Below are 57,671 nucleotides of genomic sequence, written 5' to 3' on the forward strand. Positions count from 1 at the left end.
AACACAAAAAGAAGAACAACACGCCGCGGCGTGTTGTTCTGAAACCAAGAATCGCTATATTTGCATATCTGAAGAATCTGAAGGCACCTCCCCAGACACACTTTTTGAAACACTACCAGGAGTTTAGGTATTTTATGATAAAAATGCTATCAAATTTTAAGTAAGAATCTAATCTATTTTCTTCATTAGATTTCAAATTGGGAACAATTCCAATATTCAAACTGATAATTTACCACATAATTGCTATTTTTGCACTATAGAAAATGTTCTTTGGATTTATGCAAAATCGAGCGATTTAGAGAATATTACTCGTCTCCAAATCGTCACCTGTCGGGAGGTTGATTCTTGTAAATATCTTATATTCAGTGGGTATTTATAAAGTAAATGCCTTGCAACGTGAGTCGAAAGATTCTTGCGGATGCCGCAGATGTCGGCCAGCTCCTTCAAGTAGGAGTTCATCTTCTGGTTGCTGCATACGGGGAGCAGCACTCCGTGCGTCTGGCAGTAGGGGTGATCCTTGTAACGGTCGATAATCTTTTGTGCCTCGTCCAGCAGCGGAATGTTGCACATGTTCTTGGTCTTCTGTCTCGGCCTGCGAATCCAGATTTTACCGTGGATGTCCGCCACCAGATGCTCGGGTTTGAGTTGTTGTACGTCCATAAAGGCCAGTCCCGTCAGACAGCAAAAACAGAAGATGTCGCGAACTTGCGCCAGTCGGGTAATGGTGATCTCCTTGTTAAGTATGGTTTTCAACTCCTGTTTTTCGAGAAACTCGCGTTCGACCGGTTCGAAATGGAAATGGATTTGGGCAAAGGGGTCCTTCTTCATCCATCCCTTTGCTAACGCAATACGAATAATCTTCTTGAAGTTCAGCAGGTACTTGGTGGTCGTGTTGTGGCAGCACCGCCGAACAACTCTGAGGTAGAAATCATAATCCTCGACGAACTGGTGCGTAATCTCATCCAGATAACAGTCTTCCTTTTTGTAGGTCGTGCGCAGGAATGCCTCGGTCAGCCGCAGCGAGGTTTCGTAGCGTATTACTGTTCCCGGAGCGAGGCTGATTCCCGACAGCGCCCTGCACTTTTCGTTGTGGGCGCGGAAGACCTCCATCAGCGTATGACGGTCCGACTGCTCCTTGCCCAGATAGCGGTTCAGAATGATTTGGGCGGATACTTCTTTCTTGTCGAGTTCGAGGTCCCTTTGAATCCGCAGAATGTTGGCGGAAATGGCGTCCAGGTATAGGTTCAAATCCTTTCCGCCGCGGCATTTTTCGTTGGCTTTTCCTTTTTCCGAGTTCCAGGCGTGCGGTTCGATAAACCGCTTGATAGAAGCGTCCGCGCGTTCTCCATTGATTGTCAGACGCATAAATACGGGAGCCTCACCTCTTTTGTTGAGTTTGTCCCGACGAATGTAAAACAACAGTCCGAATGTTGTCCTTTCCATAAGTACACCGAATTAAGGGTTACAAAATTAGTTTCCCAAGTGTCTCATGTCAAGAGGAAAACCTCTGCAAACAGGTGCAAACCAATTCGTTACGAGCAATTCGGTGTACTTTTTCGGCCCGAAAAAAAGTACACCGAATAGGCCACAGGTAATCCGCTTTTCGATGCCTTTTTCTGCATTTCGGCCAAAATAAAAATCCCTGTAAATTCGTGATTTACAGGGATTTGCAATCTTTTGCGTTGTTTCTTGGTGGAGAATACGAGATTCGAACTCGTGACCTCTTGCATGCCATGCAAGCGCTCTAGCCAGCTGAGCTAATCCCCCGGTTTGTGGGTGCAAATATAGAAGGAAAAATCGATTCTTCCAAATTCGGACGCTAAAAAAAGAGACCTCCGAAGCAAAAAGCCTCGGAGCTCTCTTTTCATGCGCCGGAATGCATTCCCCGACAAGGTGCCTTCTGGACCGTTCGTCCCGCAAAAGGGTTACTCCACCTCCCAGGTGGCACCCGAACGCAGCAGGTCGTCCACGCACTGAATCTTGCTCGACGCCTTGACCTCCTCGACCTGACGCTCCACGGCCCGGTCGTAGACGGCATCGTCCTCCACGGCGCGGATCACGCCCAGCGCCACCGGATAGTCCGGATACTTCATCGCGGCCAACATCGTGTGCAGCGTCGTGTCGCGCTCGTGGGCATCGTGCGTCAGCACGTCGTCCAGCGTGTAGCCGTCCTGTCCGACGGTTACGACTTTGAGCTTCATGTTCTCGAAGACCAGACCCTTCTCGCGGTTGGCCCCGAAGAGCATCTTCTCGCCGTGACGCAGCACGACCGTGTGCTCGGCGCGCGTAGCCTTGTCTCCGGCGTAGGCGGCGTGGGTCTTGTCGTTGAATATCACGCAGTTCTGCAATGCCTCGACCACCGACATGCCCTTGTGCTTGGCGGCTTCGACGAGACACTCCTTCGTCAACTGCACCTCCATGTCGACCGTGCGGGCGAAGAACGTGCCTTTGGCGCCGATGACCAGCTCGCCCGGGTTGAACGGCTTCTCGACCGTTCCGTAGGGCGACGTCTTGGTGATCTTGCCCAGCTTCGACGTGGGGGAGTACTGTCCTTTGGTGAGTCCGTAGATCTCGTTGTTGAAGAGGATGACGTTGAGGTCGACGTTGCGGCGGATGGCGTGGATGAAGTGGTTTCCGCCGATGGCCAGCGAGTCGCCGTCGCCGGTCGTCACCCACACCGAGAGCCGGGGGTTGGCGGTCTTGACGCCCGTGGCGACGGCCGTGGCACGACCGTGCACGGAGTGGAAGCCGAAGGTCTTCATGTAGTAGATGAAGCGCGACGAGCAGCCGATACCCGACACGAAGGTGAAGAGATTGTGGGGGGTGTCGAGAGCGTCGGCGATTTCGGGCAGGGCGCGCTGCACGGCATTGAGGATGGCGTGGTCGCCGCAACCGGGGCACCAGCGTACCTCCTGATCGCTTTTGAAATCCGCGGGGGTGTATTTGTAGTCAGCCATGGCGTTATTTCAGTAAGGATTCGAATTTTTCTTTCAGCTCGACCACCGTGAAGGGCTGGCCTTCGCACTTGTTGTACTGCTCGTATTGGAACTCCTGGAAGTTCTGGCGGAGGTAGTTTGCGAACTGTCCTTCGTTGAGTTCGCAGACGACGATGCGGCGGAAGCGGGCGAAGATCTCGCGTACGCCGTGCGGCAGGGGGTTGATGTAGTTGAAGTGGCAGAGCGAGACCTTGTGACCTTCGCGGCGCATCTCGTCGACGGCATTTTGGAGGTGTCCGCGGGTGCCGCCCCATCCGACGACGAGCAGATCGCCTTCGGGATCGCCCCAGACCGTCTGTGCCGGAATGTCGTCGACGGCGCGTGCAACCTTCTCGGCACGCGTGCGGACCATCTTCTGGTGGTTTGCCGGGTCGTGGGAGATACTGCCCTTGACGGCATCCTTTTCGAGGCCGCCGACGCGGTGTTCCAAGCCCACTTTTCCGGGGAATGCCCATCCGCGTGCGAGCTTCTCGTTGCGCACGTAGGGCATGAATCCGCCTTCGGGGGCCTTGTCGACGATCGGCGGGCAGATCGTCGGGTAGTCCTTCATCGCGGGAATGCGCCAGGGCTCCGAGCCGTTGGCGATGAACCCGTCGGAGAGCAGCACCACGGGGGTCATGTGCTCCATGGCGAGGCGTCCGGCCTCGAATGCGAAGTGGAAGCAGTCGCTGGGCGACGATGCGGCGAGGACGATCACCGGACACTCTCCGTTTCGTCCGTAGAGGGCCTGTGCGAGGTCGCTCTGCTCGGTTTTGGTGGGCAGACCCGTCGAGGGACCTCCGCGCTGTACGTCGACGACGACTAACGGCAGCTCGGTCATCACGGCCAGCCCGAGGGCTTCGCTTTTGAGCGAGAGACCCGGTCCGGAGGTGGTCGTCACGGCGAAGTTTCCGGCGAATGCGGCGCCGATGGCGGTGCAGATTCCGGCGATTTCGTCTTCGGCCTGCACGGTCTTCACGCCGAGGTCCTTGCGTTTGGCCAACTCTTCGAGGATGACCGTCGCGGGGGTGATGGGGTACGAACCGCAGAAGAGGGGCAGCCCGGCCTTTTCGGCGGCGGCGCAGAGCCCCCATGCCGTGGCGACGTTTCCGCTGATCGAGCGGTAGGTTCCCTTCTCACGCGGCGCCGGAGCCACGGTGTAGTTGTTGGCGAACTGGTGGGTATTGGCGGCGTAGTTGTACCCGGCCTTGATGGCGAGCTTGTTGGCTTCGGCCACGGCGGGGTTCTTCCTGGCGAATTTCGTATCGAGGTAGCGGACGGCATACTCCTCCGGGCGGTCGAAGAGCCAGAAGCAGATGCCCAGTGCGAACATGTTCTTGCACTTCGTGACGGCCTTGTTGTCGAGTCCGGTCTCTTTGAGGGCCTCGCGGGTCATGGAGGTGATGTCGGGGACGACGACGTTGTACTCGTCGAGTTTGAGCTCGGCCAGCGGGTCGAGGGTGGCGAATCCGGCCTTTTTGAGGTGCTCCTCGGTGATCGAGTCGCCGTCGATGATGACCGTAGCGCCGGGTTTGAGCCATTTGCGGTTGGCTTTCAGCGCCGCGGGGTTCATGGCCACGAGCACGTCGCAATAGTCTCCGGGGTTGAGTTCGCGGTGGTCGCCGAAGTGGACCTGGAAACCGGAAACACCGGCGACGGTGCCCTGCGGGGCGCGGATTTCGGCGGGGTAGTCGGGGAATGTGGAGATTCCGTTCCCGAGCAGAGCCGAGGTGTCGGAGAAGAGCGTACCGGTGAGTTGCATGCCGTCGCCCGAATCGCCGGAGAAACGGATGACCACATCCTGCAACGCCCTCGCTTTGGTCTGTTCCATGATTGGGGTATGTTTAGGTGAGACTGATAGACAACGTTTCGACAAATATATAAAATAAATTGGCACGACGGTCGGGGAAAGTGCGTTTTTTAATAATTTCCATTCGTTTTTCGGCGGCTTCGGGATAATAATTTGATTATGAATCGTGAATTTTCGAGGCTTTCAGGTGTTTTATTGTTATCGAAACCGGTGTTTTTGGCTTTGGATCGGAATGTGGACGAATTATTAAATTTTTTCGAGAATCCGGCTCTGCGTGATGCGGAACATGGCTTTCCCGTCGGTTGTGCCAGCCCGCCGCACTTTCCTCGCACCCGACAACGGAAAAGGCTGTCTCCCCAAAAGGAGACAGCCTTTTTCGATTTCGGGCTGCGGCCTCTTACGGCCCCCCCCCGATTACTGCGGCTGCTTGCCGATGTAGGCCAGAATACCGCCGTCGACGTAGAGGATGTGGCCGTTGACGAAGTCCGAAGCCTCCGAAGCGAGGAACACGGCCGGACCCATCAGGTCTTCGGGCGTACCCCAGCGGGCTGCGGGCGTCTTGGCTACGATGAACGAATCGAACGGATGGCGCGAACCGTCGGGTTGACGCTCGCGCAGCGGTGCGGTCTGCGGCGTGGCGATGTAGCCCGGGCCGATGCCGTTGCACTGGATGTTGTACTCGCCGTACTCCGAGGCGATGTTGCGGGTCAGCATTTTCAGACCGCCCTTCGCTGCGGCGTAGGCCGATACGGTCTCACGACCCAGCTCGGACATCATCGAGCAGATGTTGATGATCTTGCCGCGGCCCTTCTTGATCATCGAGGGGATGACGGCCTTCGAGACGATGAACGGACCGTTGAGGTCGATGTCGATCACCTGACGGAAGTCCTTGGCGCTCATCTCGACCATCGGGATGCGCTTGATGATGCCGGCATTGTTCACGAGGATGTCGATCACGCCGACCTCCTTTTCGATCTGTGCGACCATGGCGTTGACCTGCTCCTCGTTGGTGACGTCACAGACATATCCTTTGGCGTCGATGCCCTCCTCCTTGTAGGCGGCGAGACCTTTGTCGACGAGTTCCTGTTTGATGTCGTTGAAGACGATCTTGGCGCCCTGGCGTGCGAATGCGGTGGCCAGTGCGAATCCGATTCCGTAGGAGGCACCCGTTACGAGGGCTACCTTGCCTTCCAGTGAAAAGTTTACCATGTTTTGAATAGGTATTAGTGGTTGTGTTATTTCAGATCGGTAATTTTCGAAAAATCCTGGTCGCCGTAGTCGAGGTTCTCACCGCCCATACCCCAGATGAAGGTGTAGTTGTGGGTGGCAGCGGCGCTGTGGATCGACCACTCGGGCGAGAGGACGGCCTGATCGCCCTTCATCCAGATGTGACGGGTCTCGTCGACCTGACCCATGAGGTGGCAGACGGCGTGCTCTTCGGGGACTTCGAAATAGAAGTAGGCCTCCATGCGGCGCGAGTGCACGTGTGCGGGCATGGTGTTCCAGACGCTGCCCGTGAGCAGTTCGGTCATACCCATCTGCAACTGGCAGGTCGGCAGTACCTGATTGACGATCATCTTGTTGATGTTGCGGTCGTTGGATCCTTCGAGCGAACCCATGTGGGCGACTACGGCGTCGGCTTTGGTGACCTTCTTGTCGGGGTAGGAGCAGTGGGCCGTCGTGGAGTTGAAGTAGAATTTCGCGGGGTTCTTGGGATCCTTGCTGGCGAAGGTGACCTCACGGTCTCCGGCACCGAGATAGAGCGCCTCCTTGTAGTCGAGGTCGAAAGCCTTGTCGCCGGAGGTGACGACGCCGGGTCCTCCGACGTTGAAGATACCCAGCTCGCGGCGGGTCAGGAAGTAGGGGGCTTTCAGCGGGTCGATGGCTTCGAGGCGGAGGGTTTCGTTGACGGGCATGGCACCGCCGACGATCATGCGGTCGTACATCGAGTAGACCATGTTGACCTCGTCGGCCGCGAAGACCTTCTCGACGAGGAAGTCGCGGCGCAGGCGCGCCGTGTCGTAATGCTTGGCATCCTCGGGATGCGCAGCGTAGCGGATTTCGTAATTGGTTTTCATGAAAAGTATTGAATTTTAATATATTGTGTCATTTGCCGATCGAATTGAGCCGCCCTTTTGAAATTGGCTGACCAATTCTCACTCCTGCAAAGATAATAAAAATTCGGGAATAGATGGTACGGATGCGGGAAAATATTTGCAGGGCGGGCGGAACTCACCGGATGGAGTTCATGCGGATGCTGGCCTTGACGAGTGCGATGGCGCGGATGCGTGCGATTTCGACCTCCTTGTCGGCGTGGTGGGGGTTCTGGCTGACGAGCTTCACGAATCCGGGGCGGTCGGATTTCTGGATGTATTTCACGGTGATGTACTCTTCGCCGTCGATGTCGATCGAGAGCAGGTACATGTCGCCCCAGAAGATGTCGTCGATGTTTTGGAGCTGCTTGTAGAGGACGATGTCGCCGCTTTTGAGCAGCGGGTACATCGAGTCGCCGACGATGTAGATGGCGCCGTCGCACTTCGGGAGGTTGGGGATGTGGATGAAGTTGACGGGCTTCATGCGGGCCTGATCGGTGAACAGGGGCACGAGTCCGGCCGTACCCTCGATGGAGTAGAGCGGCACGCTTTGCAGGGGCAGGGAGTTGTCGGTTCGGTGCATGTAAGCGGTCAGGTCGGGTTCGGCGTTGAACATGTTGCCGACGCCGGATTCGAGCCACTCGGGATTGACGTTCAATTCCTGAACCAGGATGTTGCGGTTGCGGGCCGAGAGCCCGGCCTTCCCGGTCTCAATCATCGAGAGGGCGGCCTTACCGATGCCAAGATGTTGAGCCAGTTGCTCTTGGGTCATGCCCAGCTGCTTGCGTATCAGTTTTACCCGTTCGTTCATGGCTTTCGATCAAAAAAATTTATATAAAATATTTGAACTTTCTTGTACAAAATACAAATTTTGAACTTATCTTTGTGCAGCAAAGTTAAACAATTTGTTTTTCTTTTGCAAAAGAAATCAGCAAAAAACATTCGTTATCAATGATGTATTCGGTATCAACGGAGCTTTACCAGGAGGTGGCGGCGCGTCTTGCGGAGGCCATCGGCTCGGGGAGTTACTATTCGGGGACGCTTGCGTTCGAGTATGGCGATGTGGAGTGCCGCCTGACGGCCTCGGTGATCGTCTACCGCGAGCGGGTGCGCTATCCCGAAGGGGATCGGGACGAGGTTGCGGATCTGGTTCCGGTCTGGTGGGAGTTCCACACCGCGGACGAGGCGGGGGAGTTCCTGAACGACTTTTCGTTTTCCGAGCTGCGGTCGTTGCTCTGACCGCTTTCGGGTTGCGGCCCCGTCTCGGCCGCCCCACGGCTTCGGATCCTCCTTTCCGGGCGCGGCGCCGCCCTCCGGAGCCCCTCATTCAGTTCCCACAGGCCGGGAGCCCGCCCGTCGCGGCGCCGCCAGCACCGGGTTTCCGGCCCGAATGACAAACCACACATGGTCAAAACAGACAAAACGGTCTCTGCGGGGGTATCTCCCGCAGAGATTTTCGTACCCGACATCGGCGAACTGGCCTTTCCGTCCACGCCGCCGCCCCCGCCCCCGTTTTCGGAGTTTGCCCTCGGGGTCTATCCGTTTCTCGAACTGCAACCCTTCCACCGGGTCTACTACCGCGTGTTGGAGGCCTTTGCCGCGGGGCGCATCCGGCGTCTGATCGTGACGATGCCGCCGCAGCACGGCAAGAGCGTCGGAGCGACGACCCTGCTGCCGGCCTACCTGCTGGGGCTGGATCCCGACCTGCGGGTGGCGATCGCCTCCTATTCGGGGTCGCTGGCCTCGAAGTTCAACCGCCGGGTGCAGCGCATCCTCGACTCGCGCGAATACGGCGCCTTCTTTCCGGAGACCTGCATCAAGCAGGGGACCAAGCCGCCGGGTTACATCCGCACGTCGGAAGAGGTCGAGATCATCGGCCGCCGGGGCGGTCTGCTGTCGGTCGGTCGCGAGGGTTCGCTGACGGGCAACCGCGTGGACTGCTTCATTCTGGACGACTTATATAAAGATGCGCTTGAAGCCAATTCGCCGCTCATCCGGGCGAACTGCTGGGAGTGGTACACCTCGGTGGTGCGGACGCGGATGCACAACGCCTCGCGCGAGCTGATCGTCTTCACGCGGTGGCACGAGGAGGACCTGATCGGGACCCTGCTGCGCCGCGAGCCGGTCGAGGAACTTCGTGCGTGGGCGCAGTTGGATGCTCCGCTGGCGGAGGGGTGGCTGCACCTGAACTTCGAGGCGTTGAAGAGTTCGCCGCCCACGGAGCTCGATCCGCGTCAGCCGGGCGAGGCGCTGTGGGAGGCGCAGCAGGGTGCGACGCTGCTGGCGGCCAAGCGGCGGCTGGACCCCGTGCAGTTCGAGGCGATGTACCAGGGGCGCCCGACCGTCCGCGAGGGGCTGCTCTACGGGTTGAACTTTGCGGAGTACGACGAGCTTCCGCGCGAGATCGTCCGCCGGGCCAACTACACCGATACAGCCGACACGGGCGACGACTACCTCTGCTCGATCTCCTATGCGGTGGATGCCGACGGGCTGGTCTACATCGTTGATGCGGTCTACTCGCGGGCGCCGATGGAGGAGACCGAACCGCTGGTGGGGGATCTGCTCGTGCGGTCGGGGGTGCGTCAGGCCTTCATCGAGAGCAACAACGGCGGCCGGGGCTTTGCCCGGGCGGTGCAGGCGCTGGCGCGGGACGTGCGGGTGGAGTGGTTCCACCAGAGCGGCAACAAGGAGGCGCGGATCCTCTCGAATGCCGCCACGGCGCTGCATCTGGTGCGGTGGCCGCGGGGCTGGAACCTGCGCTGGCCGGACCTCTACGCGCACCTGACGACCTACCGGCGGCGGTTCCGGGCAAACCGCTGGCACGATGCGGCGGACGTGGTGACGGGGATCGTCGAGCGGGAGTTCTCCGACCGGAGCCGCAAACGGCTGCGGGGCGTGCGCTTCGCATGAGGGGTGGAGTGCGGCACGGGCATGCGCATTCCGCCGGCCGTCACCCGGATGCGGCCGTCACCCGGATGGGTCCGTTTTCCGGGCGCCTTCCCGCTTTTTCCCGTTCCGACCCGTATCTCTTTTTTCAGCTCTTTCCGCCCGTCGCTGCTCCCACCCTGCATGAAAAACGCCCGATCCTCGGCCGAGGATCGGGCGTTTCCCGTGTGCGGGGCTCCGGACGTTTACACCTCCGGGATCGTGTAGGTCAGCACGAGCTTGGCGGGCTGTGCATTTTCGTGATTCTCGATCATCAGCCGGCAGCGGGTGTTCACTGCGATCTTCGTCGGGTAGAAGACGAGGAGCGAATTGTCCGACTCGATGTCGATCGAGGGAATCAGACTCACGCCCTGATCGGTCGTAACGTCGAACGTAGGCAGGCTGTTGCGGGCCCCCGTGGAGTTGATGTATTCGATTTTCGAGAGGGTTTTGCCGTCCACGGCCGGGAACTCGATGTAGGCACCCTCCTTGCTGAAATAGAGCGCCTTGTTGGGCTCCTCGAGGTTTGCACCTTCATAGGAGGACTGGTCGTTCCAGAAGAATTTGCCGTTGTTGGTGTTTCCGCCTTCGGCGTAGATGGCATACATCCGGCCGTCGATCGTGTACTCGTGGCGGCCATAGAGGGCGTCGGCCGATTTCGAGGGCAGGGCGGGGTCGGTGATGTCGGGTCCCAGTGCGAAGTCGAGGGTGATGACCACGGTTTCCGGCAGCGGTTCGGGCGTGTTGCCCTCCTGGCTGACGGTGACGGTGACAGGCGTTGCGACCTCTTCGGCCGTGACGGTGATCTGCCCGAGCTGACGGGCTTCGGAGTCGTCGTTGGCGGCCGCGGCCTTCACGAGGATCGTGGCGTTTCCGGAGCCTTCGCTCGGCGAGAAGGTGAAGCCTTCGCCGGTCGAGGTGGCGGTCCAGGCCGCGTCGGTGGTGACGGTGACGGAGGCGGAAGCCCCGGTGGCGGCACCCAGCGTGAGCTTCTCGGGGGTGACGGTCAGCGTCGTCGACGGATTGCCGCCGTTGCCGCCGTTGCCGCCTTCCGGGTTGCCGTCGTTGTTGTCGTCGCTGCTGCATGCAGGGGCGAGCATCAGGAGGAGTGCGGCCAGCAGAGCCGTCAGGGCCCTCCCTGCCAATCGGAAGGATTTCATATTCATAATAGTTTGAAAGTTAGGTGTTTCATAGGTCTTCGAGACGTGCCACGGGCGAGACGTCGAGCGACGAGAACTCGCCCTGCTGGTAGCGGTAGTATCCGGCCATGGCGATCATGGCGGCGTTGTCGGTCGTGAACTTGAACTCCGGGAGGAAGGTTCTCCATCCGCGGCGGCGCCCCGCCTCGACGATGCCGTTGCGCAGTCCGGAGTTGGCCGAGACGCCGCCGGCGATGGCGATGTCGCGGATGCCGGTCTCCTTCGAGGCGCGGGTCAGCTTGTCGAGCAGGATCTCGACGATCGTCGCCTGCAACGAGGCGCAGAGGTCGGCCTTGTGGTGTTCGATGAAATCGGGGTCCTGGGCCACGGCGTCGCGCAGCGTGTAGAGGAACGAGGTTTTCAGTCCCGAGAACGAGTAGTCGTACCCGTCGACGCGGGGGCGTGCGAAGTGGAATGCCCTGGGGTCGCCCTCCTTGGCCAGCCGGTCGATTACGGGGCCGCCCGGGTAGGGGAGTCCCATAACCTTGGCGCACTTGTCGAAGGCTTCGCCGGCGGCGTCGTCGATCGTCGTGCCGATGATCTGCATTTCGAGCGGGGAGTCCACGCGCACGATCTGGGTGTGCCCGCCGCTGACGAGCAGGCACAGGAACGGAAAGTCGGGATGGGGCAGCGTACGGTCCGGGAGGTCGATGAAGTGGGAGAGAATGTGCCCCTGGAGGTGGTTGACCTCGACCATCGGGATGTTGCGGGCGATGGAGAGCCCCTTGGTGAACGACACGCCCACCAGAAGCGACCCGACGAGCCCGGGTCCGCGCGTGAAGGCGATGGCGTCGATGTCGGAGGCCGTCAGGCCGGCGTCGTGCAGCGCCGTGTCCACGACGGGGATGATGTTCTGCTGGTGGGCGCGGGAGGCCAGTTCGGGGATCACGCCGCCGTACTTGATGTGCACGGCCTGCGAGGCGATGACGTTCGACAGCAGGACGTGGTTGCGCAGCACGGCCGCCGAGGTGTCGTCGCACGAGGATTCGATGCCGAGAATTGTAATATCCATCGGGTTTTTCGCTGTTATTTTAACTATTTTCGCTAACTTTGCAGGTTATAACGCACGTTGTAACGGTGCTCCGATGCGCAAAGGTATAAAAATATTGGGAATGGTGTTCTCGGCGACGGTGTTGTTGCTGATAATTCTTCCCTTGGCCGGGTCGCTGCTGCTCGACATTCCCGCCGTGCAGAACTTCGTGGTGCACAAGGCTGCGGAGATCGTGTCGCGGCGTCTGGAAACCACCGTTTCGATCGACCGGGTGGACATCGGGCTCTTCTCGAAGATCCGCGTGCAGGGCTTCTATGTCGAGGATTACCAGCGCGATACGCTGCTCTACGTGGGTCATCTGGACGCCTACGTCACCCGCTTCGGCATCCTGGGCGGCGGGCTGACGTTCAGCCGCGGGGCGATCTCCGACGCCCGGCTCTACCTGCGGCAGACGCCCTCCGGGGAGATGAACATCAAACAGTTGGTGGACCGCATCTCGAATCCCGACCGCGAACGGAAGGGAAACTTCCGGCTGTCGCTGAAAAACGCCTCGATCGAGAACATGGACCTTTGTCTGGAACGCCTCGACCGCCGCGATCCGGAGTTCGGCATCGACTTCTCGCACATGCACCTCTACGGCCTGACGGCCTTCGTCGAGGACTTCACCATCGACGGCCAGGCCATCTACACCTCGATCGAACGCCTTTCGGCCCGTGAGCGGAGCGGTTTCGAACTCGACCGCCTCTCGGGCCGTTTCTACATGACGCAGGGCTGCCTCGGGTTCCAGAACACGGAGATCGTCACGCGCCACTCCACGCTCCGCATCCCCTACATCGCGCTGGTCGGCAACTCGTGGGCCGAATACCGGGATTTCCTCGGCGAGGTGCAGATCGCCGCGTCGTTGCGCGGTTCGCGGCTCGCGACCGACGACATCGCGTGGTTCGCCCCCCGTCTGCGGGATTGGCACGTGGTGTTCAGCGACATGGATCTCGAAGTCGAGGGCCGGGTCTCCGACTTCACGGGCCGGATCCGCAGCTTGCAGATCGGCGACGGTACGTCGATCGAGGCGACGGTCTCGCTGCGGGGGCTTCCCGATATCCGGAAGACGCATTTCGAACTGGACATCCCGCACCTTCGTACCTCGGCCGAGGCGGCCGACGGTCTGGTCCGCAGCATTACGGGGCGCGCACTGCCGCCGCAGCGTGTTGCAATGCTGAATAATGCCGGGCGGATGGATCTCGAAGCCCGCTTTACGGGCACGCTCTCGTCGTTCGACATGCGGTTGGGCGCGGCGACCGGGGTGGGCGACGTGTCGTGCCGCCTGGCCGTGGCTCCGCTGCGCGACGGTACGCAAAGCATCCGCGGCGGGGTCGATACCCGCGGCTTCCGGCTGGGCGAACTGCTCGACCGGCGGGATCTGCTGGGTGAGGCCTCGCTCTCGGTCCGGATCGACGGCATGATCGGCCGGGGCATCGCCGATGCCAACATCGTGGGAAGCATTACCGACCTGGGATTCAACGGCTACGTCTACGATTCGCTGCGGCTCGACGGCCGCCTGCGCAACCGGGAGTTCGACGGACAGATCACCGCCCGGGACCCCAACCTCGGGTTCGACTTCTTCGGCATGGTGGATCTCAACGATTCGATCCCGCGTTACGACTTTACGCTGAATCTGGACCACGCCGATCTGGCCCGTCTGCATGTCAACCGGCGGGATTCGGTGTCGCAGCTTTCGTGCTTCGTCACGGCCCGGGGTCAGGGCCGGAGCCTCGACGACCTGAACGGTCAGATCCGGATCAACGACGCCCGCTACCGATACAACGACAAGGAGATCGCCGCCTCGGAGATCACCGTGCGGGGCGAGAACTCCGCGGAGAGCAAACTCGTTGAACTGCGGTCGGACTTCGCCGATGCGACGTTCCGCTCGAAGACCAGCTACCGCACCGTCTTCGAGTACCTGCGGCGCAGCGCGTGGCGCTACCTGCCGATCCTCGGGCGCGCCGATCCGGGACTGGATTCGCTGGAACGCAAGAGGGCCGTGGCGAACGACTATTCGCTGCTGTCGGTCCGCATCCGCAACATCAATCCGATCGCCGATGCGGTGACCGAAGGATTGCAGATCGCCGACGGTTCGTCGATGCAGCTGCTCTTCAATCCGGCCAGCGACCAGCTGTCGCTCAAACTCGCGTCGGAGTACATCGAACGGCGGCGGATGCTGGCCACACGCCTCTCGGTCAACGCCTCGAACCGGGGCGACTCGCTGGCCGTGTACGCTTCGGCCGAGGACCTCTATGCGGGGTTCCTGCACCTTCCGCGGCTGTCGCTCACGGGCGGCGCCAAACAGGGGCGCGTGCAGGTGTCGGCCGGATTCACCGATACGGCGCGCCGCGTGTCGGGCCTGGTTGGATTCCGCGCCGGCGTGGCGGACGAAAACGGTCCCAACGGCCGCGTCGTGGAGTTGCGGATCCAGCCTTCGCACATCACCCGCGGGGAGAAGACCTGGCAGATTTTCTCGCGTAAGATCCTCCTCGATACGGCGCGTGTGGAGATCAACCGCTTCACGGTGATGAACGACGACCAGCAGCTGTTGCTCGACGGCGTGGCGTCGCGCAACCGGAGCGATTCGCTGACGCTGACGCTGCACAACTTCGACCTGTCGCCGCTGATGCAGGTCGCCGAGCGCATGGGATATTACATCGAGGGGCGCACGAACGGCTCGGCGACGATGAAGTCCGTGATGCGGGGTGCGGAGGTTACGGCCGACATTCTGCTCGACAGCGTTGCGGTGAACGATATTCCGGCCCCTCCGATGCGGCTTACCTCGCGCTGGGACTTCGCCCGCAACCGGGCCGGCGTGACGGTCAGCGACCGGACGAAACGCGACACGCTGATCCGCGGCTTCTATGCCCCGAACCGCAACCGCTACTATGCGCGGATGGCGGTCGACAGCCTCGACATGGCTCTACTGGACCCGCTGCTTTCGGGCGTGATCTCCTCGACGGGGGGCGTTGCTTCGGCGGATCTCGTCTTGCAGGGTCAGGGTCGTGCGGCGGATCTCGGGGGGGCGATCCGGGTGCGGGACCTGCGCACGACGGTCGACTACACGCGCGTGAGCTACTCGATGCCCGAAGCGACGCTTGTCGTGCGGAACAACCGTTTCCAGGCCTCCGACGTTGCGATCTTCGACCCGCAGGGCAACCGGGGTCGCTTCGATCTGGACCTGAACCTGCAACACCTGTCGAACATCACCTACGACGTGCACGTGGTACCGCAGCAGATGCTCGTGCTGCATACGACGTCGGAGGACAACAACCTCTTCTACGGCGAGGTTTATGCCACGGGCATGGCGCGCATTTCGGGCGGCAAGGGGGCCGTGAAGATGGAGATTGCGGCCTCGACGGACGGGGATTCGCGCTTCGTGATGCCGCTGTCGAGCAAGTCGAACATCTCGAATGCCGATTTCGTGGTCTTCGTGCAGCCGGAGAAGACCGATTCGCTGGATGACGTGGCGCGGCGGAAACTCTCGTTCGAGCGGCGCCGGCGTCCGGAGTCCGCGGTCGGCAACCGGATGACCATCGACATGGCGCTGGATATCCGTCCCGACGTGGAGGTGGAGCTTGACGTGGCGGGCAATACGGTCCGCGGCCGCGGTGCCGGGGCGCTGAACCTGCAGATCAACCCGCGCGACAACGTCTTCATGATCAACGGCGACTATACGATCGAGGAGGGAACCTTCCTGCTCTCGCTGCAACAGATCATCAACAAACGCTTCACGATCGAGAGCGGTTCGTCGATCCAGTGGACGGGATCGCCGATGAACGCCCTGCTGGACATCGACGCGGTGTACAAGGTGAAGGCGTCGCTGCAACCGCTGTTGCAGGGGACGTCGGAGAACCTCGGCGGGGACCGTTCGGTTCCGGTGGAGTGCGTGATCCACCTCGGGGACTTCCTTTCGAATCCGAGCATCGGTTTCGACGTGCGGGTTCCGGGTTCGGATCCCGAGACGGCGGCCGTGGTGGCCAGTGCGCTGTCGACCCCGGAGACGGTCGACACGCAGTTCCTCTACCTGCTGCTGTTCAACAGTTTCATGTCGGAGAGCACGTCGCAGGATACGTCGAACATCGGCAGTTCGGTGTCGGCGGCCACGGGACTGGAATTCGTCTCGAACATGGTGAGCAACTGGCTTTCGTCGTCGGACTACAACGTGGTGATCCGCTACCGTCCGAAGTCGGAGCTGACGAGCGACGAGGTGGATTTCGGCCTTTCGAAGAGTCTGATCAACAACCGGCTCTTCGTGGAGGTCGAGGGCAACTACCTGATCGACAACAAGCAGGTGGTGAATACGAACAGCACGATGTCGAACTTCATGGGCGAAGCCTACATCACCTACCTGATCGACCGGGCGGGTGCGTTGAAGTTGAAGGCCTTCACGCAGACGATCGACCGTTTCGACGAGAACCAGGGTTTGCAGGAGACCGGCATCGGCATCTATTTCAAGGAGGATTTCGACAACCTGCGGGATCTGCGCAACCGGATCCGGGACCGCTTCACGAACAAGCGGCGCAAGGCGCGGCGCATGGCGCGGCGGACGGCCCGGGAGGCGGAGCGTGCGGAGTCCGCGGCGCGGGAGGCGGCGGAGAAGGCGGCCCGGGAAGCGTCGGCGGCAGGTTCGACGACGCCGTTCGGGGTGGTTGAGGAGCCGCCTTCCGAGGAAGCGGCGGCGGGCGATGTCCCGACATCGGGGCGCGACGCCAAAGAGACGAAACACGGAAAGAACAATTCATAATAAATAGAAAACACTAAAAATCACAAAAGACGTTATGACAACATTTTTGCAGGCTGCCGAAGCGGTGGCCGTCAGTGAGGAGACCCGGATGGGCTTGTGGACGCTGTTTACCAAGGGAGGCTGGCTGATGTGGCCGCTGCTGGCGCTGGGCGGGGTGACGATCTTCATCTTCGTGGAGCGCTTTCTGGCCATCCGTCGGGCGTCGGTGCTGGACATGAACTTCATGAACCGCATCCGCGACTACATCTCCGACGGGAAGATCGCCACGGCGGTGAACCTCTGCAAGAAGACCGACACGCCGATTGCGCGGATGATCGAGAAGGGCATCGAGCGCATCGGACGCCCGATGAGCGACGTGCAGACGGCCATCGAGAATGTGGCGAACCTCGAAGTCTCGAAGTTGGAGAACGGTCTTCCGTTCCTGGCGACGATTGCCGGCGGCGCGCCGATGCTGGGCTTCCTCGGTACGGTGCTCGGTATGGTGCAGACCTTCATGGACATGTCGGCGGCGGGCGGTACGGTCGACCTGGCGCTGCTGGCCAGCGGTATGTATGTGGCGATGGTGACGACCGTCGGGGGTCTGATCGTCGGCATCCCGGCCTACTTCGGCTACAACTACCTGGTGGCACGTATCGAGAAGCTCGTCTTCCAGATGGAGGCCAACTCGATCGCCTTCATGGACATCCTGAATCAACCCGTTCAAAAATAGCGCGCTATGGCAATCAAACACGGATCGAAGGTCGAGAAGTCGTTCTCGGCGTCGTCGATGACCGACCTGATGTTCCTGCTGCTGCTGTTCCTCCTGATCGCCACGACGCTGATCAACCCCAACGCCCTGAAACTGATGCTTCCGAAGAGCTCGAACCAGTTGAAGGAGAAGGCGATGACGACGGTCTCGGTGCAGGATACGGGCGGCGGCAGGTACCGCTACTACGTGGAGTTGCAGGACGTGGGTTCGATCGAGGGCGTGGAGCGGGCGTTGAAGACGCGGCTCGACGGCCAGAAGGACGCCACCGTGTCGCTGCACTGCGACAAGACGGTGGCCGTCGACGAGGTGGTCAAGGTGATGAACATCGCCAAGGACAACAACTACAAACTGATATTGGCGACCACGCCGCGGTAGTCGGATGCGGTTGCAGGCCGGTCCTCTGTCCTGACGGGCGGCGGCCGGGCTGCAAGCCTGACCCGCTCCCGGAATCCCCTCCCCGGAGGTGACCGGGTGTTGCTTCGCGGCGGGACGGGCCTCCGGCTGTCGGTAAAACGATGCTTATGTATTATTATGACCCTGATAACAGATCACCCCGCCGCTGGGCGGTGATTGCGGCGGCAGCCTACGGCGTGCTGCTCGCGGGGTCGTTCGCCTTGGTGACGTTCGACTTCGCGCCGGCGCTGGAAAAACCGGGCGACACGATCCTCGTGGACTTCACGGAGCCGCCGGTGGCGGAGCCTCCGAAGCCGCCGGTGAAGGTGGCCACGGAGCCGCGCGTGCACGACGAGGCGGCGCCGGTGGAGCAGGTGGCACAGGCCGCCGGCAAGGACGAGGTGACGCAGACGCCCAACCCCAAGGCGCTGTTCAAGATGAACCGGGGCGGAGCGGACGAACCCGACAACGCCGGGAACCCGCGGGCTCCGGAGGGTGAGGACAAGGCCTCGGGCACGGGGCCCGGGCTGAATCCCGACGGGCTGGACCAGCTGGACAAGGGGTTGCAGGGCCGCGGTCTGGTGGGCGACCTCCCGCGTCCGGCCTATCCGGGCGGGAAGAGCGGCAAGGTGGTGATCCGCGTGACGGTGGATGCCCGGGGACACGTGACGGGGGCCTCCTACGAGCCGAAGGGCTCCACGACGGATGCCCCGGAACTGATTGCGGCGGCGCGTGCCGCGGCCCTGAAAGCGCGTTTCACGGAGAGCCGTGCGGCGGTGCAGGGCGGAACGATCACCTATGTTTTCAAATTGAATTAACGGTTTCGGTAGGATGAAAAAAATCGTGACGGCGTTGTTCGCGGGCCTGCTTTTTGCGGGGAACTGTGCCGCAGGGCCCGGCAGGGGCGTGAAGGGTGCGGCTCCGGCCCCGGACGGGTCGGGCGCTCACCTGCGTTTGGAAGAGACGTCGTGGAATTTCGGCGACGTGCCGCGCCGCGGCGGGGATCTGGTCCACGAGTTCCGGTTCGTGAACGACGGGACGAAACCGCTGGTGCTGGTTCGCGTCGTGACGTCGTGTTCGTGCATCCGGACGTCGTTCTCGAAGCGGCCCGTGGCGCCGGCCGATTCGGGTGTGATCCGCGTCGTCTACGAACCGCACAAGAGCGAACCGGGCGCCTTCAACAAGGTGATCCAGATCTATTCGAACTCGGTCGACGAACGGGATCTTCTCACCGTGCAGGGCAACTCCCTCGACGGGGAGGAACCCCGGAAGGTGCGGACCGAACGCGAAAAAGTAAAGAAACGCTGAAAAATTGTTGATATGACCCTTCTTTTTTCCCATGCGACGGTGCTGCCGATGACGGATTCCGGGCCGCGGAGTTTTGCGGGCTGGGTGGGAGTCGTCGGGAACCGGGTGGCGCTGGTCACCGCTTCGGAGCATGACGCCGCGGAGTTCCGGGCTTCGCATCCGGATCTTCGCGAAATCGACTGCCGCGGACGTCTCGTCATGCCGGGGCTGGTGAATACCCACTGCCACGCGGCGATGACGCTCCAACGCAGCTATGCCGACGATATTCCGCTCATGACGTGGCTCAACGACTATATCTGGCCCTTCGAGTCGCGGCAGACGCCCGACGAGGTGGCGCTGGGCATGACGCTCGGGATCGTCGAGATGCTGCTGGGCGGCGTGACGTCGTTCGTCGACATGTACTATTTCGAGGATCGCTGCGTGGAGGTCGCCGAACGGATGGGAATCCGTGCCGTGCTGGGCTGCAACTACTTCGACTCGAACATCGGGGAGGTCCTTCCGCAGGTCGAGGAGGCGGTCCGCCTGTGTGAGGCGGGAAGCGGGCGTGTGCGGGTCGCCGTGGCGCCCCATTCGCCCTATACGGTCTCGCCGGAGAACCTCGTGCGGGGCAAGGAGCTGGCCGACCGCTACGGGCTCGGACTGATGACCCATATTGCCGAGACGCGCGACGAGATCCGCATCGTGCGCGAGCGTTACGGCTGTACACCGGTCGAGCACCTCGATTCGCTGGGGCTTCTGGACCGGCGCTGCATCGGGGCGCACTGCATCCATGTTACGGACTCCGACATCGGGACGCTGGCGGCGCGGGGCGTGACGATCTCGCACAACCCGCAGAGCAACATGAAGATTTCGAGCGGCGTGGCACCGGTGGAGCAGATGCGCCGGGCGGGTGCGCTGGTGACGGTGGCCACGGACGGCACCTGCTCGAACAACGATCTGGACCTGTGGGAGGAGCTGCGCACGGCGGCCTTTCTGCAAAAGTCGGCCACGGGCGATCCGACGGCGCTTCCGGCCTGGGAGGCGCTGCGCATGGCGACGGCCAACGGCGCCCGGGCGATGGGATGTGCCGACGGCGAACTGGGCGTGCTGCGCGAGGGAGCGTTGGCGGACCTGATCGTCGTGGATCTCCAAAAGCCGCATCTGCAACCGATCCACGACGTGGTTTCGAACCTGGTTTACTGCGGGAAGGCCTCGGATGTCGATACGGTGATGGTCGACGGCCGGATCGTCGTCGAGAATCGCCGGATCGAAGGGGTGGACCTGCCGGCGCTCTATGCCGGGGCGGCCGAAGCGGTGCGCCGGATCACGACGGCCGGGTAAGGGCCTTCGGAGAACCGGCCGGATCGGGGCGGCCGGATGATGCTTCGGCATTGGTTTTGTGGAAGAAACAAGTTGTTAATCTTACGAATTATGGAATATCAGGTAACTTTCGGCGGCAAGCCCGTGCGGCTTGTCGGCCGGCATTGCGAAGTGGGGGAGAAAGCCCCCTCGTTCACGCTCGTCGACGGATCGCTGCAATGCGTGCCGTCGGAGCGTTTCTACGGCAAGGTGCGTATTTACAGTGTTTTCCCGTCGGTCGACACGCCGGTCTGCTCGTTGCAGAACATCCGTTTCAACCGGGAGGCCGCCCGGTTGGGCGACGATGTGGTCGTGCTGTCGGTATCGGTGGACCTGCCCTTTGCGCAGAAGCGTTTCTGCGCCGCGGAGGGCATCGACCGGGTGTACGTCCTGTCGGACTACCGCGAGCTGGATTTCGGGTTGAAATACGGCTTCGTGCTGGAAGGCTACCGGCTGTTGGCCCGCGGCGTGGTGGTCGTGGACCGCGACGATACGGTGCGTTACGTGGAGTATGTCCCGGAGGTTTCGCACGAACCCGACTATGAGCAGGTTTTGCATGTGGTGCGGGGCCTGGTGAGGTGAGGCGTCCCGCGGGACCATGATAAAAGGCACGGAGCCGGAAGGCTCCGTGCCTTTTCACGTATGGGGCGCTCCCCGCCCCTTCCTACCGTTTGCGGAGGTAAACCGTTGCCGTACGGGAGGTGTTGTAGATGCGGATGCGCGGGTATTTGTTCCCCTGCTCGTCCTCGACGTTGAACGAGAAGTGCTCGGAATCCATCGCCTGCCGCTCCTGACCCCCGAACCGCTTCTCGTCGGTCGAGAGGATCGGCACATACTTGCCCGGCCCCTGCACCGGCAGCTCGTAGTCGGGAATCGAGGCCGTGGGGTGCCAGTTGAAGACGAAGAGCAGCCGTCCGTGCGAGAAGACCATCGTCTTGTTCTGTTCGTCCATCAGCAGGTTCCAGGCGTAGCCGTCGGCCAGCACCCTGTATTTCTTGATGAGGCGGATCATCGCGCGGTCGAAATCCCCGAGCCAGACGTAACGCAGCAGCCCGTTGCGGGCCAGCGACCACTGACGCCGGGCGTGGGCGTAGCTCCACCCGTTTCCCTCGCGCGGGAAGTCGATCCACTCGGGATGCCCGAACTCGTTGCCCATGAAGTTGAGGTAGGCCTGCCCGCCCGTGGAGATGGTCATCAGGCGGATCATCTTGTGCAGGGCCATGCCGCGGTCGATGATGAGGTTTTCGGAGGCGCGGTCCATGTGGAAGTACATCTCCTTGTCCATCAGTCGGAAGGCGATGGTCTTGTCGCCGACGAGGGCCTGGTCGTGCGATTCGGCGTAGGCCACGGTCTTGACGTCGGGCAGGCGGTCGGTCATCACGGACCACATCTCCCAGATGTTCCACTCCTCGTCGGGGACATCTTTCAGCAGCTTGATCCAGAAGTCGGGAATGGCCATGCCGAGGCGGTAGTCGAAGCCGATTCCGCCGTCGTCGAGGGGGATGCACATCCCGGGCATGCCGCTCACGTCCTCGGCGATGGTGACGGCCGCAGGGCGGAACTCGTGGACGAGTCGGTTGGCGAGCGAGAGGTAGGCGATGGCATCCTCGTTGACGCCCTCGTCGAAGAAGCGCTCGCGGGCGTCGAACGAGACGTAGCCGTGGTGGTGGTAGATCATCGACGTCACGCCGTCGAAGCGGAAGCCGTCGAAATGGAACTCGTCGAGCCAGTACTTGACGTTCGACAGCAGGAAGTGCTGCACCTCCTCCTTTCCGTAGTCGAAGAGTTTCGAATCCCAGTAGGGCTGGTTTCCGGCCTCGCCGGGCTTCGAGTAGAGGTGGTCCGTACCGTCGAGTTCGTTGATCCCCTCGTTGAGGTTCTTGACGTAGTGGGCGTGCACGAGGTCCATGATGACGGCCAGCCCGAGTTCGTGGGCGCGTCGGATCAGCTCTTTGAGCTCCTCGGGGGTCCCGCAGCGCGACGAGGGTGCGAAGAAACTCGACACGTGGTATCCGAACGACCCGTAGTAGGGGTGCTCGGCGATGGCCATGAGCTGCACGGCGTTGTATCCGTCGCGCTTGATGATCGGGAGGATCTTCTCGGTGAATTCGCGGTAGGTGCCGACGCCCTCGCGCTCCTGGGCCATGCCGACGTGTGCCTCGTAGATCAGCAGGCTCCCGTTCTTCGAGGCGTCGAAGTCGTCGCCGCGCCAGTCGAACGGCTCGGCGGGCTGCCAGAACTGCGCGGTGTAGTCTTTGGTCGCGTCGTCCTGGACCACGCGGCGGGCGTAGGCCGGGATGCGGTCCATCCATCCGTTGTCGCCGTGGACGTGGATCTTGTAGAGGGATCCGTGTGTGAGTCGGTCGCGGTACATGGCCGCGGGGAAGAAGGCGCTCCAGACGCCAGCGGTATCGCGGTGCATCCGGATTTCGGTGCGCTGCCAGTTGTTGAAGTCGCCGAAAACGTAGACGTCCTGCGCCCCGGGGAGCCATTCGCGCAGCCACCATCCGTCGAGGGTTTCGTCCCACTGCCAGCCGAAATAGCGGTATCCGTTGGCGTAGTCGACGATCGACCCGGCCGCGTGCTCGATAGCCTCCATTTTAGCCGTGTAGCGGGCGTGGCGACGGTTCATCTGCTCCTCGACGGGTCGGAGCCACTCGTCCCGTTCGACGATCGGGAGTCTTTTGTCTGTTTTTTCCATGACGGGGGTCTTTTATACAAATATATGAAAAATTTTTCTATCTTTGTCGGCGAACCAAAAAAACCGTTTACTAATACCAACGTACAATTATGTTCAAAGGACAACCCAAAGGCCTGTATGCCCTTTCGCTGGCCAACACGGGCGAGCGCTTCGGCTACTACACCATGCTTGCGATCTTCACGCTCTTCCTGCAAGCGAAGTTCGGTTACACCGAAGCGGTCACCACCCAGATTTACGGCATCTTTCTCGCCGCGGTCTACTTCATGCCCTTCTTCGGCGGCATCCTGGCCGACCGGTTCGGCTTCGGGAAGATGGTTACGCTGGGCATCTTCGTGATGTTCGCGGGCTATGCGCTGCTCTCGATCCCGACGGGTACGGGATTCGCGGGACAGGCGATGATGTTCGGTGCGCTGGCCCTGATCGCCTGCGGCACGGGTCTCTTCAAGGGGAACCTGCAAGTGCTGGTGGGCAACCTCTACGATGACCCGGCCTACCAGTCGAAACGCGACAACGCCTTTTCGATTTTCTATATGGCCATCAACATCGGTGCGATGTTCGCCCCGGCAATGGCCAAGTGGATCACCAACTATTTCCTGGCCCAGGACGGCCTGGTCTACAACGGTCAGATTCCGGCCCTCGCGCACCAGTACCTCGAACTGGGGGCGCAGATGCCTGCCGAACCGCTTGCCAAGTTGCAGGAGCTGGCTGCGTCGATGAACGCGACGATCACCGATCTGGGCGAGTTCTCGCGCCACTACATCGAGAAACTCTCCACGGCCTACAACATGGGCTTCGGTGTGGCATGCGTGTCGCTGGTCGTTTCGTACCTGATCTACGTGGGCTTCCGCCGCACCTTCAAGCACGCCGACGTGACGGCCAAGCAGCAGGCTGCCGCCGCAACGGCCTCCGGAGCGAAAGCCGCCGAGCTGACCCCCGCGCAGACCAAGTCGCGCATCACGGCGCTGATGCTGGTCTTCGCCGTTGTGATCTTCTTCTGGATGGCCTTCCACCAGAACGGCTCGACGATGACCTTCTTCGCCCGCGACTACACGACCTCCGAGGCCACGGGCGTCACGCGCATGGGCTTCGACATTTTCAATCTGGTGCTGGTGCTCGTCGGGGTCTACGGCATCGTGGGCTTCTTCCAGTCGGAGAAGCTCCGCGGGAAACTCATCAGCGCCGCCGCGTTCGCCGTCGCCGCGGGAGCCCTGATCTACCGCTATACGCTCACGCCCGATCCGGTTCACATCCTGCCGCAGGAGTTCCAGCAGTTCAATCCCTTCTATGTCGTGGGTCTCACGCCGATCTCGGTGGCGATCTTCACGGCGCTGGCCCGCAGGGGCAAGGAGCCCTCGGCCCCGCGCAAGATCGGCCTCGGGATGATCATCGCGGCCTTCGGCTTCCTGATCCTGACGATCGGTTCGCTGGGTCTGATGTCGCCCGTTGAGGTGAAGGCCGCCGGCGCCAGCGATACGTTCGTGTCGCAGAACTGGCTGATCTCGACCTACCTGGTACTGACGTTCGCCGAACTGCTGCTCTCGCCGATGGGTATCTCGTTCGTCTCGAAGGTTGCTCCTCCGAAGTACAAGGGCATGATGATGGGCTGCTGGTTCGCCGCCACGGCCATCGGCAACTACGCCACGTCGCTCATCGGCTACCTCTGGGGCAGCGGCATGGCGCTGTGGATGGTGTGGAGCGTGCTGATCGTGCTGTGTCTGCTCTCGGCGCTCTTCATCTTCTCGATCATGCGCAAACTCGAAAACGCGACTGCGGCCTGATGCCAGCGGTCTTTGCATGGGAAAGGCCCGGACGATCGACGTCCGGGCCTTTTTCAATCCCGGAGAGCCCGCACTTAAAAACCGGAAAACTTTTTTGGTTTTTCGGGTTTTATTTTTATATTTGTGACGACACTAAACTCTCGGGATCATGGATCAGAAGGAACGGATCGTAGCCCAGGCCATGCAGATGTTCGTCTCGCAGGGCATCAAGGCGGTGCGTATGGACGACATTGCGCAGCAGCTGGGGGTTTCGAAGCGCACGCTCTACGAACTCTTCGGAGACAAGGAGAGCCTGCTCTACCTGGCCATGGAGCATTTTTTCGAGAGCAAGCGTCTCGAACGTCGGGCCGCCTGCGAGGGGGCCCGGAACGTGCTTGAAGCGATGTTTCGGGTGCTGGGGCGCGTCATGGAGGATTCGGAGGTGATCCACCGTCTGCTGGGGAATCTGCGGAAGTTTTATCCGGGGGTTCACGAGCGGCTGTTGCGCGAAGGCTCGGCGAAGAGCCGCTGCGATCTGGGCAACATGCTCCGGCAGGGGATCTCCGACGGCCTGTTCGTGGAGACGATCAACATCGATCTGGCCATCTCGGTACTTTACTATACGGCGTCGGCGATCACCGACCGCAAGGACCTGCTTCTGCCCGAAGGGATGAGCGAACGCGAGGCCTTCGTGCAGATCGTGAGCAACTTTTTCCGGGGGATCTCGACGCCCGAGGGCGCCCGGCTCGTGGACGACTACCGACGGAGTCTGAACTCCTCCGGGCCCGGGAATTGAGCCGGACGGCCATTCATGAAAATAGCGTACAGATACAATATGAAAAAAAGGGTACTGACCATGTTTCTTGCCGCGGGGATTCTCGGTATCTCCGGAGTGTCGGCACAGCTGCGTCTGACGCTTTCCGCGGCGTTGGAGATCGCGTTGAGCGAGAATCCGACCGTGCGGGTCGCGGAGATGGAGGTGGCGCGTTACGACTACGTGAAACGCCAGACGTGGGGGAGTCTGCTGCCGCAACTCTCGGCGTCGGGCAGCTATACGCGTTCGATCGTGAAGTCGGAGATGCGGGGCGGGATTTCGTTCGGCGCCGACAATACGTTCGCCGTGCAGGGGGACCTGACGCTGCCGCTCTTCGCGCCGGCGGTCTACCGGACGCTGAAAATGAACGACACGCAGCGCGCCGCGGCGGTCGAGGCGGCTCGTTCGTCGCGCATCGACCTGGCGGCCGAAGTGCGTAAGGCGTTCTACAACATCCTGCTGGCCGAGCAGTCGCTGGCGGTGCTGCGCGAATCGGAGGCCACGGTGCAGCGCACGGTCGACGACACGCGGGTGCAGTACGACCACGGCCTGGCGTCGGAATACGACCTGCTGACGGCGCAGGTGCAGTTGAGCAACCTGCGGCCTACGATCCTGCAAACCGAGAACTCGATCAAGCTGGCGAAGCTGATGTTGAAGATGTACCTCTCGATTCCGGAGGAGGTGGAGATCGAGGTCGAGGGCGAGCTGGACGGGATGCGCGACGAGGTGCTGGCCGGGACCGAGGGTCTGACGGCGGACGTCTCGGAGAACAGCAGCCTGCGGTCGCTGGAATTGCAGGAGGAGCTGTTGCAGCGGTCGCTGCGGGCGGCCAATGCGGGGCGTCTGCCGACGCTGGCGGCCTTCGGCTCGGCCTCCTGGACGGGCAACGACATGGAACCCTTCCTGAATATGGGCGCGGGCGACGATTCGCGCTATTTCTGGACGCATCCGATCTCGGTGGGAGTCCAGCTGTCGGTCCCGATCTTCGCGGGGCTGACGCGCATGAACAAGTCGCGCGAATTGAAGAACCAGCTTTCGCAGGTGGCCCTGCAACGGGTCTACGCGCGGCAGCAGCTGGACGTACAGGTGCGCTCGGCGCTGAACGACCTGCTGACGGCGCGCGAGACGATGTTCGCGCAGGAGAAGACCGTGGAGCAGGCGCGCAAGGCCTACCGGATCTCGGATACGCGCTACCGGGCCGGAGCGGGCACGATCCTCGAACTGAACAGCGCGCAGCTGGCGCAGACGCAGGCGCAGCTGAACTTCTCGCAGGCGATCTACGACTACCTCTCGGCGAAGGCCGAGTACGACCGGATCGTGGGGCGCGAACGATGATTGGGAAACGAAAACGGAAGAGAGATATGAAAAAGATGCTGTGGATGGTGGCGGCTGCCGCGATGACGGTGGGCTGCACAGGCAAACGGGCGGCGGTATCGGCGCCGGAAGAGGCGCGGGTCCTGACACGCGGTATGACGGCCGAGGAGGCCCCGGTACGGCTCGTCGAGGAGTTCACCTCGGAGATCGAGCCCTACAAGGAGAACGACATCACGCCGGCGGCCTCGGGCGTGCATATCGACCGGATTCTGGTCGAGGTGGGCGATGCGGTCCGCGAGGGGCAGCTGGTGGTATCGCTCGACCCGACGCAGTACACGCAGCAGTTGGTGCAGTTGCAGACCATCGAGAGCGACTACAACCGTCTGCTTCCGGTCTACGAGGCCGGAGGCATCTCGGCGCAGCAGATCGAGCAGGCGCGGGCGCAGCTGGACGTGCAGCGCGAGGTGGTTGCGAACCTGAAAAAGAACATCGAGGTGCGCTCGCCGATTTCGGGCGTCGTTACGGCGCGGAACTACGAGTCGGGGGACCTTTTCGCGCAGCAGCCGATCCTGCACATCATGCAGATCGACCCGTTGAAGGTGATCGTGAACATCTCGGAGCAGTTTTTCCCGCAGGTGAAGGTCGGGATGCCGGTGTCGCTGTACGTGGAGATCTTCCCCGAAGAGAGCTTCACGGGCCGGGTGTCGCTGATCTATCCGGCGCTGGACGCCGCGACGCGGACCTTCAAGGTGGAGGTGACGGTTCCGAACGGAGCGGGTCGTCTCCGTCCGGGGATGTACGCCCGTACGGCCTTCGACATGGGCGGCAAGACGGGTGTGATGGTTCCGGACGTGGCCGTGCAGAAACAGGTGGGCTCGGCCGAACGCTACGTGTACGTCATCGTGGGCGACACGGTTGCCGAACGTCGTTCGGTGGAGGTGGGGCGGCAGGTCGGCGACCGCGTGGACATCCTGCGGGGTGTGGCTTCCGGCGAGCAGGTGGCCGTGACGGCGCTGTCGAAGCTCTTCGACGGGGCCCGCGTGGAAATCAAGGAGGATTAAAAAAGGCTGTCAGATGAAAATTTACGAAAGTGCGGTCCGCAAGCCGATCTCCACGGTGCTGTTGTTCGTCGGCGTGCTGGTCATGGGGCTCTTCTCGCTCTCGCACCTGGCCGTGGACCAGTATCCGGAGATCGAGATTCCGCAGATTTCGGTCATCACGATGTATCCGGGGGCGAACGCCGCGGAGATCGAGACCAACATCACGCGGGTGCTGGAGGACAACCTCAATACGGTGAGCAACCTGAAAAAGCTGACCTCCAAGTCGCAGGACAACGTTTCGATGATCACCGTGGAGTTCGAGTACGGCTCGGATCTGGACGAGGGTGCGAACGAGATCCGCGATGCGGTGTCGCGCGTGCAGTCGATGCTGCCCGACGGCATCGAGTACCCGACGATCTTCAAGTTCTCGTCGTCGATGATGCCGATCATGATGCTGGCGGTGACGGCCGAGGAGAGCTATCCGGCGTTGAGCAAGATTCTGGACGACAAGCTGGTCAACGTGCTGAACCGCGTGGACGGTGTGGGAGCCGTGTCGGTGATCGGCGCCCCGGAGCGTGAGGTTCAGGTGAACGTCGATCCGGTGCGTCTGGACGCCTACGGGCTGTCGGTCGAGCAGCTGGGCCAGATCATCGCCGCGGAGAACGTGAACATCCCGAGCGGGACGATCGACATCGGCAACAATACGTTCAACATCAAGGCGGACGGGGAGTTCAAGCTCTCGGACGAGCTGCGCAAGGTGGTTGTCTCGAATGCCGGAGGCCGCACGGTGATGCTTTCGGACGTGGCGGAGATCCGCGACACGCTGGAAAAGGCGACGATGGACGAGCGTGTCAACGGCCAGCGGGGCGTGCGGGTGATGTTCCAGAAGCAGTCGGGGGCCAACACGGTGAATATCGTGCGGGAGATCCAGTCGCGGCTGCCGGCGATCCAGAAGACGCTGCCGCGCGACGTGAAGATGGAGTTGATCTTCGAGGGTTCGCAGGAGATCACCGACGCCATCGACTCGCTCTCGGAGACGATTCTCTATGCGTTTGTCTTCGTGGTGCTGGTGGTGATGATCTTCCTCGGGCGGTGGCGTGCGACGCTGATCATCTGCATGACGATCCCGGTGTCGCTGATCTGTTCGTTCATCTACCTCTTCGCCACGGGATCGACGCTGAACATCATCTCTCTGTCGTCGCTGTCGATCGCCATCGGCATGGTGGTCGACGATGCCATCGTGGTGCTTGAAAACATCACGACGCACATCGAACGGGGTTCGAACCCGAAGGAGGCGGCGATCTATGCCACGAACGAGGTGTGGCTGTCGGTGATCGCCACGACGCTGGTGGTCGTAGCGGTGTTCCTGCCGCTGACGATGGTCCCGGGCATGGCGGGCATCCTGTTCCGCGAGCTGGGGTGGATCGTGACGATCGTGGTGTGCGTCTCGACGGCGGCGGCCATCACGCTGACGCCGATGATGTCGGCCTACATGCTCCGCCTCGAAGGGGGCGTGCACGACTACAAGGGCGTGGGGGTGGTTTACAAACCCATCGACCGGGCGCTGACGTGGCTCGACGAGGCCTATGCGCGGTCGCTGAACTGGGTGGTGCACCACCGGCGGATCACGGTTTTTTCGATGATGTCGGTCTTCGTGGTGTCGCTGGGTCTGCTGACGCAGGTGCCGACGGAGTTCTTCCCGCCGTCGGACAACAACCGGATTGCGGCGACCGTCGAGCTGGAACAGAACATTTCGGTGGAGTACACGTCGCGGATTGCGCGTCAGATCGACAGCATCATCTATGCGAAGTATCCCGAGGTGATCCTCGTCTCGGCGTCGGCCGGTGCGAATTCGTCGGACAACGCCTTTGCGGCGATGCAGACTACGGGTTCGCACATCATCAACTATAACATCCGCCTGACGGATGTCGAGGCGCGCGAGCGGTCGATCTACGTGATTTCGGACCTGCTGCGTCGGGATCTCGACGGGATTCCGGAGATCCGGCAGTATACGATCACGCCGGGCGGAGCGATGGGCGGCATGGTGGGCGGCGCGGCGACGGTGGACATCAAGGTTTTCGGTTACGACATGGACCTGACGAACACCGTTGCGAACGATTTGAAGGAGAAGATGCGCGAGCTGCCGGGCGTGCGGGACGTGAAGCTTTCGCGCGACGACCTGCGTCCGGAGTACAACGTGGTCTTCGACCGCGACCGCCTGTCGTACTACGGGATGAACAGCGCCACGGCGTCGCAGGCCGTGCGGAACCGCATCGACGGCCTCGTGGCGTCGAAATACCGCGAAGACGGCGACGAATACGACATCGTGGTCCGCTACGCGGAGCCCTTCCGCACGCGGGTGGAGGATGTCGAGAACATCACGCTGTACAATGCGCAGGGGCGCCCGGTGAAGCTCAAGGAGGTGGGTTCGGTGGTTGAGGAGTACGCCGCGCCGGAGATCGAGCGCGAGAACCGCCAGCGGGTCATCTCGGTGGAGTCGACGCTCGGGGCGGGTGTTGCGCTGGGCGACGTGGTGACGGAGGTGAACCGCCTGCTTGCCGGTTATCCGACGCCGGACGGCGTGGATCTCGAAGTGGGCGGAACGGTCGAGGACCAGGGTGACGCCTTCACGGACCTGATGACGCTCTTCGTGCTGATCGTCATTCTGGTCTACATCGTCATGGCCACGCAGTTCGAGTCGCTGAAATTCCCGTTCATCATCATGTTCACGATTCCGTTCGCCTTCACGGGCGTGTTCCTGGCGCTGTGGATGACCTCCACGCCGCTGTCGCTCATTGCGCTGATCGGTGCGATCATGCTGGTGGGCATCGTGACGAAGAACGGCATCGTGATGGTGGACTACATGAACCTCCTGATCGAGCGCGGCTCGGGGGTCTTCGACGCGGTGATTGCGGGCGGCAAGAGCCGTCTGCGTCCGGTGCTGATGACGTCGTTCACGACGGTGCTGGGCATGCTGCCGTTGGCCATCAGCACGGGCGCCGGGTCGGAGACGTGGCAGCCGATGGGTATTGCGGTGATCGGGGGTCTGACCTTCTCGACGATCCTGACGCTCTTCATCGTTCCGGTGCTCTATTCGATTCTGGTGAACCGTTCGCAGCGCAAGGAGCAGGAGCGTCTGGCCCGCCTTGCGGCCGCGCACCAGGCGAGCGCCCATTGATCCGGGGGCCGGAGAGCGTTCCGGTGCGATTGAAAGGGGAAACTGAAAAAACGAAAACACGCTATGAAAGCCGTATTCTTATCCTATAATCAGGCATTGACCGACCGGGTGCATGCCATTCTCGACGAACAGGGGATCCGGGGCTTCACGAAGTGGGCGCTGACCCAGGGCCGGGGTTCTGTGGACGGCGAGCCCCACTACGGGACGCACGCCTGGCCGTCGATGAACGCCTCGATTCTGGCGATCGTCGAGGACGGGCAGGTGGCACCGCTCATGGAGGCGTTCCGTGCGATGGATGCCGCGACGAAGATGCAGGGTTCGCGGGCCTTCGTGTGGAATATCGAATCGGGGTTCTGATTCGCCGCCGGGTTGCCGGGGAATTGCCGGTCGGTTTGTTGATTCGCCGCCGGGCCGCCGGGTGCATTGCCGGTCGGTTGGTGGATTTGCCGCCGGGTGCGTTGCCGGGTGCGTTGTCGGTCGGTTGGCGGAGAAACCCCTTCCTTTCTTCTGCCGGATGGCGGACCGGGGAGCCATTCTATCTCCCCCCCCCTCCTGACGAAAGCCCTCGCCCGAAACATCGGGCGAGGGGCCTTCTTTTGGGCAGAAAAGGCGCTTGCTGCCTATTCGAGTTCGATTTTCAGGGCGAACCCGCCGCCGGGGGCGAGATGCACCTCGAACGGACGTGAGGTGTCGATGACCGTCTCCCCGCGCTTGTAGTCCGAGGCCTTGCGGTCGGCATTCACGCCGTCGCGGAAGATCTCGGCCTTGCGGCTGCCGCCGAGGAACGAAAGGTCGACTTTCAGGTCGCGGGGCGTCCAGTCGGTGATTCCGCCGACGTACCACGTCGAACCCTTGCGGCGGGCCGTGACGATGTATTCGCCGATGCGTCCGTCCAGCACGCGGGTCTCGTCCCAGACGGTCGGGATCGCGGCGATGAAGCGCGTGCACTCGGGCTCCCGGAGGTAGTTCGTCGGGGAGTCGCAGAGCATGTTCAGCGGGGATTCCAGCACGACATAAAGGGCCAGCTGGTGGCAGCGCGTACCCTGGCTCATCGGCTCGGAGTTGCAGGGGCGGTAGTTGCTGTGCGTGGCGTTGAGCATGGCGCCCTGGGTGTAGTCCATGGGGCCGGCGACCTGGCGCGTGAAGGGGATCGTTACGTCGTATTTCATCTGATCCACCGAGACCGGGCTCCATTTCATCTGTTCGAGACCGTGGACGCCCTCGAAGTTGAGGAGGTTGGGCCAGGTGCGCTGCAACCCGGCGGGCTTGTGGGTTCCGTGGAGGTCGAGGATGAGGCGGTATTTGGCGGCGGTTTCGGCGGCCCGGACGTTGAAGGCGGTCATCTGCTGGTCGTCGCGGTCCATGAAGTCGACCTTGAAACCCTTGACGCCCATTGCGGCATAGTGGCGGCAGACCTCCTCCATGTCGCGCTCGAAGGCGTGGAATCCGGCCCAGAGGATGATCCCGACGTTCTTCGAAGCGGCGTAGCCGACGATCTCGCGCATGTCGATGTCGGGGTTGAGCAGCATCAGGTCCTCGCCCTTTCCGGCGGCCCATCCGTCGTCGAGGATCACGTATTCGATGCCCTGCGCGGCGGCGAAGTCGATGTAATACTTATAGGTCTGGGTGTTGATTCCGGCACGGAAGTCGACGCCCGCGAGGTTCCAGGCATTCCACCAGTCCCAGGCGACCTTTCCGGGGCGGATCCAGGAGATGTCGTCGATCTTCGAGGGTTCGGCGAGCAGCCAGCTCAAATCCGACGCGGCGATTTGGGGATCGCTGCCGACCACGGCCACGCGCCACGGGAACGAGCGCGGCGTCTCGACGCGGGCGATGTAGGGAGCGCGTTCCCGGACGATGTGCTGGATTCCGTTGTATCCGCCGGGTTGGGTCTTGATGGGGCAGGGCGCGAACTGGCCCGTGAGTGTCGTTCCTCCGTCCGTATTGCGGAGGAAGAGCCCCGGATAGGCCTGAAGGTCGCTCTCCGTGATGCAGATCTTCACACCCGCTCCGGCATCCACGACCAGCGGCAGGAAGGCCAGACGCCCGGTGTTGAGCTGCGAGAGCGGAGCTACCGTATAGATGTTTTCGAATGAATTGAAGTACTGGCTGTTCCAGTCTCCGTCCTTGCCCGAACGCACGTAGGGGAGCGTGGTCTGGTAGTCCTCCGGGAACCGGAATTCGACCTGTTCGTTCACGATGGCGAACGGTTTTTTCGCACGGCTGACGAAGCGGTAGGCGATACCGTCGTCGTAGGCGCGGAATTCGAGGTCCCAGTCTCCTTTCATGCGGAGCGTCAGGGCGTTGTAGTGTTCGCGGATCGAGTCGGCACGGTAGAGCGGCGATGCGATGCGTCGGTCGACGCTCGTGCGAGAGGCTTTTGTTACGCGGGCCTTCGGGCCCCATACGGAACCGTTGTCCAGCGTCAGGGCGACCGGCGAGGGATTCATCAGCGTCCTCCCGTCGCGCACGATGTCGTAGGTGAGTATCTCACCGACCGAGACGGTCGTTTGCAGGGCTCCGTTCGGAGCGGTCAGCGTGTAGGTTTTCTGCGCCTGGACGGCGGCCGCGAGCAGGAGTGCCGCGGCGAGCAAAAGCGGTTTCTTCATTCGGCAAGCAATTTAGAGTTGGTGAGTTTCGCGGTTGAGTTTGTAAAAATAATAAAAAATCCCGAAGATGCAAATTTCCGCTCCCTCCGGCCGTCGGGACGGGAACAGCCCCGGATTGTTTTTGAGACGGGAGAGCCGGGTTTTCCCAAAAATTCTTACCTTTGCGGACATGAAACTCACCTTTCTGGGAACCGGGACGTCGCAGGGCGTACCCGTGATCGGATGCCGTTGCGGGGTCTGCACGTCGGCCGACCGCCGGGACCGCCGCCTGCGGACCTCGGCGATGGTCGAGACGCGGGGCGTTCGGCTGGTGATCGACGCCGGGCCGGACTTCCGCTACCAGATGCTCCGCACGGGCGTGCGGCATCTGGACGCCATCCTGCTGACCCACGAACACAAGGACCACATCGGGGGTCTGGACGACGTGCGGGCGTTCAATTTCGTGGACTACCCGCCGACGGTCCATCGGGTGGACATCTACGCTTCGCCGCGGACGCTGGCGTGCGTGCGCAAGGACTTCGACTACGCCTTCGCGCAGGACAAGTACCGCGGAGTCCCGGAGATCGAGCTGCACGAGATCGACGTCTCGCGTCCCTTTACGGTCCGTGGGGTGGAGATCGTCCCGGTGTCGGGCCGCCATTCGGAGCGCTTCACGGTGACGGGCTACCGGATCGGTCGGCTGGCCTATCTGACGGACTTCAAGACGATCGGGGATGAGGAGGTGGAGAAGCTCCGCGGGGTGGAGGTGCTGGTGGTCAACGCGCTGCGCTTCAAGGAGCACTATTCGCACTTCAACGTTGCGGAGGCGTTGTCGCTGATCGCCCGGGTGGGGCCTCGGGAGGCGTGGCTGACACACATGTCGCACGACATCGGGCTGCACGCCGTGACGGAGCCGACGCTGCCTCCGGGGGTGCACATGGCCTGCGATACGCTGGAAATCGAACTGGAAGATTGAACGATATGAAGACATTGAAAGATCGGGTGATCGTCATCACGGGCGCCTCGTCGGGGATCGGCGAGGCGATGGCGAAGGTCTATGCGGCCCAGGGGGCCCGGGTGGTTCTCGGCGCCCGGAGCGTGCAGAAATTGCAGCTGCTGGCGGGTGAGATCCGGGGCCGGGGCGGTCAGGCTGCCTACTGCGGCGTGGACGTCACGAAGCCGGAGGAGTGCCGGGCGCTGATCGAGACGGCGGTCCGGGAGTTCGGGCGGCTGGACGTGCTGATCTGCAACGCGGGGATCTCGATGCGGGCTTTGTTCGACGATGTGGACCTCGACGTGCTGCACCGCCTCATGGACGTGAACTTCTGGGGCACGGTCTACTGCTGCAAATACGCGCTGCCGTATCTCCAACGGACGAAGGGTTCGATCGTGGGCATTTCGTCGGTGGCGGGGTTGCACGGCCTGCCGGGCCGCACGGGCTATTCGGCGTCGAAATACGCGATGACGGGTTTTTTGGAGACGTTGCGGATCGAGAACCTCAAAAAGGGGCTTCACGTGATGATCGCCTGCCCGGGATTCACGGCCTCGAACGTGCGCTTCTCGGCGCTGACGGCCGACGGGTCGCAGCAGGGCGAGACGCCGCGCGACGAGTCGAAGATGATGACGGCCGAGGAGGTGGCCCGGATCGTGGGGCGGGGGATCGTGCGGCGCAGGCGGCTGTGCCTGATGGAGGCGGAGGGCCGAGCGACGCATTTCGTGAAGAAGTTCGCGCCGGGGTTCCTCGACCGGATGTTCTATCTGGTGATGTCCCGCGAGCCGGACTCGCCGCTGAAATAGAGGGCCGCAAAGGCCGCAGAAAGGGGGTGCCGCCTGTGGGTCACCCCCCCCTTTTTTGTCTCGGGAAGTCTCCCGCGAACCCGTCCGAAAGGGTTGCAGGGCGTTTTTCGAAATCCCCTTTGGGAAGCCTTTCCGGACGGTTTTTGGACAAAATCCGCATTCCGTTGCACAAAATTGAAGGTTATTTGAGCGGTTTTGAAAATCAATTCTTCAATTCTCGGGGTCTCTCCGCGGGGTTATGGGTACTTTTGTATTCGTCAAAACAACCTGAACACAAAAACCTGAACCATTCATGAGAAAAAACCTCCTCCTGATTCCGGGACTTTTTTCCCTCTTTTTGCTGGGCTCCTGCACCCCGGAGTCCGATCCCAAGGTCGAGGCCGTGAAACGGGCGCTCGACGTTGCGCGATCCCAACTGGAACTCTCCGCTTCGGAATTCGATTCGCTGCCGGGCTTTCCGCGTTCGCTGATGCCGAAATTCAAGGTCGTTGACCCGAAGGACTGGACCAGCGGCTTCTATCCGGGGACGCTGTGGGAGGCCTACCGCCTGACGGGCGACGAGCGCCTGCGTGCCGAGGCCGGGAAATTCACCGCGCGCCTCGAAGGCATACAATATTATAAGGGGACGCACGACCTGGGCTTCATGGTCTTTTGCAGCTACGGACAGCAGCAGCAGACGCTCCACGACGCCCATTCGGCCGAAGTGATCGTCGAGGCGTCGAACAGCCTCATTTCGCGCTGCGATCCGGCCATTGGCGTGATCCGTTCGTGGGATTTCGGGGAGTGGAACTATCCGGTCATCATCGACAACATGATGAACCTGGAAATGCTCTTCTGGGCCTCGAAGCATACGGGCGACCCGCAATACCGTGACGTGGCGGTCCGCCATGCCGACATCACGCTGCGGAACCACTTCCGCGAGGACGCCAGTTCGTACCACGTGGTGAGCTACAACGACGACGGCACGGTCGAGAGCCGCGGGACGTTCCAGGGCTGCTCCGACACGTCGGCCTGGGCCCGGGGTCAGGGCTGGGGGCTCTACGGCTATACGATGTGCTACCGCGAGACGGGCGACACGAAGTATCTGGACCATGCACGGCGCATCGCCGCATTCATCATGAACCATCCGCGGACGCCCGAGGATCTGGTTCCCTACTGGGATTACGATGCTCCGGATATTCCCGACGCACCGCGCGACGCTTCGGCAGCGGCGGTGATCGCCTCGGCGCTCTTCGAGTTGTCGACGCTGGTTCCCGAAAGCGAGGGCAAGACCTATTTCGACCGGGCGGAAGCGATGCTGATGAGCCTTTCGTCGGACGCCTATCTGGCCGAAAAGGGCACCAACGGAGGTTTCATTCTGAAACACAGCGTGGGACACCTGCCGGCCGAGAGCGAGATCGACACGCCGCTGAACTACGCGGACTACTACTATCTGGAAGCCATCCAGCGTTATCTTTCGCTGCGGGGTCTCGACGCGCGTCGTCTCTGATCCGGAGGGCGGGGTATTTCCCTCCGTGCGGCCGTATCCTTCCGGGTGCGGTCCCCGGAGCGCATGCAGCAGACAAACAACCTAAAAATCACAAACCATATGAGAATTGAACTTTTACGGATTTTTGTCTCCGTAACCGGTCTGACATTCCTGTCGACCGGATGTTTGAGCGACGATGCGATCGTATCGCAGGGCGGGAGCTCGACGAAGGGCGTCTACGAACCGACGGCACCGTCGGATTCCGAGGTCCGGGCGGAGGCCTTTTCGGTGTTGAACCTCGACTATCCGGGAATGGAGGAGGTCAAGGCACATTTCGAGGCGGGCGAGCCGGGCAAGGCGGCCCTCGCGCTTCGCGACTACTACCGTTATTCGGCGCCGGTCAACAATCCGCTGGTCAACCTGCTGGGCACGACGCTCAGCGACGCGGAGCGCTCGGTTGCCGATGACGCGCTCTTCGAGAACGGCTACCGTTTCAAGGTCTCCACGTTCGTGGACGAAACGAACCATCCCTATTCGTATATGAATGCCGCGGGGGACGGCATCGACTGGACGCTCCACGCCGACGGCGATCAGGAGCAGCGGGGCCAGCTGCACCGCCACCAGTGGTTCGTGCCGCAGGCGAAGGCCTATTACGTGACGCGCGACGACCGGTACATCACCTCGTGGATCGGGGTCTACGACGACTGGTGGAAGACCCATCCCGCTCCGGAGTCCTATCCGGAGGCCAACCAGCCGAAGGATTACATCGGATGGGTTCCGTTGAGCGTGGCGGCGCGCGTGCAGGACATGTGCACGCTGATGGAGTATTACCGCTGGGCGGATGCCTTCGATGCGGCGGCCCTGACCCGTTTCGTGGAGCGGCTGTCGTTCCAGGTGGACTTCATCCGGAACAACTACTGGTCGGACTCGAACCACCGGATCTCGCAGGCCCAGGCCGTAGCGCTTGCGGGACTGCTGTTTCCGGAGATGAAGGCGGCTTCGGAGTGGGTCGACAGCGGGACTTCGATTCTCAACGAGGAGACCGCGAAGCAGTATTTCGCCGACGGGTGGCTCAAAGACAACGACCTGCACTACCACATCGGTTCGATCGAGAGTTTCCGTTCGGCGATGCTCGTGGCGGCGGCCAACGGCCAGACGGGTCGTTTCCCGGCCAGCTATACGGAGGCGATCCGGCGGATGGTCGAGGTGGAGAAGTACCTGATCTACCCGAATTATGCGGTCTACAACGCCGCGGATGGCGACTACAACTATTCGACGCCGAATTTCGGCGATACGCGTCCCACGTCGTGGACGCGCAACATTCTGCTGCGGCACATGCGCAACTACCGCGACCTGTTCCCCGATGACGAGGAGCTGAAATGGCTGGCCTCGCAGGGTGCCGAAGGGAAGATGCCTCCGACGGGCATCAAATGCTTCGAGGATGGCGGCCACTATACGATCCGCAACGGCTGGACCCGGGAGTCGACGATGATGGTGCTGGTGAATGCCGCCCAGACCCCCGTCGAGGCCTGGCACCGGCAGTGGGACAACAACAACTTCGAACTGTATGTCAACGGACGCCAGTTCTTCCCCGATTCGGGCGTGTTCAGCTACAACAGCGGGAGCAGCGACCGCAACACCTATGCCCGCACGGACAACCACTCGACGCTGACGCTCGACAAGGTGAACATCTCGTCGTGCCGGGGCGTGTGCCTGCTGGCCGAGGAGCGTGCGGACTACGACCTGCTGATTCTGGAAAATCCCTCCTATTCGGGGCTGACGCACCGTCGTTCGGTGTGGTTCGTCGAGGAGCGTTTCTTCGTGATTCTGGACGAGGGTTACGGTTCGGCCGCGGGGACCGTGAACCTGAACTTCCTGCTTCTGCCGGGCGGGTCGTCGGAGGTGGTCGTCGATGCGGATCAGAACGGTGCCCATACGGCTTTTGCGGACGGGAACAACCTGCTGGTCCGGACCTTTGCGAACAAGCCGGTGACGACGGCCACGCGGACCGGGAATGTCTCGTTGAAGCTGGACAACTCGACGACGCGCAAGGCCTACCGGATTGACATGAAGAAGAGCGCCGACGATGCGGCGGCACGCTTCATCACGATCCTCTGTCCCACGAAGGACGCGACTTCGGAGACGGTCGGGGCGTCGTTCGTGGACGAGCCCTTCTCCGAGACTTCGGCGCGCATTTCGGTGACGGTCGGCGGCCGGGAGTATCGTCTCTCCTATACGTTGGAACCTAAAAATTAACCCTATATGAACAAGTCATCCATTTTACACAACCTGTTGCTCATCGTCGCGCTCTGTGCGTCGGGCCTCTGGTCCTGCACGGAGGACGAGACCGCGAGCCCGGTTACGCTCCACTTCCAGTCGGTGGGCGACATCGGTCCCGGCATGCCCTATCGGGGCGTTGCTCCGACATACAGCGGCGCCGCGCCTTCGGACTTCGCCATCGAGTCCATCACGCTCGACGGGGTCTCCTTCACGGACGAGGTGCCCTGTTTCGCACTCGATCCGCAGTCGGGATTCCTGACGATCTCCGACAGCCGTGATCTTCCGCTGGGGACCTACCGTTTCACGGTGTCGTGCCTGGCTGCGGGGAGCCGGCATATTTTCCCCGATGCCTTCTCGGTGCGCATGGTCGCCGCGACTCCGGAACAGATCATCGTGACGCCGAATCTGATCGAGGCGCTCTACGACGAGGAGCGGGTCGCCTGGCCGACGGCGCAGGTGGCACCGGCCGACGAAGCCGTGTCGTTCAACGGCTACGCGCTCGTGCAGGAGAAGGGCAAGGAGTATTTCCAGATTTCGAGCAGCGGCGTCATTTCGGTCAACCTCAAATACGAGGGTACGATTCCTCCGGGGGTCTACAAACCGGTGCTGCGCCTGACCACGAAGGCCGGGTCGGCGGATTATGCGGACGCCGTGACGATCCGGGTGAACAGCGAGCCGCTGGGTGTTACCTATGCCCGCAATCCGGGTACGGCGGAGATCGGCACCGCTTTCCGGAGCGATGTACCCGAACTGCTGGGTTCGACCGACGAGGTGCATTATGCCATTCTTTCGGTGTCGCCCTCCACGGACCAGTTTGCGATCGACCCGGCGACGGGCGTCATTTCGCTGGCCGAGGGCCACACGCTTCCGGCCAACTCGTCGTATGAGTTCTCGCTGGCCGTGTCGAACAAGTTCAGCAACGGCGAGGCCGTAGCCCTGCGCGGCGTCTATGCGGTCGAGGTCGTTCCGTTCATTACGCCGATCGACCCGTCGACGTTCAGCTATGCCCCGGCGACGATGACCGAGGCCTGCAAGTTCGAGACGGAGAAGGCCGAAGGCTTCGTGGGCGATGTGGTAACCTTCTCGCTGGGCGAGCTTCCGGAGGAGCTGCAAGGCTGGGTCGTCATCGACAGCCAGACGGGCCGGATCACGATTCCGCGCGGCAACGGGATTCCGCAGGGCAGCTACGAGATTCCGGTCGTCGTGACCAATCCGAAGAGCGATCCGGAGGCTCCGACGACGGCGACGCTGTCGCTGACCGTCGAGGCGAACCCCAACATGTTCTACAAGTTCGGCTACGGCAACAACCTGGGTCTGCCGGCGGAGGAGCACTTCGACCAGTTCCGCTGGGACGGCGACGGCTCTACGAATGTGGATAAGGTCATACCGTTGTCGGGCGGCTACAACGACTTCAACGGCCGCACGCCGACCTTCAAGGTGGAGGTGATCCACGACTGGGCGATGCAGAATGCCGGGACGACCACGACGGTGGACACAAACGGCGACCTGCACCTGAAAATGCGCGGCAACCGCTGGGGACAGATCGGTTACGTGCGCGTAACGGCGACGCTGGGCGAGGGCGAGACCTCCGTATCGCGGTCGACGATCGTCTTCGTGATGCTGCGCAATCCGTCCAATAGCAACCAGATCGAATACACGCCGTTCGTCTTCCGGATCAATTCGCGGGCGGGCGGATACTCGGGCGTACCGCCGACGTACGGTTCGGGCGTCGACGCCTCGAAGGTGATGATGAGATGGCGCCAGAACTGTTTCTTCTACGAGGGCCTCGGCACCGGGGAGACGAAGTCCGGCGGCAAGCTCGAAGCCGGTCAGACCGAACGCACCATCTACAAGATCTGGGCAACCTATTTCAGCAATGGTATTGCAGACGTCTCCAACAGTATGCCTTTCAGTTGGTACAATACGACCGGAGTCAAGGACAGCAACGAGAACATGTCGCGGAAGCTGGGTTACTTCGATCCGGACAACGGCAACCAGCTCTACATCGCCCCGAACAAGTGGCTCAATGCCGGTCAGCCGGTCAACGGCGTACTGACCTTCCAGGCGAGCTATTCGGTCACGGCCAACAACGAGGATCTCGGGAAAACGACGAATCTGATCGGTGTGGCCGTATGGCTCGACGAGAATTTCTAACCTAACAGCAAACAGAAACCATGCAATATATCATCAAATGCGCCAAAGGGTTCCACAAGGGTCTCATGCTGACCCTTGCGGCCCTGACGCTGGCCCTTACGGCTTCGGCGCAGAGCAAGATAACGGGGCGGGTCGTGGATGAGAACGGCCAGCCGGCCATCGGCGCCAACATCATCGTGAGCGGGACGACGCAGGGAGCCTCGGCCGATATCGAGGGTCGTTTCACGCTCACGGTCAAGGCGAACGCCACGCTTGTGGTCTCCTACCTGGGCTATCAGACCCAGGAGATCAAGGTCGGGACCCGGACCGACTTCCAGATCCGGCTCCAACCCGAGGCCAACATCATGGACGAGGTGGTGGTCGTGGGCTACGGTTCCACGAAGCGTTCCGACCTGACGGGTTCGATCTCGTCGGTTTCGGCCAAGAACATCGAAGGCTACCAGTCGGGATCGGTTCTGGGAGCGTTGAGCGGCCAGGTGGCGGGCGTCCAGATCACCACGGCGGACGGAACGCCGGGTGCGGGCTTCGACATCAAGATCCGCGGTATCGGCACGGTGAACGGCGATGCGGCCCCGCTCTATATCGTCGACGGCTTCCAGGTGGACAACATCGACTACCTGTCGGGCAACGACATCGAGCAGGTCGACATGCTGAAAGACGCCTCGGCGGCGGCGATCTACGGAGCGCGTGCGGCCAACGGCGTGGTGCTCGTGACGACGAAGTCGGGCAAGATCGGCCGTCCGACGGTGACGTACAACGGATCGGCGAGCTACCGTCAGATCTCCAAGACGCTGGATCTGCTGAACAACTACGAGTTTGCGAAGTTCCAGCAGGAGTCGGGATTCAACACCTACTGGCGCGAGGGCACCGATTCGAACGGAAAGCCGTACCGTTATCAGACGGCGGAGGACTACCTGAAAGTGCCGGGCATCGACTGGCAGAACGAGGTGTTCCGTCCGACGTGGTCGCAGGACCACAACGTGGCGTTGTCGGGCGGTACGGAGAATACGCGTTACAGCGTCTCCTTCTCGGACTATCTGGAAAACGGTATCTTCAACAACAGCGGTTTCAACAAGGTCACGGGCAAGATGACGCTCAACCAGAAGGTTACGAAATGGCTGACCGCCGACGTGAAGCTCACCTATGCGAATACGGAGAAGCGGGGTATCGGCACCTCGGGCGACCAGGGCCGTTTCAACATGCTGGGGACGGTGCTCCGGTCCCGGCCCACGGGCGGATTGTTGATGAGCGACTACGAGATGCTCCATACGGCGGTCGACCCGCTCGTCGAGGAGAACACGTCGGGAAACCTGGCGCAGGTGAACCCGATCATCCAGACGGAGTCGGTGACGAACAAGAAGCGCACGGAGCAGTGGATCGCGAACCTGGGTCTGACGTTCCGCCTGGGCAAGAAGTGGACGTTGAAGACGACGGGGACCTACAACGTGGCCAACTACCGTCAGGACATCTTCTACCACGAACAGTCGCGTCAGGCGATTTCGAACAATGCACCCTACGGCTCCACGCAGATGGGCCGCGACATGCGCTGGTCGAACTCCAACCTGCTGACCTACCGCATGGGCCGCAAGGCGGGCCATTCGTTGGAGGTGCTCATCGGCCAGGAGAACTCGGGGCGCACGACCGAATACCTGAAAGGCACGGCGATGGACTTTCCGTTCGACAATCTGGGGAACAACAACCTGGGTCTGGGCGCGAAGCCCACGGAGGTGACGTCGAACTATGCGGAGTCGATGCTCGTTTCGTTCTTCACGCGGGTGAACTACAACTACCGGGACCGTTATTTCTTCGATGCGACGCTTCGTGCCGACGGTTCGACGGTGTTCAGCGACGGCAACAAGTGGGGCGTATTCCCGGCCTTTTCGGCGGCGTGGCGCATTTCGGAGGAGAAGTTCATGAAGAACCAGCGGACGATTTCGAACCTGAAACTGCGTCTGGGCTGGGGTCAGGTCGGCAATGACCGCATCACCAACTACCTCTCCCTGATGCTCTATTCGAAGGTTCCGATCGGCATCGGCACGGACCAGATGATCGCCCTGCAACCGAAGCAGCTGGCCAACGACGAGCTGCGTTGGGAGGCGTCGCAGAGTACGAACCTGGGTATCGACTTCGGGTTGTTCGACAACCGGTTGAGCATGACGGCCGACTTTTTCATCAAGGATACGAAGGACCTGCTGATGAATGCGTCGATTCCGGGCGTGACGGGCTTCACGTCGCAGTGGCAGAACATCGGCAAGATCCGCAACAAGGGAATCGAGCTGTCGATCACGTCGACGAACTTCGACACGCGGGGCGGGTTCCGCTGGACGACGAACTTCAACATCTCGTTCATCCGCAACGAACTGCGGGCTCTGGCGAGCGGCGAGCAGTCGCGGCTGTTCACCTCGGGGTGGTCGGCCGACTATGTGAACGACTACATCGCGCAGGTCGGTTCGTCGCTGGGCGACATGTACGGCTACGTGTTCGACGGGATCTACCAATCGGACGATTTCGTCTGGAACGAGGGTTCGGGCAAGCTGACGCTCCGCGAGGGGGTTGTCGACATGTCGGATAACTTCGGCAGCACGTTCGGCCCGGGATGCGTCAAGTACAAGGACATCGACGGCGACGGGAAGATCACGACGGCCGACCGCACCAAGATCGGCAACGGTACGCCGCTGTTCTTCGGAGGTATCACGAACACGTTCAACTACAAGGGTTTCGATTTGAGTTTCATGTTCCAGTTCAACTACGGGAACGACGTCTACAACGCCACGCGGCTGTACGGCAACACGACCATGGAGAAGAACTACAACATGATGGCGGAGGTTGCCGGCCGCTGGACCGAGACGAACGCCTCGAATTCGGTTCCGAAGTACAACGGTTACATCAAGAACGAGGTCTATTCGCGCTTCATCGAGGACGGGTCGTTCCTGCGGTTGAAGAACCTGACGTTCGGCTACACGCTTCCGCAGAAGCTCACGCGGAAGATCTACGTTTCGAAGCTCCGGCTCTATTTCTCGGCGCAGAATCTCTTCGTCGTGACGGGCTACTCGGGCTACGATCCGGAGGTGAGCGTTGCGTCGTCGAGTCCCACCACGCCGGCGCTGGACTGGGGAGCCTATCCGAAGAGCCGGGTATTTACATTTGGCATCGATCTTACACTCTAAATTCGAAGAAACATGAAAAAATATATGTTCATCTTGTCGGCCGTCATGCTACTGTTCGCCTCCTGCGATCTGGAAGAGGAGTCGAAGGTCGAGGTTCCGATGGATTTCGTGGACAACGTGGAGAAGGCCGAACTGGTTTTGCTGGGCGTCTACCAGTCGCTGACGTCGCAGTATCTTTACGGTTACCATCTGTCGATGCTCTTCACGCTGGGTACGGACGAGGCGCAGGTCGAGGGAAACACGACCTCGTCGCCGCGGGAGATTCCGACGAACTTCCACAATGCGTCGACGAAGGAGATCGCACAGACGTGGAACACGCTTTACAAGGCGATCTACAACGCCAACAGCTGCATCGAGACGCTCGAACGCAGCATGGAGAAGTGGTCCGAGGGCGACAAACAGCTGACGACCTATTACATTGCGGAGGCCCGTGCGCTGCGGGCGCTCTACTATTTCGAGCTGGTTCGCTGGTTCGGGAACGTGGCGCTGGTGACGCGGACCGAGGAGTCGTACCGCCCGAACGACTATTTCGAGCAGGCGGATCCGGCGGATGTCTATGCGTTCATCGAGTCCGATCTGAAATATGCGGCGGAGGTTCTTCCGTGGGCGGATGACGACCATGTCCGGACGTCGAATGCCTTTCGTTTTTCGAAGGGCGGGGCGCTGGGCCTGCTGACGAAGGTCTACTGCACGTGGGCGGGTTATCCCGTGCACGACGAGACGAAGTGGGCCGAGGCGGTCAGGACGGCCAAGATCGTCGTCGAGTCGGGGCATCACGGGCTGCTGCCGGGTTTCCGCACGCTGTGGGAGAATTCGGGAGCCAGCGTCTGGGATTCGCGCGAGAGTCTCGTGGAGGTTTCGTTCTACTGGAATTCGAAGACGGGGTCGTCGGATCCGGTGGGGATGATCGGCAAGTGGAACGGGGTTCAGACGTCGCAGGCCGGGAACCGGGGCACGTGCCAGGCGCGCTGGCGGGTCGTGTACCCGTTCGTGCAGAAGTGGGAGAATGCCGCGTCGGACGATCCGCGCCGGGCGCTTTCGGTGGCCGACTACTGCTACGGCTTCACGGGAACGGTGAAGGTCAGCGGCGAGACCTATACGGTCGTGGATACGGACGGCAAGCAGAACTACATGGATTGGCTCGAAACGGCGGCGGACTTCACGGAGTCGAAGACGGGCAAGCGTCCGGAGATCACCGAGGAGAAGCGCGACGAGCTGCGCATCAAGTACACGCCGGCGAAGTGGGATGTCGAGGAGTACGCGAAGAATTCGCCGCTTTACAACCAGAACTACAACTCGACGATCAACTGGTATGTTCTCCGCTATGCGGACCTGCTGCTGCTTTACGCCGAGGCGTTGAACGAGACGCAGGGGCCCACCGAGGCGGCGCATTCGGCGCTGAATGCGGTTCGCCGCCGGGCCTTCGGGGATCAGAGCCATGATCTGCGCGATCTTTCGCAGGATGCGCTTCGCGAGGCGATCCGCAACGAACGGGCCTACGAACTCTGCTTCGAGGGGCACCGCAAGAGCGACCTGATCCGTTGGGGGATCTACTATTCGACGATCCGCCAGACGGCGCAGGACGTGGCGGATTGGAGCAGCACGTCGAAATCCTCGTACATTGTTTTCAACTACACGCGCGAGGGGCGTCACGAGCTGATGCCCATCCCGCAGACGCAGCTGGACATCATGCCTCGTTTCAAGCAGAATCCGGGTTGGGGCATCTGATAAACCGTTTTGGGGTCCGGACAGATGGATTTCTGTCCGGACTTTTTTTTGAAGGAACCGGGTCCGGCCCTGCCGTAGATCGGCGGAGTCGGGGTCCCAGAAATCGTATGACATGAAAAAGTTTCTGATCGTGTTGTCGGCATTGGTTCTGATGCCGGCGGGGGCGGTTTTTGCGCAGATCTACTCCTTCGAGAGGCCGCAGGAGACGGCTGCGTGGCGCAGCGAGGGTGCGGAGTTGAGCTATTCGACGGCGCATTGGAAGTTGGGGCGGCGGTCGCTTCGGATCGACTGGCGGCCGGGGGCAGTGGTCCGCATCGACGACGCCCGGGGTTTGCTCCGGGCTTCGGAGTCGCGGAACGGAGGTATTGCGCTGTGGGTCTACAACGAGCGTCCGGACAGCGGGGCGCTGCGGCTTCGTTTTCTGGAAACGCCGGGGGGTGCGGTCTGCTGCGGGATGGAGATCCGGCTGGGGTTCTCGGGCTGGCGCTGTGTGTGGAACAAGTTCGTGGAGGATATGGGCAAGGCCCCGCAGAGCCGGATCTCGTGCGTGGAGATTCGCTTTCCGGAGACGGGACCGGGCGGAACACTCTGTCTGGACGCTTTGGAGTTCACTCCGACGGTGTCGTGGCAGAAGATGTCGGACTTTCAGGTCCGGGTCCGGCGGACGGATTTCAGTCTGATCCCCGATTTCATGAAATACCGCCTTGCGGAGCCGGATCCGGCGCGGCGGGTGAGCGCGTCGCCGGAGCAGATTGCCGTGATTGCGGAGCGTCTGGACCGCTGGTACCTGGGAACCGGCAGCCCGACGGGCGACTGGGTGGAGCGCCGGCGCCGGCACGAGTCGGAGTTCATCCGCCGCGGGGTTTCCCTGTGTGCGGGCTACTCGATGACCGAGCCGCTTTATCCGCTGCGGACACCGGCGGAGATCGAGGGGGAGAAGACCCGCTATTTCATGGACATCAACAAACGGATCCTGTTGCCGCTGGCGTTGGATTACCGCAGGAACGGCAATGCCGGGAGCCGGGACCGGGCGTTGCGGATCTACGACTGGTTCCATGACCAGGGGTGGGCCGACGGCAGTTCGCTGGGGACCCTTTGCTTCGAGAAGCTGCGCAGTGCGGGTTATTTCCATTCGTTGTACCTGCTGCGCGACGAGCTTCCGGCCGCGGTGAGGGAGCGTGAACTGTCGACGCTGCGGTGGATGACGCTCTTCGGGATCTGCTGCCTGGATCCGGCCCATCCGGGGGAGGTCGCGGACAACCTGCGGGCGCTGGCGCTGCCGAAACTGATCTATGCGCTGATGCAGCCCGAGGGTGTGGCGCAACAGACGGCCCTGACGGCCTTCCGCGACTACATGGATTCGGCGCTGGACTTCGGTCCGGGGTACTTCGGGACCTTCAAGTCGGACGGCTCGGGCTATCACCACCGGGGGCCCTACGACAGCGCCTACTATCCGCATGCGCTGTATGTCGGGGCGCTGGTCGCCTATCTGCTTCACGATACGCCCTATGCGCTCTCGGCGGAGAGTCTTGCGCATCTGAAACAGGGGTTGCTGACCTTCCGGTTCTTCTGTGCGGAGCTGACGGTTCCGGCCGGGACGAGCGGGCGTTTTCCGCTGGGTCGAGAGGTTTTGCAGGAGCTGCTTCCGGCCTTTGCCTACGTGGCCTACTCCTGCGGGGAGCCGGACACCGAACTGCTGGCCGCGGCGCGGCGTCTGATGGACCGGAACCCGGAAGCGCTGAACCGGCTGATGGATCGCGTGGATTCGGATCTCTCCTATACGTCGACGGTCGGGGAGGCCGAGCTTCTCACGCAGGCCCGGCAGTCGGGCGTGGCGGCGGAGCCGGCTCCGGAGGGATCGCTGTTCATGCCCTATTCGGGGCGGCTGACGGTCCGGCGCGGCGATTTCCACTTCAACGTGAAGGGATTCAGCCGCTATATCTGGGATTTCGAGTCGTCGGACACGGAGAATCTTTCGGGCCGTTATCTGTCGAACGGGGCGTTGGAGCTTACCGATCTGAAAAGCGGGGCCGGATCGTTCAATCCGCAGTTTGCGACGTTCGATTGGAGCCTGATTCCCGGGACGACCTCCATTCTGCTGCCGGATGATCTCCTGCGGGAGAAGCGTCATCGGAAGGGTTATTCCGACCATCGGAACTACTCGGACGAGACCTTTCTGGCGGGGGTTTCGACCGCGGATCGGGCGCTGTTCTCGTTCCGGCTGCACGCCCCGGCCTACGAGGGTGATCTGCGTGCGGACAAGTCGTATTTCTTCCTCGGGGACGCCGTCCTGTGCCTGGGAAGCGGAATTTCTGCCACGGATACGGAACATCCGACCGTTACGACCCTTTTCCAGTCGTGCGGGAAGGGAGCTGCGGGGAAGGTCCGCCGGGTATCCGGCGGGAGCATCGTCGCGGATCCCGCCGGAGTGGTCTATGCCGTTGCGCAGGGCGACGTGCGGACCGACCGCGACACCGTCTTCACCCGGGGGTGGCTCGACCACGGGAACGCGCCCTGCGGGGCGTCGTACGCCTACTACCTGATTCCGGAGCGAGGGACCGGTCTTGCGCGGCAGCTGCTGCGTGCGGACGGGCCGGTCGAGATCGTGCGGCAGGACACCGCGGCGCATATCGTCCGCGAGCGTGCCGACGGGAGGCTTTTCGCGGCGCTTTACGATGCGTCGGCGACCTTTCCCGGCCTGTTGGTGAAGCGGGTGAACATCCCGCTGGCCTATATTCTGGAACCTGCGGGCGCGGATTCGTACCGGCTGACGCTCTGCGAACCCGACATGCGGCGTCCGTCGGTCAACTGTATGGATCAGCTGACCGAAGCCCAGGTCGTCGTTCCGGAGCGGGCCTTTGCGACGCGCCTCGTTCTGCGGGGGCTTTACGAGGTCGGATGCCCGGACGGGACGGTGCAGGTGAGCCGGACGTCGGACGAGACGGTCGTGGAGCTGTCGACGATCTGCGGACGCAATTACGAACTCCGACTGCGGGCGTTGCGATGAAGGGAGCGGGATTGTGCCTTGCAGCGCTGTGCTGGGCTTCGGCGCTGGCCGCACAGGAGGATCTGTTGTGGTATACGACCCCGGCGCGGGTTTGGGAGGAGGCCCTTCCGGTCGGGAACGGACGCCTGGGGGCGATGGTCTTCGGGGATCCGCACCACGAACGGATCCAGTTCAACGAGAATACGCTGTACAGCGGGGATCCGGGGCGGAGTGCCGGCGGGATCGTTCTTTCGGAGCGCATGGCCGAGGTCCGGAGGCTGATGGCCGAGGGTCGCAGCGATGCTGCGGAGGCGATCATGCAGCGCGAGTGGGCGGGCCGCCTGAACGAGGCCTACCAGCCGTTCGGGGACCTGCTGCTGGATTTCCGGACGGAGGGCGGGGTCACGGACTACCGACACGAACTCGATCTGCGTCGGGGTGTCGTTACGACCTCCTACCGGCAGTCCGGGGTGAAGATCGTCCGGGAGGTTTTCGCTTCGCACCCGCATCAGGCGGTGCTGCTGCGGATTTCTGCCGAACGCCCGGTTCTCGATTTCACGATCGCCTGCACGTCGCCGCATCCGGTTGCGGTCCGCCGTTCGGATGCGGGGCTTTCGATGACGGGACGTGCTCCGGCGCACGTACAGCGGCGGAGCGTGGAGTGGCTCCGGGAGGCGGGGACGCAGCGCCTGCATCCCGAGTACTTCGACGCTTCGGGCCGTGTCGTGCGCCGCGGACAGATTCTTTACGGAGAGGAGCTCGACGGTTCGGGCATGCGCTTCGAGGCGCGGCTTGTCCCGCTTGCGGTCGAGGGCGAGATGACCTTCGGCGAGGAGGGGATCCGGATCCGCAAGGCGCGTTCGGCAACCTTTGCGCTGCTTGCCGCGACCTCCTACGACGGATTCGACCGGAGCCCCGTTTCGCCGGGACGGGATCCCTCCGGGATTCTCGATGCGCAGGAGCGGAGCCTTCGGAACGTGCGCTACGCGATGTTGAAGCGGGCTCACGAACGGGATTTCGGTGCGCTGTACGACCGGGTTCGGCTGCGGCTCTCTGCCGCCGGTGCGACCTCCGCGAAGCCGACGGACGAACGTCTGCGGGCGTTCCGCGACGGAGGGGATGCGGACCTTGCGGCCCTCTTCTTCCAGTTCGGACGCTACCTGATGATTTCGGGCTCCCGTCCGGGCGGCCAGCCGCTCAATCTGCAAGGGCTCTGGAACGAAGCGCGGATTCCGCCCTGGAATTCGGGCTATACGCTCAACATCAATCTGGAAATGAACTATTGGCCGGCCGAGGTGACGAACCTTTCGGAGTGCCACGAGCCGTTGTTCCGTTTTCTGCGCGAGATTTCGCAGCGCGGGGCCTCCGTGGCTCGGGACATGTACGGGCTCGACGGCTGGGTCGTCCATCACAACCTGTCGTTGTGGCGCGAGGGGTATCCGAGCGACGGATTCGTATACTGGTTTTTCTGGAACATGTCCGGGGGCTGGTTGTGCGACCACGTGTGGGAGCACTATCTCTTTACGGGGGACCGGGACTTCCTGCGGGCGCATTATCCGCTGCTGGCGGGTGCGGCTCGTTTCTATTCCGGGTGGCTCACGGAGGGGCCCGACGGACGTCTCGTCACGCCGGTGGGCACCTCTCCGGAGAACCGCTTCCGCCTGCCGGACGGCCGTGAGGCTTCGGTCTGCCCGGGTCCGACGATGGATCTTGCCATCCTCCGCAATCTCTTCACGCGGACGGTTGCGGCGGCCGATACGCTGGGGCTGTGCGACGACCTGACCCGCCGGCTGCGGGAACAGGCCTCCCGTCTGGAAACCTACCGGATCGGCTCCCGCGGACAGCTGTTGGAGTGGGACCGGGAGTACGACGAGGTCGAGCCGCAGCACCGCCATGTGTCGCATCTTTTCGGGCTCTATCCCGGCACGGAGATTACGCCGGAGACTCCGGAACTCTTCGCTGCGGCGCGTCGTTCGCTGCTCGACCGGGGCGACCGGACCACGGGGTGGAGCATGGCCTGGAAGACGGCGCTCTGGGCCCGTCTGCTCGACGGCGAACATGCGCTGTCGACGCTCCGGAACCTGCTGTGCGGCGTCGATCCGCTGAATCCCGGCCCGCAGGAAGGGGGTGTCTGCCGGAATCTGCTGAATGCGATGCCCTTCCAGATCGACGGGAATTTCGGTGCGACGGCCGGGATTGCCGAGATGCTGCTCCAAAGCCACCGGGGCTTTATCGACCTGCTTCCGGCGCTGCCTGGGGCATGGTCGGACGGCGAGGTGCGGGGGCTTCGGGCCCGGGGCGGCTTCGAGGTCGGCATCCGCTGGCGGGCGGGACGGCCCGAGCGGGTGACGGTGAGGAGCCTCCGGGGCGGTCCGTGCCGGATCCGGTGGCGGGATGCGGAGCGGAAGTTCACGTTCCGGGCGGGCGAGGAGCGGACGTTCGCCTTCTGACTCCTCCCTGCATGCAAGCGGAGAGCCCCCTGCCACGGTCGGCAGGGGGCTCTCCGTTTCGGGGGTGTCCGGATACCGGACTACGGCCGGATCTGCTGTTGCGAGAACCCGGCGAGGTTGTAGCTGACGGGCACCGTGCTTCCGGCCACGCGGTAGATTCCGAACTTGAAGTAGTATCCGGCCTCGTCGTTGCGTCCGATGAGAAGCTCCCGGTTGTCCACGAGTTTGCGGGTCAGGCCGTCGCATGCCATCTCCACGTCGAGCCGTCCCGGCCGCAGGACGGTTTCGGCCTCGCCGCCGTAACGGGTCCAGTCGATTTCGACGGTGAAGGTCACCCAGCGCTCCTTCGGGAACTCCGCGAAGGGCATTTTGGCGGCGATCGTCGATGCCTTGAACTCCGAAGTGACGGGCTGCATCACTCCGACCTTTTCGGGATTGGCGTTGCAACGGTCGTCCTTGTCGGTGAACCAGCGTCGGTCGGAGTTTGCCTTGATGTAGAACCATCCGCCGGAGAATCCGAACGCCAGCGGGGGATATCCGCCCTGTTCGACCTTCCAGCCGGTGGGTTTCCCGGCCTTCCAGACCGTGCGTCCCTTGCGGTCGGAGGCTTCGACGCGGCGGAAGACGACATCCTTCTTGATGACGACCGTATCGTACAGGGCGACGAACTCCTCCGTCGAGAGTTTTCGGACGCGGCCGTCCGGGTCCGTCACGAGTGTGCGGTCGGGCATTCCGTGCCACTGTGCGAAGATCGTCGAGACCCGGCTGTCGAGCTCCTTCGGGACGTAGACGGCGAAGGTATAGCGCCATGCGGTGCCCTGGGGGCAGATTCCCTTGCCGTGGTGGTAGACGGTCTTCATCTTCTGCGCATCGGCATACGCCTCGGCGGGGAGGGCGTCGAAATCCTCCGCCACGGCGTAGCAGTACGAGAGTTCCGAACGGCCTTTGGTCTCGCCGGGGCTGTATCCCGTGAGGGTGTTGTCCTCCTCTCCGAGGGTGAAGCGGTAGGAGGGCGTGCCGTCGTACAACCGGGTGTAGTCGCGGCACAGGGCTTCCTCCTTGCGGATTCCCACGGCGACCCATTGGCCGTCGATCACCTGTTTGCGGCGGGCCGTATCGGTCTGGATGTTAACCCGTTCGGGGATGGGTTCCGGCCCTTGTCGTTGGGCGGCGGCCGGCGATGCAAGCAGCAGCATTCCGGCGATCCAGCGAACTTTCATGTCAGAGGTCGTATTTGAGATCATAGGTTTTGCCTCCGACGCGCAGGGCCGCCCGGAAGCGGTCTCCGGTGTTCGCCGGGTCGGGGACGATGGCGATCGAGCCCTTGCGCTCCTTGTCTTCGGGGGCGATGACGGAGACGATCCAGATCTCCTCGCCGGTCTCCTTCGGCATCTCGACGGCATAGGCGGGCCGCTCCTCCTTTTTGCGGTAGGCGTTCGATACCCATCCCTCCTCCTGCTGGATCCGGACGGATTTGCACCCTTTGCTCTTGATGCGGATGTTGTTTCCGTCGTCGAAGAGCGTGCGGAGGGTGCCGTCTTTTGCGAATTCGATCGGTCCGGGGCAGAGGTTGAAGTGCACGCCGACGGTTCCGGCGGCGGCACCCGATGCACGGTCGACGATTACCAGCAGTCCGTCTTTCAGGAAGAACATCGCACGGCGGTGCACAAGACCTTCGTAGGAGGGATTTTCGGTGACGAGCACGGTCTCTTCGGGCGAAGCCTTCCAGAGCAGGAGTTTCGAGTCGGTCGAGTCGAGGTTTCGGTTGTTGAGCGTGAGGGTGTTGTGCACGCGGGTCTGGCGGAACCAGTTGCGCTGGGCGAGCACGGCGCTGTCGCCGCCGTAGACGTAGCTGCCCGAATCGGGGAAGAAGTTGCGGCCGCGGTGCCAGTACTCGAAGGTTCCGTTGTCGGGCTGGTTGTGCCAGAATGCCGGGGGTCCGGCCTTGACGACCGTGACGGTGGCATCCTTGTCCCACCCCGTGCGCAGGGCGTAGAATCCCGAAGCGGGGAACTGCTGCGAGGTGTATTCGGGGAGAGCACCCTTTCGGCCTTCGGATGCGAACCATTGGAGCTGCCGGTCGTCGGGGAAGACGCGGCTCCAATTGCGGAATTGCTTTTTGAGCGAGGTTTTGTCGTGGCTCTTCGTGTCGCCGAACATCGGGTTGGAGTAGTCGGGGAAGAGGAGGTTCCACGTCACGGCGGTCATCTTGCCGACGGTTTCGATGTAGGAGGCGGGAAATTCGGTCTCGAATCCGTTCTGGCGGGCCATTCCGAGGGCTTTGAGGAAGATGTCGATGGCGGCGATGTGGTATCCGAAGTCCAGTTCGAACTGCATGCCGTCGGGATAGACCTGGACGCCGATTTCGCGGTTGAGGATCTCGATGCCGCTGCGGCGCCACTCGGGGGCTTCGCGGAACTCCGGGAAGTAGATTCCGGCGAAGAGCATCCGCTGGGCTTCGAAGAGCAGGTGGTTGCCCTGTTTCGAGTAGTTGTGCAGGATGTGGTCGGCATGCTGGCGGTAGGTGCGCAGGAAGAGGTTGAGGAACTGCGGCGAGAAGCGCGGCGACTGGATCGTCAGGGCGAATTCCGTCAGCAGGTCCTGCAAGCGGCGTCCGGCCTCCATCGGGCGCCAGGCGAAGCGGACGTTCTCGCGTTCGGCTTCGATTTCGGCTTGGGAGGCGCCGGCAGCTTCCAGTTTTTCGACGCCGTCCAGGGGGTTCTTCTTCACCCAGTCGGAGTACTGGTCGATCCAGGCGTCGATGTATCGGTTGTCGCGGGTCAGGTAGTAGCACTTGGCCAGGGGGATGAACCAGTAGTGGCGGTGGAGCTGCCAGCGGAGTTCGTTGTCCCGCACGGGCCAGTAGCGCCAGTCGATGTCGTCGCCGTAGAAGTAGGAGGGCTGGTATCCCTTGTGGGCGTAGAATTTGTGTTCGAGGGCCTCGTCGGCCTGCCGCTGTTCGAGTTTGCTGACCTTGATGTTTTCGAGGTCGAGCCCGAAGAGCTGTACGGGTTTGCGCGAGCGGAAATATTTGAGCAGTTCCTTGTCTGCGGCCGGGATGTTTCCCTTTTCGACGGCCCTTTTGACGTTTTTGAGCTCCGGGCGTTCGAGGTCCAGCAGGTCGTAGAGCGACTTTTCATCGCCGAGTGCCGGTTTTTCCGGTTTTGTTGCCGCGACTGCCGTGGCGCATGCCAGCAGGGCGCAGCCGATCATCACGATTCGTTTCATGTCGGTATTTTTGGGTTTTTCGGTGGTATGGTTGTCTGGACTATTTCAGGACGTATTTCCTGCCGTCGACCGTCACGCGGATGGTGCCGCGGCGGTGTTCGGCCTTGATTATGGTTTCGGCGGACCGTTCGGCGGGGAGCAGGACGGTGATGAAGCGCACCTCCCTGCCGGGCCGTTTCTCTGCGGAGAAGGCGTAGGCCGGACGGGGGTTGCGCGAGCGGTAGACGTGTGAAACCCACCCCTCCTGCGGCTCCGCCTTTTCGGCTCCGAAGACCTGCACGAGGAGGTTGTTCCCATCCTCGAACCGGGTTGCGACGCGCCCGGCCGCGAGCTCCTCCTCGGGATCGCACTCCGCGAGGTTGTAGTGCAGGTCGACACGGCCCGCGGCCTCGCCTGCGGCCACATCCTCGATGACGAAGAAGCGCCGGTCGACGAACCATACCGTGCGGCGGTGGGTGAGGCCCTCGTAGGAGGGGTTCTCGACCGTGAGGATGTCGGTCGTGCCGGCGGTCTCCCAGCGGGTGCATTTCGAGTCGGTGGTTTCGAGGTTGCGGCCGTCGAGCGTGAGGGTGTTGTGCACGCGGGTCTGCCGGAACCAGTTGCGCTGGGCCAGGACGGCGCTGTCGCCTCCGTATACGTAGCAGCCCGAGTCGGGGAGGAAGTTGCGGCCGCGGTGCCATACCTCGAAGGTCCCGTTGTCGGGCTGGCAGTGCCAGAAACCCTGCGGTCCGGCCTTGAGGATCATCACCGTGGCCTGCGTGTCCCATCCGTTGCGCAGGACGTAGAATCCCGACGTTCGGAAGGCGCGCGACAGATACTCCGGGTTCGTTCCCTCGCGACCTTCGGTCGCGCGGCAGCGGATGAATCCGTTTTCGGGGAATACCGCGGCCCACTCCCGGTAACAGGCGAGGTAATGCTCCTTTTCCTGCCGGCGGTTGTCGCTGAACAGCGGGGTGGATCCGTCGGGATAGGAGCAGTTGAGGTGGACGTCGATCATGCGCTCGATGGTGGCGGGATACTCTGCGGGGAATTCTCCGCGGTATCCGTTTGCGTCCATCATCCGCAGGGCCTTGAAGAAGATGTTGATCGATTCCAGATGGTAGTGGGGGTCGAGTTCGTACTGCATTCCGTCGTCGTAGACCTGCCGGGCCATTTCGCGGTTGAGGATCCCGATGCCGGTGGCGCGCCAGCGCGGGGCGTCGCGGAATTCGGGGAAGAAGGCTCCGGCGAAGAGCAGCCGCTGGGCCTGGAACAGGAGGTGGTTGCCCGACGCGGAGAAATGGTGCATGATGTGTTCGGCGTGGCGGTGGTAGTTTTCGAGGAACTGCATGAGGAACTCCCCGTCGAATGCGCGGGCGGGCAGGAAGTAGAGGAACTGGTGGATCTGGAATTCGAGCCGGTCGCTCACTTCGAGGGGCCGCCAGGCGAAGTATACGTTGTCGGCCGAGGTCCAGTCTCCGATGCGGCTTTCGTCATATTCGGTGAGTGGGTTCTTGCGGATCCAGTCGAGGTACTCGGCGCACCACTCCGCGGCGTAGCGTTCGTCACCGGAGCGTCGGTATGCCTTTCCCATGGGCACCCACCACTTCATGCGGTGGAGCTGCCAGCGGAGTTCGTTGTCGCGGACGGGCCAGTACTGCCAGTCGATGTCGTCGCCATAGAAATAGGAGGGCTGATAGCCCGAATGGACGAAGAAACGGTGGTCGAGAGCCTCATCGGCCCATCGCTGCTCGTCGGCGGAGATGACCGCCGAATCGGGGACGACGCCGGGGCAGACGATCCCGCGGCGGAGGCGGAAGTATTCGAGCAGGGCTTCGGCGGCTTCGGCGTCGTCTCCGGCGCTGTGGAGCCGGGCGACCTCTTCGAGTCCGGGTCGGGCGAGGTCCAGCAGGTCGAAGGCGGAAGCGGCGTGTCGGGCCTGTGCGTTTCGGGTCGTGAATGCCAGGAGTAGCGGCAGCAGGAGCGCAAACGTCTTTACGGTTTTCATGGTTCGGGTTTCAGAGCGGTTGGTCGGGGGTCGGCGGGTTCATGCGGCGATCCGATCCGGATTGCGGCATCGGGAACCAGCCGGGACCCGATGACAAAGATACGACAAAGAGGTGCGTTATTTTATCACGATTTCGCAAACCTCGGCGGAAATCCTGCAAAGGAGTATCAGATTTGTGCAATCGGATGCCGTATTTGTCGAATTGCGGCTTCGGAGCGGGTTCTCGATGGGGTTTTGGGACAAATTTGGGGTTCGATTCTACAAAATCGAAAGAGTTTTGCACATGATCCGGGATTTTGGGGACAAACTCCGGGCCCGCAGTCGGGCGATTGTCCTAATTTTGTCCGAGAAAACGAATGCGACGGTCCGTCTCTCCGCCGTTCCGCGCGCCGCCCTGTTTTCGGGCGCGCCGCCCGGCGTCGGGCTTCGGACCGCAAACCTGAAACCGACCATGAACTTCGCAACCCC

General features: G+C 62.0%; 38 protein-coding genes and 1 tRNA gene (1 of these 39 running past the window's edge). 25 read left to right on the forward strand and 14 right to left on the reverse strand.

Annotated features, from left to right (window positions below):
- Positions 1 to 276: 276 nt before the first annotated feature.
- From B5G16_RS05675 to B5G16_RS05705, 7 genes are all read right to left on the reverse strand, one after another.
- Complete coding sequence (locus B5G16_RS05675; RefSeq protein ID WP_087262115.1) at positions 277 to 1,443, reverse strand: site-specific integrase; 1,167 nt, start codon at positions 1,441 to 1,443, stop codon at positions 277 to 279.
- Positions 1,444 to 1,690: 247 nt separating this feature from the next.
- Positions 1,691 to 1,767 (reverse strand) — tRNA-Ala (locus B5G16_RS05680).
- Positions 1,768 to 1,925: 158 nt separating this feature from the next.
- Positions 1,926 to 2,957, reverse strand: a complete 1,032-nt coding sequence (locus tag B5G16_RS05685) for a 2-oxoacid:ferredoxin oxidoreductase subunit beta (RefSeq protein WP_087262117.1) — start codon at positions 2,955 to 2,957, stop codon at positions 1,926 to 1,928.
- A gap of 4 nt (positions 2,958 to 2,961) precedes the next feature.
- Complete coding sequence (locus tag B5G16_RS05690) at positions 2,962 to 4,806, reverse strand: 2-oxoacid:acceptor oxidoreductase subunit alpha (protein ID WP_087262119.1); 1,845 nt, start codon at positions 4,804 to 4,806, stop codon at positions 2,962 to 2,964.
- Positions 4,807 to 5,199: 393 nt separating this feature from the next.
- Positions 5,200 to 5,994: a gluconate 5-dehydrogenase gene (locus B5G16_RS05695; protein WP_087262121.1), complete on the reverse strand. Its 795-nt coding sequence runs from the start codon at positions 5,992 to 5,994 to the stop codon at positions 5,200 to 5,202.
- Positions 5,995 to 6,020: 26 nt separating this feature from the next.
- The gene (gene kduI, locus B5G16_RS05700) at positions 6,021 to 6,863 is read right to left on the reverse strand and encodes a 5-dehydro-4-deoxy-D-glucuronate isomerase (RefSeq protein ID WP_087262123.1); all 843 of its coding nucleotides are present in this window, start codon (positions 6,861 to 6,863) and stop codon (positions 6,021 to 6,023) included.
- A 154-nt stretch (positions 6,864 to 7,017) separates the two neighbouring features.
- Entirely contained in the window at positions 7,018 to 7,689 is a 672-nt protein-coding gene (locus tag B5G16_RS05705) for a LexA family transcriptional regulator (RefSeq protein ID WP_087262124.1), read from the reverse strand.
- A gap of 140 nt (positions 7,690 to 7,829) precedes the next feature.
- Between B5G16_RS05705 and B5G16_RS05710 the strand changes: the two genes are divergently transcribed.
- Together B5G16_RS05710 and terL are read left to right on the forward strand one after the other, a co-directional pair.
- On the forward strand, positions 7,830 to 8,117 hold the full coding sequence (locus B5G16_RS05710; RefSeq protein ID WP_087262127.1) for a hypothetical protein: 288 nt from the start codon (positions 7,830 to 7,832) through the stop codon (positions 8,115 to 8,117).
- Positions 8,118 to 8,282: 165 nt separating this feature from the next.
- A complete protein-coding gene (terL, locus tag B5G16_RS05715; RefSeq protein WP_087262129.1) occupies positions 8,283 to 9,788 on the forward strand; it encodes a phage terminase large subunit in 1,506 nt (501 codons plus the stop codon).
- A 221-nt stretch (positions 9,789 to 10,009) separates the two neighbouring features.
- Here terL and B5G16_RS05720 read toward each other — a convergent pair whose 3' ends face one another.
- Together B5G16_RS05720 and tsaD are read right to left on the reverse strand one after the other, a co-directional pair.
- Positions 10,010 to 10,963: a BACON domain-containing protein gene (locus B5G16_RS05720; protein WP_143260838.1), complete on the reverse strand. Its 954-nt coding sequence runs from the start codon at positions 10,961 to 10,963 to the stop codon at positions 10,010 to 10,012.
- Between the two features lie 28 nt (positions 10,964 to 10,991).
- Positions 10,992 to 12,014 carry a tRNA (adenosine(37)-N6)-threonylcarbamoyltransferase complex transferase subunit TsaD gene (gene tsaD / locus B5G16_RS05725; protein WP_087262133.1) on the reverse strand — a complete coding sequence of 341 codons (1,023 nt, stop codon included), beginning with the start codon at positions 12,012 to 12,014 and terminating at the stop codon, positions 10,992 to 10,994.
- Positions 12,015 to 12,087: 73 nt separating this feature from the next.
- Between tsaD and B5G16_RS05730 the strand changes: the two genes are divergently transcribed.
- The 7 genes from B5G16_RS05730 to tpx all read left to right on the forward strand — a co-directional run bounded on the left by B5G16_RS05730 (position 12,088) and on the right by tpx (position 21,148).
- Complete coding sequence (locus B5G16_RS05730) at positions 12,088 to 16,779, forward strand: translocation/assembly module TamB domain-containing protein (protein WP_087262135.1); 4,692 nt, start codon at positions 12,088 to 12,090, stop codon at positions 16,777 to 16,779.
- 34 nt (positions 16,780 to 16,813) lie between these two features.
- Complete coding sequence (locus B5G16_RS05735; protein WP_087262137.1) at positions 16,814 to 17,488, forward strand: MotA/TolQ/ExbB proton channel family protein; 675 nt, start codon at positions 16,814 to 16,816, stop codon at positions 17,486 to 17,488.
- 6 nt (positions 17,489 to 17,494) lie between these two features.
- Positions 17,495 to 17,902 (forward strand): ExbD/TolR family protein, encoded by a 408-nt coding sequence (locus B5G16_RS05740; protein ID WP_087262139.1) that lies wholly within the window; start codon positions 17,495 to 17,497, stop codon positions 17,900 to 17,902.
- A 146-nt stretch (positions 17,903 to 18,048) separates the two neighbouring features.
- Complete coding sequence (locus B5G16_RS05745; protein ID WP_204228030.1) at positions 18,049 to 18,738, forward strand: TonB family protein; 690 nt, start codon at positions 18,049 to 18,051, stop codon at positions 18,736 to 18,738.
- Between the two features lie 13 nt (positions 18,739 to 18,751).
- A complete protein-coding gene (locus tag B5G16_RS05750; RefSeq protein ID WP_087262143.1) occupies positions 18,752 to 19,228 on the forward strand; it encodes a DUF1573 domain-containing protein in 477 nt (158 codons plus the stop codon).
- 12 nt (positions 19,229 to 19,240) lie between these two features.
- A complete protein-coding gene (locus B5G16_RS05755) occupies positions 19,241 to 20,548 on the forward strand; it encodes an amidohydrolase (protein WP_087262145.1) in 1,308 nt (435 codons plus the stop codon).
- Positions 20,549 to 20,638: 90 nt separating this feature from the next.
- On the forward strand, positions 20,639 to 21,148 hold the full coding sequence (gene tpx / locus B5G16_RS05760; protein ID WP_087262147.1) for a thiol peroxidase: 510 nt from the start codon (positions 20,639 to 20,641) through the stop codon (positions 21,146 to 21,148).
- 82 nt (positions 21,149 to 21,230) lie between these two features.
- Here tpx and B5G16_RS05765 read toward each other — a convergent pair whose 3' ends face one another.
- Positions 21,231 to 23,267 carry an alpha-amylase family glycosyl hydrolase gene (locus tag B5G16_RS05765; RefSeq protein ID WP_087262149.1) on the reverse strand — a complete coding sequence of 679 codons (2,037 nt, stop codon included), beginning with the start codon at positions 23,265 to 23,267 and terminating at the stop codon, positions 21,231 to 21,233.
- Positions 23,268 to 23,356: 89 nt separating this feature from the next.
- On the opposite strand from B5G16_RS05765, the gene B5G16_RS05770 reads away from it, so the two are divergent.
- The 6 genes from B5G16_RS05770 (at position 23,357) to B5G16_RS05795 (ending at position 31,727) form a co-directional block, all read left to right on the forward strand.
- The gene (locus tag B5G16_RS05770; RefSeq protein WP_087262151.1) at positions 23,357 to 25,045 is read left to right on the forward strand and encodes a peptide MFS transporter; all 1,689 of its coding nucleotides are present in this window, start codon (positions 23,357 to 23,359) and stop codon (positions 25,043 to 25,045) included.
- A 148-nt stretch (positions 25,046 to 25,193) separates the two neighbouring features.
- Positions 25,194 to 25,820: a TetR/AcrR family transcriptional regulator gene (locus B5G16_RS05775; protein ID WP_087262153.1), complete on the forward strand. Its 627-nt coding sequence runs from the start codon at positions 25,194 to 25,196 to the stop codon at positions 25,818 to 25,820.
- A gap of 39 nt (positions 25,821 to 25,859) precedes the next feature.
- Positions 25,860 to 27,173, forward strand: coding sequence for a TolC family protein (locus B5G16_RS05780; RefSeq protein WP_204228032.1), 1,314 nt, complete (start codon positions 25,860 to 25,862; stop codon positions 27,171 to 27,173).
- Positions 27,174 to 27,199: 26 nt separating this feature from the next.
- Positions 27,200 to 28,213 carry an efflux RND transporter periplasmic adaptor subunit gene (locus B5G16_RS05785; protein ID WP_087262157.1) on the forward strand — a complete coding sequence of 338 codons (1,014 nt, stop codon included), beginning with the start codon at positions 27,200 to 27,202 and terminating at the stop codon, positions 28,211 to 28,213.
- A gap of 13 nt (positions 28,214 to 28,226) precedes the next feature.
- The gene (locus B5G16_RS05790; protein ID WP_087262159.1) at positions 28,227 to 31,370 is read left to right on the forward strand and encodes an efflux RND transporter permease subunit; all 3,144 of its coding nucleotides are present in this window, start codon (positions 28,227 to 28,229) and stop codon (positions 31,368 to 31,370) included.
- 63 nt (positions 31,371 to 31,433) lie between these two features.
- On the forward strand, positions 31,434 to 31,727 hold the full coding sequence (locus tag B5G16_RS05795; RefSeq protein ID WP_087262162.1) for a PG0541 family transporter-associated protein: 294 nt from the start codon (positions 31,434 to 31,436) through the stop codon (positions 31,725 to 31,727).
- Between the two features lie 263 nt (positions 31,728 to 31,990).
- Here the strand turns inward: B5G16_RS05795 and B5G16_RS05800 are convergent, their stop codons facing one another.
- Positions 31,991 to 33,979 carry a glycoside hydrolase family 97 protein gene (locus tag B5G16_RS05800; RefSeq protein ID WP_087262163.1) on the reverse strand — a complete coding sequence of 663 codons (1,989 nt, stop codon included), beginning with the start codon at positions 33,977 to 33,979 and terminating at the stop codon, positions 31,991 to 31,993.
- 169 nt (positions 33,980 to 34,148) lie between these two features.
- Here B5G16_RS05800 and B5G16_RS05805 point away from each other — a divergent pair, with 169 nt between their 5' ends.
- The 9 genes from B5G16_RS05805 (at position 34,149) to B5G16_RS05845 (ending at position 51,988) form a co-directional block, all read left to right on the forward strand.
- The gene (locus tag B5G16_RS05805) at positions 34,149 to 34,934 is read left to right on the forward strand and encodes an MBL fold metallo-hydrolase (protein WP_087262165.1); all 786 of its coding nucleotides are present in this window, start codon (positions 34,149 to 34,151) and stop codon (positions 34,932 to 34,934) included.
- 5 nt (positions 34,935 to 34,939) lie between these two features.
- On the forward strand, positions 34,940 to 35,755 hold the full coding sequence (locus tag B5G16_RS05810) for an SDR family oxidoreductase (protein WP_087262330.1): 816 nt from the start codon (positions 34,940 to 34,942) through the stop codon (positions 35,753 to 35,755).
- Positions 35,756 to 36,047: 292 nt separating this feature from the next.
- On the forward strand, positions 36,048 to 37,244 hold the full coding sequence (locus B5G16_RS05815) for a glycoside hydrolase family 88 protein (protein ID WP_087262167.1): 1,197 nt from the start codon (positions 36,048 to 36,050) through the stop codon (positions 37,242 to 37,244).
- 99 nt (positions 37,245 to 37,343) lie between these two features.
- Positions 37,344 to 39,479, forward strand: a complete 2,136-nt coding sequence (hepC, locus tag B5G16_RS05820) for a heparin-sulfate lyase HepC (protein ID WP_162612028.1) — start codon at positions 37,344 to 37,346, stop codon at positions 39,477 to 39,479.
- Between the two features lie 6 nt (positions 39,480 to 39,485).
- A complete protein-coding gene (locus tag B5G16_RS05825; RefSeq protein ID WP_087262171.1) occupies positions 39,486 to 41,657 on the forward strand; it encodes a surface glycan-binding family protein in 2,172 nt (723 codons plus the stop codon).
- A gap of 20 nt (positions 41,658 to 41,677) precedes the next feature.
- A complete protein-coding gene (locus B5G16_RS05830; protein ID WP_087262173.1) occupies positions 41,678 to 44,824 on the forward strand; it encodes a SusC/RagA family TonB-linked outer membrane protein in 3,147 nt (1,048 codons plus the stop codon).
- 12 nt (positions 44,825 to 44,836) lie between these two features.
- On the forward strand, positions 44,837 to 46,552 hold the full coding sequence (locus tag B5G16_RS05835; protein ID WP_087262175.1) for a RagB/SusD family nutrient uptake outer membrane protein: 1,716 nt from the start codon (positions 44,837 to 44,839) through the stop codon (positions 46,550 to 46,552).
- A gap of 112 nt (positions 46,553 to 46,664) precedes the next feature.
- Positions 46,665 to 49,559, forward strand: coding sequence for a chondroitinase family polysaccharide lyase (locus B5G16_RS05840; protein ID WP_087262177.1), 2,895 nt, complete (start codon positions 46,665 to 46,667; stop codon positions 49,557 to 49,559).
- On the forward strand, positions 49,556 to 51,988 hold the full coding sequence (locus tag B5G16_RS05845; protein ID WP_087262179.1) for a glycoside hydrolase family 95 protein: 2,433 nt from the start codon (positions 49,556 to 49,558) through the stop codon (positions 51,986 to 51,988). The genes B5G16_RS05840 and B5G16_RS05845 overlap by 4 nt, the downstream gene beginning before the upstream one ends.
- A gap of 80 nt (positions 51,989 to 52,068) precedes the next feature.
- Here the strand turns inward: B5G16_RS05845 and B5G16_RS05850 are convergent, their stop codons facing one another.
- Genes B5G16_RS05850 through hepC (B5G16_RS05860) form a run of 3 tightly spaced genes read right to left on the reverse strand, consistent with a single transcriptional unit; the run spans position 52,069 to position 57,203 of the window.
- Positions 52,069 to 53,208 carry a heparin lyase I family protein gene (locus tag B5G16_RS05850; RefSeq protein ID WP_087262181.1) on the reverse strand — a complete coding sequence of 380 codons (1,140 nt, stop codon included), beginning with the start codon at positions 53,206 to 53,208 and terminating at the stop codon, positions 52,069 to 52,071.
- Between the two features lies 1 nt (position 53,209).
- Positions 53,210 to 55,216: a heparin-sulfate lyase HepC gene (gene hepC / locus B5G16_RS05855; protein WP_087262184.1), complete on the reverse strand. Its 2,007-nt coding sequence runs from the start codon at positions 55,214 to 55,216 to the stop codon at positions 53,210 to 53,212.
- Between the two features lie 40 nt (positions 55,217 to 55,256).
- The gene (gene hepC / locus B5G16_RS05860; protein WP_087262186.1) at positions 55,257 to 57,203 is read right to left on the reverse strand and encodes a heparin-sulfate lyase HepC; all 1,947 of its coding nucleotides are present in this window, start codon (positions 57,201 to 57,203) and stop codon (positions 55,257 to 55,259) included.
- Between the two features lie 451 nt (positions 57,204 to 57,654).
- Here hepC (B5G16_RS05860) and B5G16_RS05865 point away from each other — a divergent pair, with 451 nt between their 5' ends.
- On the forward strand, positions 57,655 to 57,671 hold the 5' portion of the coding sequence (locus B5G16_RS05865) for a sulfatase family protein (protein ID WP_087262332.1). It continues 1,399 nt past the right edge of the window; the window shows 17 of its 1,416 coding nt (coding positions 1–17); its start codon is at positions 57,655 to 57,657; its stop codon lies beyond the right edge, outside the window.

Origin of the sequence: Alistipes sp. An66 (assembly GCF_002161445.1) — a bacterium.
GTDB classification, from domain to species: domain Bacteria; phylum Bacteroidota; class Bacteroidia; order Bacteroidales; family Rikenellaceae; genus Alistipes; species Alistipes cottocaccae.

Coding starts and splice junctions, on each gene's coding strand:
- B5G16_RS05750 (WP_087262143.1), top strand. CDS start 18,752: ATGAAAAAAATCGTGACGGCGTTGTTCGCGGGCCTGCTTTTTGCGGGG.
- B5G16_RS05695 (WP_087262121.1), bottom strand. CDS start 5,994: ATGGTAAACTTTTCACTGGAAGGCAAGGTAGCCCTCGTAACGGGTGCC.
- B5G16_RS05775 (WP_087262153.1), top strand. CDS start 25,194: ATGGATCAGAAGGAACGGATCGTAGCCCAGGCCATGCAGATGTTCGTC.
- B5G16_RS05710 (WP_087262127.1), top strand. CDS start 7,830: ATGATGTATTCGGTATCAACGGAGCTTTACCAGGAGGTGGCGGCGCGT.
- B5G16_RS05810 (WP_087262330.1), top strand. CDS start 34,940: ATGAAGACATTGAAAGATCGGGTGATCGTCATCACGGGCGCCTCGTCG.
- B5G16_RS05780 (WP_204228032.1), top strand. CDS start 25,860: ATGAAAAAAAGGGTACTGACCATGTTTCTTGCCGCGGGGATTCTCGGT.
- B5G16_RS05795 (WP_087262162.1), top strand. CDS start 31,434: ATGAAAGCCGTATTCTTATCCTATAATCAGGCATTGACCGACCGGGTG.
- tsaD (WP_087262133.1), bottom strand. CDS start 12,014: ATGGATATTACAATTCTCGGCATCGAATCCTCGTGCGACGACACCTCG.
- B5G16_RS05805 (WP_087262165.1), top strand. CDS start 34,149: ATGAAACTCACCTTTCTGGGAACCGGGACGTCGCAGGGCGTACCCGTG.
- B5G16_RS05785 (WP_087262157.1), top strand. CDS start 27,200: ATGAAAAAGATGCTGTGGATGGTGGCGGCTGCCGCGATGACGGTGGGC.
- B5G16_RS05850 (WP_087262181.1), bottom strand. CDS start 53,208: ATGAAAGTTCGCTGGATCGCCGGAATGCTGCTGCTTGCATCGCCGGCC.
- B5G16_RS05845 (WP_087262179.1), top strand. CDS start 49,556: ATGAAGGGAGCGGGATTGTGCCTTGCAGCGCTGTGCTGGGCTTCGGCG.
- hepC (WP_087262186.1), bottom strand. CDS start 57,203: ATGAAAACCGTAAAGACGTTTGCGCTCCTGCTGCCGCTACTCCTGGCA.
- kduI (WP_087262123.1), bottom strand. CDS start 6,863: ATGAAAACCAATTACGAAATCCGCTACGCTGCGCATCCCGAGGATGCC.
- B5G16_RS05720 (WP_143260838.1), bottom strand. CDS start 10,963: ATGAAATCCTTCCGATTGGCAGGGAGGGCCCTGACGGCTCTGCTGGCC.
- B5G16_RS05770 (WP_087262151.1), top strand. CDS start 23,357: ATGTTCAAAGGACAACCCAAAGGCCTGTATGCCCTTTCGCTGGCCAAC.
- B5G16_RS05745 (WP_204228030.1), top strand. CDS start 18,049: ATGTATTATTATGACCCTGATAACAGATCACCCCGCCGCTGGGCGGTG.
- tpx (WP_087262147.1), top strand. CDS start 20,639: ATGGAATATCAGGTAACTTTCGGCGGCAAGCCCGTGCGGCTTGTCGGC.
- B5G16_RS05825 (WP_087262171.1), top strand. CDS start 39,486: ATGAACAAGTCATCCATTTTACACAACCTGTTGCTCATCGTCGCGCTC.
- B5G16_RS05740 (WP_087262139.1), top strand. CDS start 17,495: ATGGCAATCAAACACGGATCGAAGGTCGAGAAGTCGTTCTCGGCGTCG.
- terL (WP_087262129.1), top strand. CDS start 8,283: ATGGTCAAAACAGACAAAACGGTCTCTGCGGGGGTATCTCCCGCAGAG.
- B5G16_RS05735 (WP_087262137.1), top strand. CDS start 16,814: ATGACAACATTTTTGCAGGCTGCCGAAGCGGTGGCCGTCAGTGAGGAG.
- B5G16_RS05790 (WP_087262159.1), top strand. CDS start 28,227: ATGAAAATTTACGAAAGTGCGGTCCGCAAGCCGATCTCCACGGTGCTG.
- B5G16_RS05690 (WP_087262119.1), bottom strand. CDS start 4,806: ATGGAACAGACCAAAGCGAGGGCGTTGCAGGATGTGGTCATCCGTTTC.
- B5G16_RS05800 (WP_087262163.1), bottom strand. CDS start 33,979: ATGAAGAAACCGCTTTTGCTCGCCGCGGCACTCCTGCTCGCGGCCGCC.
- B5G16_RS05830 (WP_087262173.1), top strand. CDS start 41,678: ATGCAATATATCATCAAATGCGCCAAAGGGTTCCACAAGGGTCTCATG.
- B5G16_RS05755 (WP_087262145.1), top strand. CDS start 19,241: ATGACCCTTCTTTTTTCCCATGCGACGGTGCTGCCGATGACGGATTCC.
- B5G16_RS05835 (WP_087262175.1), top strand. CDS start 44,837: ATGAAAAAATATATGTTCATCTTGTCGGCCGTCATGCTACTGTTCGCC.
- hepC (WP_162612028.1), top strand. CDS start 37,344: ATGAGAATTGAACTTTTACGGATTTTTGTCTCCGTAACCGGTCTGACA.
- B5G16_RS05765 (WP_087262149.1), bottom strand. CDS start 23,267: ATGGAAAAAACAGACAAAAGACTCCCGATCGTCGAACGGGACGAGTGG.
- B5G16_RS05675 (WP_087262115.1), bottom strand. CDS start 1,443: ATGGAAAGGACAACATTCGGACTGTTGTTTTACATTCGTCGGGACAAA.
- B5G16_RS05705 (WP_087262124.1), bottom strand. CDS start 7,689: ATGAACGAACGGGTAAAACTGATACGCAAGCAGCTGGGCATGACCCAA.
- B5G16_RS05685 (WP_087262117.1), bottom strand. CDS start 2,957: ATGGCTGACTACAAATACACCCCCGCGGATTTCAAAAGCGATCAGGAG.
- B5G16_RS05815 (WP_087262167.1), top strand. CDS start 36,048: ATGAGAAAAAACCTCCTCCTGATTCCGGGACTTTTTTCCCTCTTTTTG.
- hepC (WP_087262184.1), bottom strand. CDS start 55,216: ATGAAACGAATCGTGATGATCGGCTGCGCCCTGCTGGCATGCGCCACG.
- B5G16_RS05730 (WP_087262135.1), top strand. CDS start 12,088: ATGCGCAAAGGTATAAAAATATTGGGAATGGTGTTCTCGGCGACGGTG.
- B5G16_RS05840 (WP_087262177.1), top strand. CDS start 46,665: ATGAAAAAGTTTCTGATCGTGTTGTCGGCATTGGTTCTGATGCCGGCG.